Here is a 57,671-nt window from a genome sequence, read left to right as displayed (position 1 = left end):
CGATCGCCTGGGCATGGGAGCTTTCGACGCAGGTTTATCAATTGCCACCAGAACGAATCGTGGTCAGCGTGTTTGAAGATGATGACGAAGCGTTTGCAATCTGGCGTGACGAAGTTGGCATCCCGGCGCATCGAATTCAGCGCATGGGTGAGAAGGACAACTTTTGGGCATCTGGCCCGACTGGCCCGTGCGGCCCTTCTTCTGAGCTTTACTACGACTTTCATCCTGAGCAAGGAGACGCGGTACTTGACCTCGAAGACGATAGCCGATTTATTGAATACTACAATCTGGTATTTATGCAATACAATCGGGACGCAGACGGCAATCTGACTCCGTTGGCAAACAAAAATATTGATACGGGGCTTGGCTTAGAGCGAATGGCGCAGATCCTGCAAAAGAAGCCAAATAACTACGAAACGGATCTGATTTTTCCGATTGTGGAGACAGCGGCGCAAATTGCTGGAATCAGCTATGACAATGCTGACGAGACTACAAAAGTTTCACTCAAAGTCATTGGCGATCACATTCGGGCAGTCGTTCATATGATTGCGGATGGAATCACTGCGACGAATGAAGGTCGAGGCTATGTGTTGCGGCGGCTGATCCGACGAGTGGTTAGACATGGACGATTGATCGGCATTAATCACGAATTTACTCCACAGGTGGCAGAAGCGGCGATCGACCTCTCAGAATCCGCCTATCCCAAAGTTCGGCAAAAAGCAGACACGATCAAAAACGAACTGCAAAAAGAAGAATCCCGCTTTAGAGAAACGCTAGAACGAGGCGAAAAACTGCTGGATGAAATTCTGTCAAAAGTGACGGATCAAATTTCTGGACAAGATGCCTTTGTTCTCTATGACACCTATGGCTTTCCGCTAGAACTGACGCAAGAAGTTGCCGAAGAAAAGGGATTAACTGTCGATACAGAAGGCTTTGAAGCCGAAATGAAAGCGCAGCGAGAACGGGCAAAAGCGGCTCACAAAACGATCGACCTTACCGTTCAAGGCGAACTCGATAAACTGGCTGAAACGATTCAAGCGACTGAGTTTTTAGGATATTCTCAACCGTCGAGCCAATCCACGATTCAGCTTTTACTTGTCGAAGGCGAACCGATCGAATCAGCAGAGGCAGGCGCACAAGTTCAAGTCATCCTGGATCAAACGCCGTTTTATGCGGAATCCGGGGGACAAATTGGCGATCGTGGCTATCTCTCCGGCGAGTCCGTTTTGGTGCGAATTGAGGATGTGAAAAAAGAATCCGCTTTCTCGGTGCATTTTGGACGGATTGAACGGGGAACCTTGCGCGTTGGCGAGTCTGTCACGGCTCAGATCGATCTGGCATGTCGTCGTCGGGCCCAGGCGCATCACACCGCAACGCACTTATTGCAGTCTGCTTTAAAGAAAATTGTCGATGACGGCATTTCTCAAGCAGGGTCGCTCGTGTCGTTCGATCGCCTGCGCTTTGACTTTAATTGCCCTCGCTTGATTACGTCAGACGAACTGCACCAAATCGAAGAACTGGTCAACACCTGGATCGCTGAGGCACACACCGCCAACACCTACGTCATGGGGCTGACCGAAGCCAAAGAGAAAGGCGCGATCGCAATGTTTGGTGAAAAATATTCCGAAACGGTGCGCGTGTTGGATGTCCCCGGTATCTCAATGGAGCTATGTGGCGGAACCCACGTCAGCAACACGGCAGAAATTGGCATCTTCAAAATCGTGTCTGAGTCTGGAGTCGCGGCTGGCATTCGTCGGATCGAAGCGATCGCCGGAACCGCCGTCTTGGAATATCTGAATGTGCGAGATACCATTGTGCGCGAGTTGAGCGATCGCTTTAAGGTCAAGCCCGAAGAGATTCCCGATCGCATTACGACGCTGCAAACCGAACTCAAAACCACCCAAAAACAACTCGACACGCTCAAAGGCCAGCTTGCGGTTGCCAAAGCCGATCAGCTACTCACCCAGGCTGAATCGGTTGGTGACTTCAAAATTCTGGTCGCCCAACTCGAATCCGTCGATCCCGAATCGCTCAAAACCGCCGCAGAACAACTTCTCCAAAAACTAGGCGAAGGGGCGGTCGTTTTAGGATCGGTGCCCGAAGCAGGAAAGGTGAGTTTGGTGGGGGCATTCAGTCCAGCAGTGGTTAAGAAAGGCTTGCAGGCTGGGAAACTGGTGGGAGCGATCGCTAAACTTTGCGGTGGTGGTGGCGGCGGCCGTCCCAATCTGGCTCAGGCCGGTGGACGTGATGCCAGCAAGCTCCCCGATGCCCTCGCTGAAGCTCAAAATCAACTTAAATCAGGCTTACAGTAGCCGCTCCTTGAATTCGATGAAAGTTTTTCGCTGCGTTGTTCTGGTCTTCTGCCCTCCAAGCTGCCAATCTTGGGGGACTTTAGGACAAGAACTTTAGTTCAAAGTCTCTCACTGGTCGAAGAGTTAGGGGATGTTTCCGGACTGACGAACCGCAGCAAAAATTTTCATCGAATATCACGTTAAATTAACGTCAGTTCGATGAACGCTTCGCTTCGCTTTTAGATCCAGGAACGCCCCCTAAATCCCCCACGAGTGAGGGACTTTGAACCAGAATTCCTCTCTGAAAGTCCCCTAAAATTGGGGGTTGGGGGGCAAAAGCCATGAGCAACGCAGCGGAAAAACTCTCATCGAATATCACGTTAGATTAATTTGCGTTAATCGCCAAAATGCTTTTAGGTTCTACATTCCAGACGATTTGACCGTAGGTTTCTGGGAGGTAGCAGCCGTCTTGCTTGTCGTGGCGGACGAATTTGCACAAGAAATCGAATTTACCGTCTCGTTCGATGCGCCAAATTGCTCCTTCGACGGGATCGATCGCTCCATGTCCGGAGGTTGAGACTGCTGTTAGGGCTTGCTCGATCGCGAAGGCTTCTCCTTGATGAATCAATCGGGGAATCGTGAAAGTAGGGGCGAGGCGATCGCAAAATTCTTCATAGCCAACCCGCCGACCTGCCTGCATGAGATCGAAGGCGACAAACGGCTCGTGAGTCAAGTGATAGCGCGTTCCGTGGGCTTGCAAAAGCCATTCTCCGATTAGTCGTTCTCCATTCTTCAAGACGCTGCGAAACCGATCTTCGTGTAGCCAAACCCATTGATAAAAATATTGGTGCTGCTCATAGGGCGAAGCGTTCGCCACATAGCCCGATCGAATCAAGGGATACAGCTTGCCATCTAGAAGGGCTACACCTACATTTGAGCCGTCTAGTTTTTCTTGAACGATCACTTGATCACGCCGATCGCGAAGTTTTTTGGTCGCAATTTTCGCCTGTCCCGGATTGCAGGTGTGATCTCCTGTGCCGAGTCGGGAGCCAGGAAGGTGCGGAATATGCCCATAATTCTTGATGCCTAAAGGCTTCATCACCGTTGGTTATAAGTTTTGTAATATCCATGTAGTATAACTGTATCGTAGATGTTGTGGAATTGATGGGTGCGATCTCTTCGAGTTACCCGCAAGGGGTCGCTTCGAGTTACCCGCTAAGGGTCGCGGCTTCGTTCGATGCAATTTTGGCTAACTCTGCGGTTTATAATGCACTTATGTGAAAGCCTGTAAGTTTTGCCGATGCATTCTTATACTCGCCGTTCAATTCAAGTTGTGAAAACCAGTATGAGATCCGCTAAACAGGACACTGCTTATTGGCGAGATCAGCCTCATCACTTGCGTCTTGCTGCCTTAGAGGAAATCCGCCAAGAGTTCCATCAATGGAAATATCATGCTGAACCAGGATTTCAAAGAGTTTATACAGTTATTAAACGATAATCAGGTTCGCTATCTTGTGATTGGCGGCTATGCGGTAGCGGTTCATGGCTATCCTCGCTACACAAAAGATATTGATATTTGGATCGAGATGGCACCAGACAATGCCACCAATATTATGCAGACATTGCAACAGTTTGGTTTTGGCTCTCTTGAAATGACCCCTGAAGATTTTCTCACCCCTGATCAGGTGATTCAGTTGGGATATCCCCCTAATCGTATTGATCTAATCACTACGCCCGATGGTGTTGATTTTGTGACTTGCTTTAATTCAAAGCTTGAGATTGTAATAGATGGAATGACAGTGAACTTTATTGACTTAGAGAACTTGAAGATCAATAAGAAAGCATCAGGAAGACTACAGGACTTAGCTGACTTAGAGAATTTGAACAATTGAAAAGAAAAGCTTGGGGATAGCTTACTTAAAGGCAAAGAGAAATGGAAATGTGAATAGCACGATCGCTGCCCAAATTCCATATAAAGGTAGATAGCTTGTAATCCAGTTTTTGATCGATGCGATCGACGCTTTCCCAAAAAAGAATCTTACGTACTGCACGAGCATTCCAGCCAGATTGCCAAAGACTAATAGGTTTGCAACTAAAACAACGACTCGATTGGGTGTAGTGCCATACGAGGCTAGACGAAACGCGATCGCGGAATACTAACATGGAGGCTAACTCTCTCAATTAAGGGTTAGGGAAGGGAATTCCATCAATGAAGTTACCCAATCCACTATATTTGTATTTACCATCACTCTCTAAGCATGTGTTTAGACGTGTTCTGTATGAATTCTCTATCTTCTCAGTTTCTAGCTTCCAAGAATCACGTGAATCAATCTCGCTCCTAAATGAAGTTCGGTTAAGAATCACTAACTGCTCGCTAGTCGCATCTACATGAAGTTTTCCATCACTCCACGATAAACTACTAATAACAATCTCAGAGTTGCCTCTATAAGGAGTAGGTGTGCCATTTACAAGTGCAATGCACATTTTTCCTCCCACCTTAGCAATGATCCTGGACGTACCTCTGAACAGACTTCCATCGCGACCGTATCGCCCCGTTGTCAACAATAGATTAGGGGGTGGCTCATCTGCTGTATTATCATCAATCTTCGGCCACCACCACGGGAGGGAGCTTCCGACAAGGATTGCCACTAAGACTGGTACTACAAGTCTTTCAAAAATCTGTCTAAAAACATCGTCCTCCTTTTTTCCCTTCGACATCAATTTACCTCTCAAAAGCGGACGTTTGGATAAACCTTTGCAGTACTCTCTTAAACATGACTTTACCTTATCAACAAGAGTTGGGCTAACGATCTAACTAGATGAACAAACAACTCAAACGCGACTTGAAACGCTTCCGCATCTTCTCGAAATAATCGCTCTAACTCAGCAGGATTGTCTAAATTTTCTCTAATCTGATGAGTAAGATTCATATGTGCTGCTTTGATTAAAAGGTGAAAATTGTAGATGCAGCGAAATCAATGGAAAGCTTCACTTTAAAGTTTTAGGATTCCCGAATTTATGGATCAGCCTTTTCTGTTGATTTTGACGAGTGCTTTGGCGTTTTACCTCGCCTGGAATCTGGGCGCAAATGATGTCGCAAACTCGATGGGAACGTCCGTCGGCTCCAAAGCGGTGACCTTGAGGCAAGCGATCGTCATTGCGGGCATTTTGGAATTCACTGGAGCCGTTCTCTTTGGGCAAGAAGTTTCTGCAAAATTGGCAACAGGCGTGGTGAACTTAGAATCGTTTGCCTCAATGCCGCAGATTTTTTTGTTGGGCATGATTGCCGTTCTGATTGCTGCGGGCATTTGGCTCAACATTGCAACCGTGTTTGGCTTTCCGGTTTCGTCGTCTCATGCCACGGTGGGCGCGATCGCCGGGTTTGCCTGTGTTGCGATCAATCCGCAAGCGGTGAATTGGTCGTCGCTCGGCATCATTTCCTTAACGTGGGTCGTCACGCCCGTGGTCAGTGGAGCGATCGCCGCGAGTTTCTATCGTGTGATCAAGCGTTGGATTCTCGATCAGCCTGACCCGATCGCCCAACTTCAAGAATGGATTCCCTGGCTGAGTGCTGTGTTGATTGGGGTGTTTGGCGTGATTGTGCTGCCCACCTTAAGCGAACCGATTCAGAAAGTTCTTAGCGATCGGCTTCACCTGCTCATTCCCGCTCACGATATTCCCTTGGTGATGGGCGGCATGGGAGCGATCGCGCTCACCTTCACGAGTTGGCGACAGCTAGAAAAAAAAGAGCCGCTTCCCGAATCCTTTCTCGCCCGGTTTCAGGTGGTTAGCGCTTGCTTTGTGGCGTTTGCTCACGGCTCAAATGATGTAGGAAACGCGATCGCACCGTTGGCGGCGATCGTCTCTATCTCCCAAACGGGAACCGTTCCCCTACAGGACTTTCGAGTTCCTTTGTGGATTCTTGTGCTGGGCGGCATGGGCATCGTGGCAGGATTGGCGGTTTTGGGAAAAAAAGTGATTGCGACGATCGGCGAAGGCATTATTTCTCTACAGCCCAGCGGCGGATTTTGTGCAGAATTGGCAACCGCAACGACGATTTTGGCGGCTTCTCGGTTTGGTTTGCCCGTTTCTACGTCTCATGCGCTGGTGGGGGGAGTCGTCGGCGTGGGACTGGTGCAAGGACTGAAATCAATTCAAGGAAAAACGCTGCGATCGATCGCCCTCACCTGGCTTGTGACCATCCCCATTTCAGCCGGACTCAGCGCCGTAATTTTTGTGATTGCGCGATCGCTTGTTCAGAGATTCCTACCCATTCTGCTCAACTAATGTTTTATTGGGAACAATACCAAACAGGCTGATAAAGTTTTTGTGAAGACGAAAAGCCTGACCGCGAACAGCAGGGGCAAGGACAAACACTCATGAGTCTAGAGGATAAGCGAAACCGTTTTGGGGCTGAGGGTGCAAATGCTGAATCGCCCGACATCAAGCGTCTGCAAGCGATGAGCGCCAAGTTGTCTTACGAGATCAATCAGTTGCAGGCCCAAAAAATGCGGCTGATGCAAGAAGTTGCTGATTTGCAGGCTCAGTTACCTCCCCAGCCGTCTGCTCGACGCGCCTATCCGATTCCTTTAGAAGTGCCTGCTGCTCCGCTTCCGTTTCGCACAAGGCTGACTCAATTACGGGTGACGCAGTTTGGGCTGCTGTTGGTTTTGATTTCGACGCTGGCGCTCTCGATTCACAATGTGATTGTTCGCATGATCATTGGGACTCCGATCGATTTGTTTGGCATCCTTTCGTTTGGCGGATTTATTCGACCAAGTTTGGGTAATTCGCTCTTGATTTTGTGGATGAGAATGCTGGTGGTCGTGCCGATGATGGCGATCGTTGCGGGCTGGCTTTATCCGCCTGTGTGGAGTGATATCAAGCAATTGTTGTTGGATCGCGATCGCCGTCCCTTGTCCAATGTGATTTGTAGCGGTGGGTTTTTGTTTTTGTCTCAAGTGTTGATCTATATTGCGATCGGAGCGGTTGGCCCAGGTGTTGCAGTCACGATTTTGTTTATGTATCCGTTGGTGACGGTGCCGTTGGCTTGGTGGCTGTTTGGCGATCGACCGACGCGCCTGCGGTTGGGTGTGATGTTGACGATTTTGCTAGGGGTGATTTTTACCGCCGTTCCCAGTTTCAAACAAACGGGCACAGTGTCTTCGACGGGCATTATGGCTGCGATTTTTGCGGGTGTGGCGTTTGCCTTTTATCTAATTTTTATGCAGCTTGGCTTCAAGAAGCTTCATCCGGTGCCCGTGAGTCTGGTGCAGTTTGTGACGATCTTCTTTATGTCGAGCTTGATTTTGTCGTTGCCCTTGCAGTTAGGTGTGTTTGTGCTGCCTGAAAAGCGGTGGGGCTTTCTAGTGGGCGGCGTTGTTTTGGGAGCGTTGACGCTGGTGGGTTATCTGACGAATAACTTTGGAGTGCGTCAAATGGGTGCGGCGAGAGCGTCGATCGTGGCCTCTAGCGGCCCAGTCGTGACGGCATTGTTAGCAGTTCTGATTTTGCACTTTCCTCTGTTGAGCGAACAGATCATTGGAATTTTTCTAGTGACGATCGGCGTGACGGCTTTAAGTTTTGAACGAATGCGCTCGATCGGACGGGCCAAAGCCGCTAAGTAGTTAGAAACGCAGAACATTTGTAAAGTACCATTGCAACAGTCTTCTCAAGCCACCCCTTCAAGCTTGAAGCATCAGTTGAGTGGCAAAGAATGCAAAAAACCTAGGGCGGCGTAGAAGGCAAATCAATCGTAAAAACAATTTGAAGCGATCGACTCTCAACTCGAATCTGTGCGCCTAGTTGCTCGACTAATTTTTCGACGAGAGCCAGTCCTAATCCAGTGCCGCCTTGTTTCCAGCGATCGCCCATCGGAATGCGGTAAAACTTCTCAAAAATGCGGCTCAACTCGACTGGGGGAATCTCGACGCTGGTATTGCAGACTCTTAGCGTCACGGCTTCGACTTCTGGAGGGGGCAAAGTGACACAGATGGTGATTTCTCCACCCGGCGGGGTGTATTTGCAGGCGTTGGTGAGTAGCTCTGTGACAATTCGCTCTAATTTGGCGGGGTCGGTGATTACAGCAGGCAGGTGACTGTCTAGATGAAGGCGGAGAACTTGTTGACCCGACTGAGCGCGTTCTTGAAAGGTATCGACGATCACGGGGAGCCAAGTTTGAAGACAAAGTGATTGCATTTCTGCAATGTCTGCGCCTGCTTCGATCCGTTGTAAATCCAGCAAATCATTGATCAGGGCTGTTTCGCGATCGCACTCGTGCTGCAAAATTTCTAAGTAGCGATCGCGATGTTCGTGGTTTGAAGACAGTTGTAACATCCGAATCGCCACTTTCATGTTAGCCATCGGACTTCGCAATTCGTGAGAAACGGTACTCAAAAAGTCATCCTTGAGATGACCCAACTGCTGAAGCTGCTGCATTTGTTGATTGAGTTGAGCCGTGCGCTCGTGAACCTGACGTTCTAGCCCTCGATTTAACGTTCTGACGCGCTGATACATTTGTTTGAGTCTTTGGGCGGCTCGTTTGCGCTCAGTGGCGATCGCTCCCAACACAATCCCGGTATGCGTAAAGCCCATCAGACCAAATTGCAGCGCCAGCGTATTGGCAGCCCCGCTCCGAGAACCGACTAAGAACGCTACGCCCAGATTGATCCCCAAAACAGTCGCCGTTGCTCTCGGAAACCCATACTGAATCGCAATCCAGATCATCGGCAAAAATACAAAGTAGGTATAGTCCAAACTTGTGCCACGGGGAGTGCCATAGCCGACCCAGATTCCTGCTGCCAGTAGTGTCACATGAAACAACAGAACCGGGATTCCTTGACGCGACGGCCAGCGCAACTCATCATCTCCACCCAAATCTTGACGCGATCTCTTCGAGTTACCCGCAAGGGGTCGCGCTTCTCGATGTAGCCAGATCCAGGGCACCTTTCGCAGCAATACCAGCAAAAAAGGGGCTAACATCCCAATTCCTGTCGAGTCGCCCGCGCAGTAGTGCAATGTAAGCATGAGCCACTGTGACCAGGGAATCAGTCCGATCGTGGCAAAATTAACGACTTGTAAGAACGCAATAATCAGGGGGGCAATCAGAGCCGCGATCACCGTAAACCAAATCACATCGCGCAGTTGCCGAAGTCGAGGATTAATTTTTAAGACTTTGAGCAATAGCCAGCAAGCCCCGGTGTAACCGATCGTCGTGACAACATCAAAGACAATCAGCGTCTCGATCGGCAGTTGGCGAGGACTCACAAACCAGTGATGGATGAACGTATTAAGCAGCAGGGTCGGCCAAAAGCGCAGACCAAACACCAGCAAAAGGACGACATCCAGGGCAGAAGGCGGATACCAGACTTGAATTTCGGGGGCTGACTCAAATCTCACAGCCATGAGATCCAGTCCATACCAAAGGGTCAAATAAATTGTGACGACTAAGACGACTTGTAACCAGGGAGGCGATCGCCGTAACCATTCAAGCGGCTCTCTAAACACAGGCAATTCATGAGGGGTGGGTGCAGGTGGGTCACTTTGGTTCTCATTGCTCACAGTGCTTTGGGGAGAGAATGCAATTCAACACTTTAGGATGGTGATGGTATTGATGTAACCTTCTCAAGGAATAGGGCTAAATTTGCTCTCATTGAAGTTTGGCGATCGCTCCCCGTTCGACTAAAAGTTTATCGGTTAGCAAGTCTCGCACAGTAGCGACTAAAATTCTCTGGTCGGTGACTTCAAACTGGACGGTGATGCGATCGAGTCCAATCTGTCCGGGTGGATCAAGGTGCGCGACACAAACGGACGGTTCCTGATGGGCGAGGGGGCGATAGGTTTCTTGTTGGCGTAAAGGGGTGCTGGTCATTCTGCCCTGAGCGTCGTAGGTGACTTCGGCTTGTGAAGCAGCGGCCACTTCTCCAATATCGAGGCGGATTTCTTGCTGTCCCGTTGTGGCGACTTGTAGGGTCAGGACTTCGGAACGCTGACAGGGATAGGAGGTGCCCTGGTCAAAGAGCGGAAAGTAGGTATACGATCGCGCCGCAGGTTCCCATAAGCGAATTGCGTAGGTGTGGCGCAAATAGTCGTCAATTCCAGTCAGTTGAGTCAGCGCCAAGGCTCCGTGAGCAACCGCTTCAAAGGGTTTGTCGAGCTTGACGCGCTGCCGCCCAAAGTAAGAGAGAACAAGCTGTTGAACGGCGGGAATTAGACAACTTCCTCCGACTAAAAGAACTTGCTCCAGATCACCTTTACGAATCCCTTTACCCAGGGCGATCGTTAACACTTCATCAAGCGCCTGACGCAACTGTTCGAGTAGGTGACGCGATTCGAGAATGGTTTCTAGCCGAGTGCGATCGAGCTTCAGATCATAGGAGGTAAAGGTTTCTTCATTGAGCCAGCTTTCGGTTGCTGATTCGACACTGGACAAGCGGATTTTGAGACGTTCGGCGATCGCCAGTAGATTTTGCCAACCGATCGCGCCTACCGTTTCTCGTGAAGCCCCGATTTGATGTAAATAATCTTCCACAATCCAGGTATCAATATCTTCTCCCCCAATGTAGGCATCTGATTTAGCCAACACTTCGGCTCGATGGATTCCAGACGTTCCCGCAACCGTTCGGACAAGGCTCAGATCAAGCGTTCCGCCGCCAAAATCAACAACTAAAACTAGAGAACCAGGACGCTGAATCGCATATCCCAAAGCGGCGGCGGTTGATTCGTCTACCAACTGCACTTGAGAAACTTCTAGCTGATCAGCCATGTCACGAAACCAATCATGATAGCGATCGAAGGCTCCGATCGGGACGGTAAAAATTACTTGAGAGGGGGTAATACTCTGTTGTTTAATCTGTTGCCAAATGTATTGTAAAAACTGGTTAGAAACTGATTCAACACTGTAGCTAATTCCATCAATCTGACGAGGCGGCGGTTGAAAATCAGCAGCCAGATCCCGCTTAAACGACTTGAAAAAGCGATCGGGTTGAGTGAGTCCCAAGCGCTGCGAGCGTACCTGTTCTCCCACCACAAATTCGTTTGCACTTTTGACAAACATCACCGTCGGCACTACGGGAATTTCGAGTTTTTCTCCGTTTTTGGTCAAGCGAAACAGCCGCGAAATGGTTGGAAACCGCAGCGTTTTGGGAGCTTGGGTGTCAGGTTCAAGAATGCTAACAACAGTGTTACTCGTGCCGAAGTCGATGGCGATCGCAGTCATGGAGCGTTTTGAAATCAGAATTAACAGGGGCTATAGAAAGTCCTAAATTGTCTATGAGAATCGTCAAATAATAGGTTGTTAGCTATTGATTAGCCATTGATTTGTGACTAACCATCAATAACTAAATTTCCACAATTCAAATCAGATAGCGATATCAGACATCTTAACTTTTGTTTGATGATTTAATCGTCTGAACGGGTGGCAGCGTCCGACTGACTCTGGCGGGACAGAGAATACGATCGCCCTGCTGATAGCCCACAAATCGAATGTAGACGAGTTCACCTGCTGACAGGTCTTCGATGTCGGGTTGGTGTAGTCTCTGATCGTAGGGTACTTGACTCCAGGGAACACCGATCGCTTCGATACCCCAGCTTTCAAGCAGATTCTCTAATGGTGTAAAAAGGGCGGATAAGTTTTGGGCCGGAAGATTGGGATTGGCGGCTGCCATTTTGCGGGCACTAGGATAATTAGTTAGCAGCGTTTGCAATTGTTCAAAGGTGTCAGTCTGAAAGTCCTGATTGAGTTGTGTTTTTTGTTGTTGAAGCTGTTCTCTCAACCGCAAACACTGCTGCTCTAAATCAGTCTGCTTTGAGGTTGCGATCGCCTCTCTAAGTAACTGCGAAGCAACTGGATTTTTGATCGAATTCGTCTTTCTCTTTGAGGACAAACTCAGAACAATACAGGACACTACAAACGTCAAGATCCAGCCAAACCAGAAAAAATTGGATTCGTGCATGATGGATAGGGTGCGATCGCTTGCCTGTACAAACTTTTATAGTTGATCAATGTACTGCCAATGATCATCTGAGCTACGAACGCTATCCTTGATTGTCTAGCCAAGTTGTCAGGTCATCGATCGTACTAAAGTTCAATAGCGCGATCGCGAGTGCTTCTAGTTGGTTAGCAGACATGGTTGAGATACGATCGCTCAGAGGTTTGGGTAACTGCCCCACTTTCTGCTGTAAAAGGAGAAACACGAGCGATCGCCGCCCCTTTTCCATGCCCTTTTCCATGCCCTTTTCCATGCCCTTTTCCATGCCCTTTTCCATCCCTTTCTCTTCCCAACTGGTCAGGTTCTGCATAATTTCCTCCTTCTGGCTAGGATTCATTTTATCAATTTCGGATTGAAACCTTTGCTCCTCTTTGACGTTTAGCCGGAGATACGTGTCTACAAACTTGGAAACCAATCGGGTTTTAGCAGGATTGAGGCGCAGGGTCACCAACAATCGTAAACATTCTGCTTTGACCTTAGCGCGGTCTTTCTTCGCAATCTTCATCTTTGCCATCAGCGCCGCCGCCACTGGATTGGGCTGATTGACATAGCGCCGCCAGTTTAGCCGATTGAGTTGAATCGACTCAAAACTAAACTCCAGCACTTTGCGCGTCGGAAACGCCACTTTGTAAGTGTTCTCTTCTACTCGATACGGTTCATCAAAGGAAAAGATCACGATCGGATAGATGTCTTTCACATATCGCTGATGCAGTCTTGCAAAGTAATAAAACATTCTGCGGTGAAAGTGAGCTTGACTGGATGCCTGCGCTTCAATGTGGACTAAAAAGGTTGCATCTCGTCCCGCTTGTTTAACTTCTACTAACAGATCAATAATTTTCTCCTCACCCTCAACCAGATCAGCAAAGTATTCTTGTTGTAGAAAGGTGATGGAGTTGGGGTCGATCGTCCTAGCGATCTCAGGCAAAAACAGTTCCAAAAACTCTAAAAAGAAAGTGGAGATCAGTTCTTTGAAGTTTTGGTCGTGGTCGATCGTCATTTACAGATTTAGAGACAGCATTTTTATCAGAAGTTAAAGCGTTAGATGAACCGATAGAAATCCTAAATCAGTTGTGAGAATCTTGAAATGGTCAAGTTGTTAGTCTTTAGTTCTGAGCCATTAGTTTGCGACTGATCACTAACGACTAATCACTAACCACCAAACTCCCACAACTCATTAGGATGTTCATTAGATTTAGAACAACTACGTTGCAGATTGTTTCTTGTAAGCTGCCCAACCACCCAGATCAGAAATGTCAACCCACTGATATTTTTCAACCAGATCACGCGGATAGAGCATCGCTGTCAAGACTTCTCCATCTTCGAGAATGACATCGCCTGGATACATATTGGGCGGCTCCGTAGAGACTAAATAATCGTACTGAGCGATCGTTAGTTCATACACTTCACCCGGAATGCTAATGCCATTCTCCTCGACTTGATAAATCGCGGGGTGCCAGCCTTCTTGTGCGGCATGGAGACGATATAACGGTTGGGTATTAGCCGATCGCAGAAACGTTGCAGATTGCAGATTGCCGTGATCAGGCTGCCCTTTGAGCGCCGAGCCACAGATAAAAACGCGCTTAGTGTCCGCAGAATTGGTTGCTGTCATGGTGAAAAGAATTCAATAGTAGACGATCGATTCGCAGGAAATTTTCATTCCCCCTACCCTTCTACTACATTCTCTTGCAGAGATCGCACTTCTCGAATGACTCGTGTTTGACTGGCTGCCAGATGTTGCCCGATCGCGCCGATCGCCGCTTCTGCATTTCGCTGAACGATCGCTTCAAAAATGTGACGATGCTCAATCCGAATTTCTAACACCTGGGGATTGTTTTGCATGGTTTGAATTCGTAGCAGCGCCATCTTATCAAAAACTTGATCGAGCAGCGACATTAACCACAGATTGCCAGAGCTTTTGGCTAGAAGTCGATGAAACTGATAATCCAGATCCAACAGTTGGTAATTGTTGAAGTGCGATCGCTTGCTCTCGACCATCTTTTCGGCCTGCATGACTAGCACATCTAACTCTTCAAAGTGCTGCTGAGTGGCGTTTTGACAGGCTCCTACTACAGATAGCCGCTCCAAAGCGATCCGACAATCATAAAGCTGCGTCGCGTCACTCTGAGAAAAGGTGGCTACGCGCAACGTTCCATTTGCGTCTGGCATGGCCAAATCTGCCTGCTGAAGCTGTCTCAATGCTTCCCGAATCGGAGTCCGACTGACTTCTAGCTGTTTGGCTAACTGAGTTTCGACCAGTCTCGCTCCTGGTACTAGCTCTCCAGCCAGAATCGCACTTCTGAGGGCTTGATAGGTCTGTTCTTGAAGCGACAAACTGCGCTGTAGCGATCGCGGAGATAGGGTCAAAATAATACTCCTTCACCTTGCAAGCGGAAGCAAATTGTATATGCAATTTCCTGAGAACTGTGAACGCTCGATCCAGTCCTTAACGTCGGTTCTTTCTCATAAAGTCAGATGCCCAAGCCACAAAAATGTATAGGAAAACACAATACTATTTATCGAAGACGGTATACAGTCTACATGCCTTGAGTGCAATAATCCTATCAAACACTTACCTCCGTTGTCAGGGGTGGTTGAAAGAATCAGAAGTTGGTTGATCATCGAGCTTTATCTATGCGATACAAGCCCTGAGTCGGCTCAACTTCTGCATAAATTGTCACATTTTCCCAAATTGCTCTATGAGATCCTGACTTTAGGAATGTGTGAGTTCCTACCTCTAACTTGGAGAAGCCATGCCGACAGAAACTTCCCACCCATCCACCAAGCGCGACCCTGTTGTCAAAAGTTTTAACAGCACTCAAGGGGTTGCTCTGCGATCGGTGACCAAAAAATACGGTAGCTTTACAGCGATTGAGAATTTAAACCTGGAAGTCGCTGCGGGAAGTTATTGCTATCTGGTCGTTAACAGCATGATGCGAATCGATCGCGCTCTGATTACCGCCGCCGAAGATGCTGGAGCTTCTGGCTTTCAGATTCAGAAGGAAATTATCTTACCGTTGGTGGCTCCGGGGATTGCGATCGGCACCATTTTTGTCGTCACCTCAGTCATGGGAGAGTTTGCAACAGTTCGTCTGATGAGTGGGGGACAGTCGTCGTCGATCGGTTATCTGATCAAAAATCAAATCGGCAGTTTGCAATATCCCCTAGCCGCCGCAAACGCAGTCATTTTGTTAGCCATTACCCTCTTATTGGTGTTCTCAATTTTGCGCGTGGTTGACATTCGCAAGGAGCTATAAGCGATGAAAAAGCGCCCGTTGTCTTTTTACTTGTTGGCGGCGTTCTTTGGGTTGTTTGTGCTGTTTATGTATGGGCCGTTTTCGGCGATCTTTTTGCTCTCTCTGCAAGGGCCCGAAGGTGAACTAACTTTTCCGATGCGAGGATTTAGCTTTTATTGGATTGGTGCCGTTTTTGGAGAGCAGCGCGTCGGAAGTTTTGTCGAAGCGTTTGGGCGATCGTTCACGCTCGGTCTGTTGGTTATGGCGTTGACGATACTGATTAGCGTTCCGGCTGCGATGGCATTCCGCAAACGATTCATTGGCTCTAACCTGTTCTTTTATCTCACCATTTCCAGTTTGATTGTTCCTAGCATTCTCATTTCTTTGGGTATTGGTATTGTTTTTAGCTTGTTCAAACTGCCTAATCAATGGTACACCTCAGCATTAGCAGGACACCTCACCTGGACGTTGCCCTTCGCATTTCTGACAATGGTGGGCGTATTCAATCGATTTGATCCATCTTACGAAGAAGCTGCACGAGATCTGGGCGCAGGAGACGGTCAAACGTTTTGGCAGGTTGTCTTACCGCTCATTGGTTCCAGCCTGATCGGAGTGGCGCTGTTTGGGTTCACCTTGTCCTATGACGAATTCACCCGCACCTCATTGATTTCAGGTGAAAAAAACACGCTGCCGCTCGAAATTTTTGGCATGACCACCAATGTCACCAATCCGTCACTTTATGCCCTGGGCACGCTCACAACTGCCTTTTCTTTTTTGATGATTGGACTAGCATTAGTTGGTATTCAATTTTTTACGCGCCGCCAAACTGAATGAACTATAGCCGCTCTAAATCAGTTTGTTAGTGGTTGGTGGTTAGTGATTAGTAATTGATTTACGACTAATCACTCCTGACTAATCACTAATTACCGATTAATTCCAACCCTCAACCTTCAAAACTTTTCTATGACTCTGACTCTGACTTCTCTCATCAATAGCGATCGCCTCAACCGTACAATTGATCAACTCGCCGCGATCGGCAAACTTTCTAACGGGGGTGTGCGGCGCATTGCTTACAGTCCAGAAGATATTAGAGCGCGTGAGTTGGTGCGATCGTGGATGGTCGAAGCAGGCATGACCACGCGAATTGATGTGGCTGGCAACTTAATTGGCACCTACCCCGGACGGGTCGCTGAGGCCCCTTCTCTGGTCACCGGGTCGCACATTGACACCGTTCCTACAGGCGGACGCTACGACGGCACGCTGGGCGTATTAGCCGGAATCGAAGTCGTCAGAGTCCTACGCGACAACCAGATTCAGATGAATCACCCCCTCGAAGTGATCGTCTTCACCGACGAAGAAGGCGGCATGATCGGCGGCAAAGCCATGTCAGGAACCGCATTTGAAGAAGCTGAATACTACCGACGAGACGATGGAACGGCGATCGAGACTTGCCTCAAAAAAGTCGGCGGAGACTGGTCACAATTGCAGACCGCCAAACGCGATCGCTCCCAGGTTGCGGCTTATGTCGAGTTACACGTCGAGCAGGGCGGCGTTCTCGATCATCAGGGCAAAGAAATTGGAGTCGTCGAAGGAATTGTGGGGCAACACCGCGATGTAATCGTTGTCAAAGGTCGTTCCAATCATGCGGGCACTACGCCAATGGATCTTCGACAGGATGCGCTGGTCGCCGCCGCTCAAATTGTTCTAGCCGTGAATGGGCTGGCTAAGAATACACCCGGTCAGCAAGTCGCCACCGTGGGCGCTTTGAATGTGTTTCCCAACGCGGCCAACATCGTGCCCGGACTGGTGGAACTGACGGTAGACATGCGAGACATTAATTTGGCAAATCTCAAACAGTTGTCCGCTCAACTCATGGAGCAGTTGGACACGATCGCTGCCGCCACCCAAACCGAGATCACAGCCGCTCCAATTCTCCGCACTGAAGCAGTTTTGGCAACTCCCAAAATTCAAGATGTAATTGTGCAAATCTGCCAGGAGAAAGGGTTTAGCTATTGTCATTTACCTAGCCGCGCCAGCCACGATGCTCAAGAAATGGGACTCTTTACCGACATGGGCATGATTTTTGTCCCCAGTCACGCAGGGATCAGCCACGCGGAAGATGAGTACACGTCACCCGAACAATGTGTTCAAGGTGTAGAAATGCTGTTAGAAACCTTGTTGAGGCTCGATCGCATGTATACGATCGACTCCTTGAGTTAACTATTGGGGTTCAAAAACTTTAATTGGTGAAGTCACGATCGCTTCCACTCAAACAAGACACATTCCAGCTTTCCGATAGATGAAGAATGCTAGTTTTTTGTCTAGCTTATGAATGGAATAAGTCTAGGTAGGTGATTTGTCGTGAAACAAACTTATCTCTGGTTGGGTGTTATCTCAACGTTGATTTTGTATTGGGCTTTGGTGAATCTTCTTATCTAACCAAAACAGAACCCACAACCTGAACGATCGTGGGCACTACATTAGTCTTTGCTAAACCTACAGAATGATGAATCACACAACATGCATTTAGGATTCATCATTCTGCATTTGTTTATATCAAGCAGGACTCCAGAAAGCTTACTTCGCTCCTGTAGACTCCTTAGTTAGATCAGCTGATCCGGGCTTAGGTGCTGCTGGCTTCGCGGCGGTGTTGATCGTTGCTTTGATATCTACACTTTTGACTCCGCTGATCTCTTTAGCAAGCGATTCGATCTTTTGAAGCTGGGCTTGGTTGACAACGGTTCCCGTCACCGTAACGTTACCCTCATTTGCTTCAACCGCCAAAGCACTTGCGGGCAGGTTGGCTTCTAGCTTCGATCGCACCTGACTTTGTAGGTCATTATTAGTTTTGACCGATTGATCACCCGCTACTTTGTTGCGCTCTTCGGCAGCCCGAATATCAGAATTCAATTGTTTTCTGCGCGTTTCGTTCGTTGCGTCATCTTGATTGGCTTGAGCGGTCGGTTTCTCCATGTTTGGACTAGCCTCCGCCGTGGTGTTGGGTGCCTCGCTGCTGGTTTTAGCTGGCCCACAGGCTGACACACTTATCGCCAAAACACCGCTAAATAGAAGAAATGCAAATTTTTTCATTGTCCTAGTAATCCGATTAGTTTGAATGAAAAGGTAATCGGCAGCGAGATCAGGGCTGACCTGGCCGCCGACACAGAAACTAGATGCGATCGTTCAAGTTACGATCGGCATTCACAACGGGACGACCTTCCGTATCGATCTCCAGTTCTTCGCGACGCAGCGTTTCTTGAGCCGTCACGGTTTCTTGTTCAACTTCTTTGCGAATGGTGACTTCTTCGCGCACAAAGGCTTCTTTATGAATGTCAGGCGTTTCTTCGTAGACTTCTACCCGCACTGTTTCGCCTGATTGGAAAGCCATCTCACCCGGAACGACCGCTTCAGCGCTAACCGGGGTCGTGCGCTCAATGACAACCCGCTCTTTCTCGATCGGCACAGAAACTCGTGCTGTTTCCGTTTCGACATGCTTACCGATCGCGACTTCTCCAGTTTTTTCCCGGTCTTTATCAACCACGAGACGCTCTTCATACAGGTTGATTGATTCAGCGTCAGTGGTCGGGGCCGTTTGACGAGTCGCTTGTACAGGTGTGGCCACCGGAGCCACAGGCATTGCGTCGATTCGAGACTCAGAAGAACCACCATACACCGCCCAGTCTGTAATTCCTCGGTGGCTCAAGATAGCTCCAGCGCGACGAATATCATCTTGAGTGCCGTCCACAATTACAAGATAGCCACCCTGAGTGATGCGATCGTTGTAGTGTTTGGCTTCTGCTTCGGGGATGCCCAGCCCGACCAATCCGCCCAGCAAGCTACCCGCAGCGGCTCCGATCGCACCACCCGCAGCCGTCGTTGCCAAAGCAGTTGCGGTTGCTCCGGCCAGCATGATTGGGCCAACTCCCGGAATTGCCAGCGTTCCCAGTCCAACCAGCAGACCTGTGAGTCCACCGAGTGCCCCACCCGACACCGCTCCGACTCCTGCGCCTTCGTCTGCTTTGTTGCCAACGCGATCACTGACTTCTGCACCCGACATGCCATCCCTATGATCAGCATTTTTGTTGATAACAGAAACCTTATCCATGCTGAAGCCAGAGTCTCTCAATTCGTGGAGCGCTTGTTCGGCGGCCTGACGAGTTGGAAATACACCCACTGCACGTTGATTGCTCATCATATTGTCTTGACGACCTAAAGCCATGTTCTTTTTCTCCTAATCCTTTAAGTTTGCAAACTAAAGTAAAAACACTTCGTTGCTACATCATCATTAACTCTCTTCTAGACAGAAAAGCCATCGCTATTTAGATAGGCTGTTCCTCTATCAAAAGCAAGACGATCGTGCTCAAGGCTCTCACAATTGAGATAGAGATCGAGCAATTTTTTGACGATTTGAGTTGCTCCAAAAGAAGAAAAACTGAATCATCCAACAAAGTCAAAAGTCTATTTCTTGATCAAAGTTTAGAGAAGATGCTGCGATTTCAGCAAACCTAAATCAACAGATTTAACGGATGATTACAGCCGTCTAATTAACTCTTCTGCAACATTGCGAAGACGACCATTCAGTGCACTAAGTTGGCGATAAGCTTGCACCAGCCGTTCGCCCTCGACTTCGACCTCAGCCGTCGGATAGTTTTGCAGCACTTCTATCAGTGAGATTTGATTATCTGATTGAGCCGATAACACCAAGGCCGATCGTAGTGCCTGCCGATTAACTTCTTCAACGGGTGGGTGAATGGCTTGTCCAATCTGGTCGAGCAGCAACTCTCCGACTCGACTGTTGAGCGTACGATCGAGGGTTACAACATTCACATCAATGGGTCGGTTTAAGACTCGTCTGACATCTTCTGGGTTTTGCCGAGTCGCATTTAGATAAAACCGCAAAGATTGAGAAATCTCGCCCGTTTTAGCAAAGGTCGCCAGTTGAGGAACAGAGATAGATTCTCGAAAAATCTTGTATTTCAAAGTCACTCTTTCAGCGGCGATCGCTTCAGCAGTGTTGTTGAGAATGGTGACTCCGATCGCTAAAACGATAGCTTGACAAAAAGAACGAATAGCCAATTTCATAATAAGTCTCAAAGTGGTTGACAAACTTTTTTAACGTATCGAATTGAACTTAAACCTTCCTCTCGCCCAAGGGACAGTTTGCTTAAGCCTTATGAGGTAGACAACTATTTTCCTAGGGATCTAAAAGAAGGTCTTCTCGCCCTGTTCTAAAACCTCTTATAAAATCCGAAGCAATCTGACTTAAGAGAGAGGAAGTGTGATTTCTCAACTTCTAGTTTTAAGTAAAACTAAGACGAACACTTTACATAGGACACAAAAGATGCCACTTCACTCCATTAAAGATTTTGATCCTGACTACCGCAAACACTTTGACAAAGAACAACACATCCTGGAGTATGACCTCTACTCTGGCCGCGAAAAAGTGGGTGCAGTTAAAGATTTACTTGTTGATGACGCTGGCAAATTTCGCTATCTAGTCATTCACACAGGCGGCTGGATTTTGGGCAAAAATGTTTTACTTCCGATCGGTCGTGCCGAAATTGACAACCAGGCTCACTGCGTTCATGCCAACGGTCTAACTCGTGCCCAGGTCGAAGCGCTTCCCGAATATAAAGAAGGCACCGCGATCGATTACGACCAGGAAGAACAAGTCAGAGGCGTATATCGTCCTGCTGCTGTAGAAAACTCGGCTCCGCTAGATGCTCCCCTGTACGATCGCAACAGCTACACCTACGATCGAGAACCCGACCTCTACAACCTTGACGAGCAAAAACACCAGAGTCTCAGACTTTATGAAGAGCGATTGATCGCCAGCAAGACTCGCCAAAAAACTGGAGAAGTGGCGATCGGTAAGCGCGTCGAAACCGAAACGACACAAGTCTCTGTCCCCGTTGAAAAAGAGCGCGTGGTCATTGAGCGCACGACTCCCGTTAACGCGGGAACGGTTGCCCCGGATGCGGGTGCCTTTGCCGAAGGAGAAGTGGCGCGAGTGGAAGTCTACGAAGAAACGCCTGACATTCGCAAAGAAGCCTTTGTGCGCGAAGAAGTGACCGTGAGAAAAGAAGTTGATCAGCAAACGGTTCAAGCGGAAGAGCAACTGCGCCGTGAAGAGTTAGACGTTGATACAGACGGTCGCCCTGTTGTCGATCAAGGGATAGACACGCGCTCTGGACAGCGATCGATTTAGCCTGACGAGATTTCAGATCGAACCCTTATTTCCCAACTTTGGCAAGATTGCAGGATCAAAGGGTTGAATGAGGAAGCAAAACTTGATTTGAATCCACGTCAACTTGTAATCAGCGTTTTAAAACAGCGTTGAAAACTCTTTGGGCAGGGCTATCGTTGGCTCTGCCTTTGCCATCCTTGGGAGAATGCAGCTTTCCGCAAGGAACAAGTATACTAAAAACTCTTCTCCATGTTGCAAAATATTTAGAAATTCCAGTCTTAAGATCTGACATGAATCCTCTGAAGTTGCGTCCTGAAGACTGTTCAGCTTTTGGACGACTCGTTTTACAGTACCTTGAAGAAAACCCGCAGACCAATATGAGTCAGCTTGCTCGACAGGTCAACATTTCTCGTGCCGGGCTGGGCTGGATCTGTCTCAAACGCAGTGGCCCAGACGAAGAAACCGCCAAAAGAATTGCCAGTGTGATTGGGGCTGACCTGACCAAAGTTGCTCGACTCGTCCACGAAAACAAGCTAGAAAATTTGGCAAAGTTAGGCGGACTAAACTACATCATCAAAGTGGAGCGATCGTCTGTCACCCGCCCGATTCCAATGGAAGACGCGATCGCCGGACTCAACTCGATTTTCCATGCGTTCCACTATGTCACCCGCAGCGTCCCCGATGTTGAAAAGCCCTCCGACTTTCAGATCTACAAGCAGGCCTTTGAAGTTGTAAAAACACAGTTTCTCAAAGGTCGAAAAACCTCAAAACGACGAAATCCCACTTCTCAAGCCAGAGACGAAACTCCAATCTAGTCGGCCGTACTATCTTACAGGTGGTTCTGGTTGGGCAAACGGTTTAGGCTGGACGGTTAGCGAATTTGCCATCGACTCATAGAGCTTGTTGGCGATCGCTTCGTTGCCCTTATCAGTGAGATGAATCGGATCGTGAAATGCATCGTCTTTGAGGCTGGCAGTCGCATCGTACAAATTGAGGGTGGTAACTCCTTGAGGAGAGGCTTGTTTGACCTGTGCGATCGACTGCTGAAGTTCTTTATATCCAGACTTAACTTGCTGCGGATAGCTTGACCCCAGTTGGCTAAGAATCTTTTTCTCGCGCTGAGTCAGCGTGTCTGTCCGGCTGGTGATTTCGGGTTGCAAGGCGACAATTAGCGGAATCTTGGCGCTCGTGGTCAGACGGACAATCTGTTCTAAATTATTGCGATAGCGAGACACGCGACGGTTTAATTCATTTGTGTCGGTGGGCAGGCGCTGGTCGATCGCGACTCCTGTATCAGGCGGAATCATGGGAGCCGGGGCATCTTGGGGACGCAACAGCCAGTATTGAATGCTCTTGACTAGATAGGATTGGTTAAACCAGGATTTCCACCGTTCTGAAAGGGCAGCCGTGAAGTGTCCAGAAGCATTTTCTAACATCCCCTCAATACCCGGAACGTCGGCTCCTTCTTGAGTACTGGGCAACAACAAATCGGCATAGCCATCGACAATCACTACATAGTCGGGCTTGTAAGCCAAAACCTGCTGCGTGAGTTGAGCAAGCTGATTGCTAGAGGCGTATCCTGGGACAGCCGCATTAATGACTCGATAGCGGCTTTCTCGAATGCGAGGCGGCAGGGCCATTGCTTTGGTCAACTCGTCGGCGTAGTAGGGCAACACGTCGGGACGAAACTTAGCAGAGTTTGTTTTTTGGGTCGCAACTTGTTGATTAAAGCGAGTTTCGAGTTGGTTAGCAAAGGTGGCTTGATTGCTAGAACTCAGTTGCCCAAATGCGGTTGAGCCACCCAAAACAAAAATTCTCACTTCATCTTTGGGCTTGGTGGGCGCGATCGCCTGCTCCATTCGGAACCCTTGCTCATTGATTCGCCAGGCACTACTTTGCTGATTGCCAACCAGTTTGTACCCCATCAGAGAACTGCGTCTGACCTTGAGGCGGCCGCGATCGGGCAGTCCATCGTAGGGCTGATTGGTGCGATCAAGATACCTCAAGCGGTAAGCCGTCATGCTCAAAGGTTCGCCTTCGTAGGCTGCAAATTCTGCTGTTTTGCCAGCGAGGCCAACACCCACACGGGCCATTAACTCTAAGCCAATCAAAATCAATGGAATCGACCCCAAAATCAACCAGCGAGGCAGCGATTTCTTTTTCTTCTGGTAGGACGAGAAGCCAGACCGATAAGTTTTGCGGCTAGTCCGAAACATTCAGCAGATTCCTTAAACGATCAACAGCGCCTTTCAAGGCTTGGGCTAACTTCACAGTCAATTCAGCTTGTCAGCTAACATCACGCCAAGACATTTACATCTAATCATTAGAAGTAATCCTTGAGTAACTTTGCAGGTCAGTTGATTAAGCTAAATTCAGTTCGCGTGAAGTCAGGATTAATTCAGGTTTTATAGCGTAGAAAGCAATTCATGCAGAAAATTGATAGCAACACCCGATCGCTCGATGAACGTCAAAATGATTGGCTTGTCTAGAAATTTAGCCAGCTTAACCCCAAAAGTTACGGGACTCCTCCTGATAGGTTAAGCATTTTACTACTAAACGCAACCACTATCACAAGCTCAACTTTTTTCTCAATATTTTTCTCAAGTCAACAGCAACTTCTCGATCGCCCTACTCAAAATCAATGTACTGAAAAAATAACACCTTGAGGAATGATAATTAGAGACAAGAGTAACCCTAATGCAATGAGTTCAAACTGCAAATTGCAATGACAACGCAATGAAAATGATTGACTAGCGCGATCGGGTTAGTATAGCTTCTTACACAACAGGCTTCATCCGCCTTGATACACTCAAATCTTCTTAGTATCTATTGAACCCCCTTTACTTCTCAAGTTGGGCGGGGGAATATCTAAGCAGCCTTTCGATGCACTTTTAATCCCGGTAGTATTTGTGATGAATCCAAAACGTTTTTTTCAGACCTTTGAGCAGACAGCGGCAAGTCTTGTATTGGCGGCACCGCTTATGCTGATGGTGGCCTGTAGTTCGACTCCGACGACTTCTCAATCTCCAACCGCCAGCCCTGTAGCCGCCAGTCCCACCGCTGACTCAAAAGCTCCCAAGTTTGCTTTGATCATCAATGGGCCGCCCACGGACAAATCCTGGAATCAGCGAGCCGTTGAAGCTGCCCAGTCCCTAAAGGCAAAAGGCATTGACGTTGCTGTGTCTGAGTCCGTTTCTCCGGCAGACATTGAGCGTGTATTGCGGCAGTATGCGGAATCGGGATATGGCACGATCGTCGCTCACTCTTTTAACTACGGAGACGCGGTTTTTAAGGTTGCCAAAGAGTTTCCTAACGTCAATTTTGCCTGGGCCGGGGGAATCAACAAAACGGCCGCCAATGTGGCGGATTATGACCAACCCTTTTACCAGGGGGCTTATCTGGTGGGTCTGATGGGAGCCAAACTCAGCAAAACGGGCAAGCTGGGAGCGCTGTATGGTTTCGATATTCCCGTTTGTCACTCAATGGGCGAGGCCATGCTGGCGGGGGCAAAAACAGTCCGACCCGATGCCACATTGACCAGTGCGGCCGTTGGCAATTGGGACGATGTGGCCAAGGCCAAAGAAGCCGCTTTGTCTCAGGCAGAAACTGGCGTTGATTTTTGGATTGGGTGTGGACAAGGGCCGACGATCGGGCAGATCGAAGCAGCCAAAACCAAAGGCGGATATGCCACAAGCTATGTCGGTGATATGTCTCCGCTGGGCCCACAGGTAGTCGCAGTGAATTTGCTCTGGAATATGGAGCCGTTGTTTAACAAAATGGTCGAGGACACCAAAGCCAAATCCTTCACCAATCAGTATTACAAAATGGGGATTGCAGAAGGGGTGATCGCTGTAGAAGTTGCTCCAGGGTTTAAAGACAAGCTGACGAGCGATCAGGTTCAAACCCTAGAAACAACCCGCGCCAAAATTGCTTCTGGTGAACTGACGGTGCCGTTTGTGCCCAAGTAGGCTGACGAGGAATGGTGGATTTGACAACGGTTCATCGTTCCTCACTAAGCCGATTTCAGTGATCTCTCATTCATTTGCATACGATGGTTTTTGCCCGATCGACTCCTTTTCTAGCGGTAGAAATGCGGGGGATTACAAAGCGCTTTCCCGGTGTGATGGCGAACCAGGCGATCGATTTTGAAGTGAAGGCTGGAGAAATTCACGCGCTGTTGGGCGAAAATGGCGCGGGTAAAACCACGTTGATGAATATTCTCTGTGGGCTGTACGAGCCGGATGCTGGAGAAATTTGGCTCAACGGTCAGCCTGTGAAGTTGCGATCGCCCAGGGATGCCATTGCTGCGGGAATTGGGATGGTGCATCAACACTTTATGCTGGTTGAGCCGTTTACGGTGGCTGAGAATATTGTCCTGGGAGCGAATCGATCGCCGCTGCGCGAGTCGCCAAAACGCTTGAATCTGCGGCTACAAAAATTGGCGGATCAGTATGGATTGAGGCTCGATCCTGCGGCGCAAATCTGGCAGCTTTCGGTCGGAGAGCAGCAGCGCGTCGAAATTCTCAAGGCCCTTTACCGCAAAGCAAATCTGCTGATTTTAGATGAGCCAACCGCCGTTCTGACTCCCCAGGAAGCCCAGGAATTGATGGTCACGCTGAGAACGCTGGCTGCCCAAGGAACGGCGATCGTCTTCATTTCTCACAAGCTCAATGAGGTGATGGCGGTCTGCGATCGGGTGACGGTGTTGCGAGATGGGCAGACGGTTGATACAGTGGCGATTCAAGCGTGCAGTGAGCAGTCGCTGGCCCAAATGATGGTCGGTCGGGAAGTCAACCTTTCTCGCCGCGAAACCACCCCACCCCTCACCCCTCTCCCCTCACCCACCTGCGAGTTAAAAAATCTTTGGGTAATGGGCGATCGCAATCTTCCAGCGCTGCGAGGAATTGATTTGGCGATTTGTCCCGGTGAGATTGTCGGATTGGCGGGAGTCGATGGCAATGGTCAGCGAGAATTAGAAGAAGCGATCGTCGGCTTGCGTCCCATTCGTCAAGGTGAGATTTTGGTGAAGGAACTGGCTCACATTCCGTCCGATCGCACGTCGATGGGCATTTTGACAGAGTTCTCGATCGCAGAAAATCTGATTCTCAAAGACGTACAGCGTCCACCGTTTCAGTGGAAAGGATTTCTACGCCAAAATTACATTTTCAAACATGCGATCGACCTGGTTCAGCAATACTTAATTCGCACTCCATCGGTCAAAACTCAAACCGGAAAACTCTCTGGGGGCAACGCTCAAAAGGTTGTGCTGGCGAGAGAATTGACTCGTGATCATCAGGTTTTACTCGCGGCTCAACCCACTAGAGGACTGGACATCGGAGCGACGGAATTTGTTCATGCTCAACTGCTGGCACGACGAGATGCAGGAACTGCCATTTTGCTGATTTCGACCGAATTGGATGAGATTTTGAGCTTGAGCGATCGCGTTGCCGTCTTGTATGAAGGAGCGATCGTGGGGCTGATCGATCGAGCGCACGCGAATGTGAATGAGATTGGGTTGTTGATGGCAGGGAGGAAAGAAGGGATGAGGGAGAGCTTTGCTCCGCTGCGCGAGGAGAAAAGAAGGGATGAGGGATGAGGGATGAGGGATGAGGGATGAAATCGTTTTGGGATCGAGAGTGGAATCGATCGCTCAAGGAATTCTGCTGAGATTGAAACCATTTGCACCATTGCTGGGAGGAATGCTGGCGCTGATACTGGGGGGAATACTACTGCTAATCAGTGGAGCCAATCCGCTACAGGCATATGGTGTGATGGTGATGGGTGCCTTTGGGGGAGGGCGACCCTTGACCGAAACGTTGCTCAGAGCCACTCCTTTGTTGATTATTGGATTGGGAATGACGATCGCCTTTCGCTGTCGCGTCTGGAATATTGGCGCAGAAGGACAGTATTACATGGGGGCGCTTTGTAGTAGTGTCGTCGCGTTAAATCTGCCAAATTTGGCGGCTTACTGGCTGATTCCTTTGATGTTGATGGCGGGTGTCTTGGGTGGAGCGATTTGGAGTGGGATCGCAGGATTGCTCTATCTCAAACGCGGGGTCAATCTGATCATTTGTACGCTGATGCTCAACTACATTGGCATTTTGCTCGTTCAGTATGCAGCGCGGGTTCCACTCCAACAGCCCGAAGGCTTTCTACCCGAATCGGCTCAATTTAGCGTCAATGCTCAGATTCCGACGCTGTGGAACACTCGACTACATTGGGGAATGGGGCTGGCGGTTTTGCTGGTGGCGATCGTTTACCTGCTGCTGTGGCGGACTGCGATCGGGTTGCAGCTTCGGGCGGTGGGGTCTCGGCTCAGTGTGGCGCGGTGTGCAGGAATTAACACGAGTCGTAGTATTCTCATAGCCCTGATGATGAGCGGTGGGCTGGCGGGTCTGGCAGGTACGATCGAGGTCAGCTATACCTACACGCGACTCAAGGGTGATATCTCGGATAATTTTGGCTTTAGTGGCATTCTCGTGGCCCTGCTGGGACAGCTTCATCCCGTCGGCGTTTTGGTGGCAGCGCTGCTCTTTTCTGCCTTGATGGTCGGGGCCCAATCGCTGAATGTAGTGTTGCAAATTCCTTCTGCGATCGCGCAAGTCATTCAGGCGATCGTCGTCCTTCTGGTGTTGGCAGGTCACGCAATTTCCCAACGGGAGTCTTGATCGATGGCGCAACAAATCTTAACCTGGAGCTTTTTGGTAGCGCTGCTGACGGCGGGGATTCGGTTGGCAGTGCCTGTGCTGTTGGCGGTTTTGGGCGAAATCATCACCGAACGATCGGGCGTGATGAATCTGGGGCTAGAAGGCGTGATGTTAGTCGGCAGTCTATCTGGCTTTATGGCAGCCCACAGCGTCGAACAAGCGACCGGAATGGCCAGTCTTGCTGCCTGGGTTGGGTTACTGGCTGGCTTGTTGGCGGGCGCTGGAATGGGGTTGATTTTGTCCGTACTGACCGTCACCTTGAGAAGCGATCAGGTCGTGACAGGGGTGACACTGGTACTGTTAGGTCAGGGCGTTACAGCTTACTTATTTCGACAAAAAACGGGACTGTCTGGGGCGCGAGTCAAAGGTCTGGAGTCCTGGGCGATTCCGGGATTGTCTAAGGTTCCGATCGTCGGTGACATCCTATTCGACCACAATCCGATGGTTTATCTCACCGCAGTTTTGGTGTTTCTCTGTGGGTTCCTGCTCTTTCGCACCAACTGGGGACTCGAACTGAGAGCCGTGGGCGAAAACCCAGCCGCCGCAGAAACTTCGGGCTTGAGCGTTAATTGGATTCGCTATCGGGCAATTATGCTCGGTTCTGGTTTGGCAGGTTTGGGCGGAGCTGTGTTAACCGTCGTTCAACTCAACATTTTTACCGAAAATATCACCGCAGGGCGCGGCTGGATTGCGATCGCACTTGTCTTCTTCTCTCGCTGGCAACCGCTCTGGGCAATGATAGGTGCGCTTTTATTTGGAATTGCAGATGCCCTACAATATCGCATTCAAGCACTAGGCTTTAAGGATTTGCCCTATGAATTTTTGTTGATGTTGCCCTACGTATTAACCTTGGTGGTGCTGATGTTAAGAACAGGTCGCAGTGAGGCCCCGGCAGCGTTGGGAATTCCGTATGTTAAAGGTAAGCGTTAGGTGAGAGAGATGAGGAATGAACTCGTCCAAAGTTAAGTCAGTCAAATAATCGTGTGTTCTGGAGAATGGTGTAATGGTTGAAGCAATCTCGGTGCGTCTATCCAATCAGACCAATGGCAAAGTTTGTGATCGCGTCCTCTTAGATGATTGGCATCCGTTAGCTCGCTCGCAGGATTTAAAGCCTGGAACAGTGTTGCGATCACGCTTAATGGAAACCGATTTAGTGCTTTGGCGCGGCGAAACGACGATTTCTGCCTGGGAAGATCGCTGTCCACATCGCAGTGTCAAACTCTCTGGAGGCAAAGTGGTAGACAATACGCTGGTGTGTCCCTATCACGGGTTGGCGTATGACCCTTATGGGCAATGCGTCAAAGTCCCGGCTCATCCCAATTATGTGCCACCCAAACAGGCCTGCGTCAAAACCTTCAAAGTGCAGGAGCGGTATGGCGTGATTTTTGTTTCGTTGGGCGCTCCGCAAAAGGAGGTTGTGGCGTTTTCAGAATGGAATGATTCCACCTATCGCACTTATCTAAGTGGGCCGCATTATTGTCGCTGTAGTGGGCTGAGAGCGATCGAAAACTTTCTCGATGTGGCCCATTTACCGTTTGTCCATGCGGGGCTGCTTGGCGAACCGGATCAACCCGTGATCGAAGATTATGAAGTGTCAACCGACGACAATGGTCTCTATCTGCACGACATTCGCATTTGGCAACCTGACCCCGATGGCACCGGGCAAGGAGGAATTGCTTCCTATGACTACTGGGCCTTGCGTCCACTCACCGCATCTCTGCGTAAAGAAGTGTCTGAGGGGCAATACATGGTGTTGCTCTATTGTGTTACGCCTATCTCAGAAGAAGAATGTCTCAGTTGGATGTGGGGTGCGCTCAACTATGCCCATGAAATTCCAGAAGCGGAGATGGTCGCCTTTCAAGATAAGGTGATTCTCCAAGATGTCGCTAACCTAGAATCTCATCAGCCCAAACGCTTACCGCTGGATCTCCAAGCTGAGTTTCATCTACCGAGCGATCGGGCTTCGCTGGCTTATCGCAAATGGCTTAAGCAACTTGGCTTAACTTATGGAGCAATCACCTGATCGATTCAGAATTTGATAGCGATCGTGGTTTATTGGTTCTACGATCGCTATCAGAAATGCATTCCTTCATCTATCTTATTTCGTAGTCAGAGCAATGTTTAAGTTAATTGCCGAACGAATTGATAAAACTGTTAATATCCATCTACTTAAACTTTTATCGAAGTAAAAAACTGTTCGTAAGATTTATCACGCTAAATTGGCTTTTCCATGAAATAACTCAAAATAAACCTGATGGCTAGACTGTTATCTAGGGAAATCTAAGGGTCAACTGTTAGACTTCACTTCGATCGCAAGGAACAATCATGCTCACCCTTCCGGGCTACCAAGTTGCAGATAAGATCTACGAAAGCTCTAAAACTTTGGTTTATCGAGGAGAGCGATCGACGGATCAAAAACCTGTCGTTATTAAGCTTCTAAAAAACAAAAACTCAACCCCTAGAGAACTCGCGGTTTTTCGCAAACAGTTCACTTTAGCCAACGAGTTAAATTTAGCCAGTATTGTGCGCCCCTACAGTTTGGAAACGTCTGGCAATCTTTTGGCTTTAGTGATGGAGGATTTTGGGGCCGTTTCTCTCAAAGATTACTGCAAGGGGCATCGCATAGAGTTAGCCGAATTCTTTGCGATCGCCCTTCAAATCACCCAAATTCTCTCCGATCTCCATCAAAATCGCGTCATCCACAAAGACATCAAACCTGCCAATCTGCTGATCAATCCGACCACCAAACAAGTCAAAATTACCGATTTTAGTATTGCCTCTCTCCTGCCCAAAGAAACGCAAGTCTTAACCAGTCCCGATGGGCTAGAAGGCACGCTGCCCTACATGTCGCCAGAGCAAACCGGCCGGATGAATCGCGGCATTGACTATCGGACTGACTTCTATTCTTTGGGAGTTACTTTTTACCAACTACTGACGCATCATCTGCCCTTCGAGACCTCTGATCCGCTCGAAACCGTCCATTGTCACCTCGCCAGAGCGCCGATCTCCCCCAGCGATCGCCAGCCCAACATCCCAAAAATGCTGTCTGCGATCGTGCTGAAACTGATGGCAAAAATGGCAGAAGATCGTTACCAAAGTGCATCTGGGTTGCAGCATGACCTCGAAATCTGTCAGCTAGAATGGCAGCTTCATCGAGACATCGCCCCTTTTCGCCTGGGACAGCAAGATCAGTGCGATCGCTTTCAGATTCCCGAAAAGCTGTATGGACGAGAAGCCGAAGTTGCTGAGTTATTGACCGCCTTCGATCGCGTCATGCACAGCCAAAAGAGCGAATTTATGCTGGTGACGGGCTACTCCGGGGTGGGCAAATCGTCGCTGGTTCAAGAGATTTATAAGCCGCTAACCAAAGGGATTGACCACGCCAGTGTGCGGCAGTGCGGCTACTTTATTTCTGGCAAGTTTGATCAACTTCAGCGCAATATTCCTTATTCAGCGATCGTGGTTGCGTTTCAATCGCTGATGCGACAACTGCTAACCGAGAGCGAACCTCGACTCAACCAATGGCGCAACAAGCTGGCTGCGGTTTTGGGGGCAAATGCCCAAGTGATCATTGATGTGCTGCCTGAGCTAGAACAGATAATTGGTTCACAGCCGCCCGTTGCTACGTTGGCCCCCATTGAGGCTCAAAATCGGTTTAATCGAGTATTTCAGCAGTTTATTCGCGTGTTTTGTCAGCCAGAACATCCGCTCGTCCTGTTTTTAGATGATTTGCAGTGGGCGGATTCGGCAACCTTGAAGTTGATCAAAGTGGTGCTGACGGATGAGCAAACTCGCCACCTGTTTTTGATCGGAGCCTACCGCAGCAACGAAGTAAACTCTGCCCACCCCTTCATGATTTTGCTAGAAGAGTTGCAGCACGCTGCAATTTTTCCGGCGCAGATGACACTGGCTCCCCTCACCTTGGAGCATGTTACACACTTGATTGTTGATACATTGCGTGGCGAGTTATCCAGCATTCAGCCATTAGCCAATTTGGTGATGCAAAAGACAGAGGGCAATCCATTTTTTGTTAATGAATTCCTCAAAACGCTTTATCAAGAAAGGCTGCTGAAATTCAATTTTGCTGAGAAGATCTGGCAGTGGAATATTACTGAAATTGAAGCGATCGCTATCACAGATAACGTCGTCGAATTGATGATTGGCAAACTTAAGAAATTGCCGTCTGCAACTCAAGAAGTTCTTCAATTTTCTGCTTGTATTGGCAATCGATTTCATCTCAAAACGCTGTCTACTATCTGTTCAAAAACTATTCTAGAGATCTCTCAAATTCTTTCACCTGCCCTTCAAGAAGGCTTGATTGTACCAACCTCTGAACCCGAAGTTTTTCAGACAGAAACTATCTCAGCCAGTTTAATCTGCCTCAACTACCAATTCCTGCACGATCGAGTCCAGCAAGCCGCCTATGCCCTAATTGACGAGAGCCAAAAGCAATCCGTTCACCTTCAAATTGGTCAACTTCTTTACGCAAACATGAGCCTGCTCGAATGCAGCGATCGCCTCTTTGAACTGGTCGAACATTTGAATATTGGTCAGGCTTTAATCACCGACTCTAAAAAACAAATCACATTAGCCACCCTCAACTTAGAAGCAGGCAAAAAAGCAAAAAGTGCCGCCGCTTACTCAGCCGCCAGTGAATATCTCAATCAAGCTAGACAACATCTCCACAACTCCTGGTCAGAACACTATGACCTAACGTTTGCCGTGCATCGAGAGCAGGCAGAAATCGAATACTTAATTGGTAATTGTAAAGAATCCAAGCAACTGATTGACTTAACTCTAAAACAAGCAAAATCAGTTCTTGAAAAAGTAGAAGTTTATCGATTGATGATTGTCCTCTACACTCTACAAGCTCAGTACGATCGAGCCATTCAAGCGGGACGCGAGGGACTAAAGCTGCTGGCGATCGACCTTCCTGATTCAGATCTACAAGTGGCGCTAAAAAGTGAACTGGAGACTGCCAAAAAGTATTTACATGACAAAGAAATTGCAGCACTAATTCATCAGCCAGAAATGGTAAGCCTGGAGAAAAGAGCCGCCGCAAAATTACTCATGGCGCTGGGTTCGCCTACTTATTTCTCAAATCATGATCTTTGGCTCCTAGCAGTTATGAAGCTGGTCAATCTTTCCCTTCATTACGGTCAGCTTGCTGAGTCCACTTATGGATACTCTGAATATGGTTTAATTCTCGGTTCGATGTTGGGTAACTATCAGGCGGGATACGAGTTTGGTCAGCTAAGTCTCAAGGTAAGCGAGAAGTTTAATGACCAGGCAGAGAAGTGTAAAGTCTGTCTTGTAATTGGTGGCTCTGTTAATCATTGGGTGAGACCGCTCAAAGAAGATGCCGTTACGTTTATGGAAGGGTATCAAGCCGGATTGGAGTCAGGAGAGCTACAGTTTGCGGGATATAATATTGGACATCAAATTATCAATTCGTTGTATCAAGGGGTCGATTTAGACTTTTTGGCGGCAAAAATTCCTGATTACTTAAAGTTTGCCGAACAGACGCATAATCCGCTGGTTAAAGATATGCTGTTGGCGTGTCAACTTGCGATCGCTAACCTTCAGTCAACTCAGTCTAATCCTCTAGAATTTAAGACTGAAACTCTCGACGAACAACAGTTTTTAACAGGTTGTCAAGCACGATCAAGTGCCGCCGGAATCGGATTTTATCTCATCTTTAAAGCACAAATTTTATATTTATATGATCGTCCCCTCGACGCTTTGCAATGTATTCAAAATGCTAAAAACTTACTCCAATATTTTCCAGGTTGCATTTCATTAGCGGCGTTTAATTTCTATTACTCATTAATTCTCACGGCTCGATATCCCGATGCGATCGCTGACGACCAAAAAGCAGACTGGCAACAGTTGACAACTAACCAACAACAATTACAAATCTGGGCAGAAAACTGCCCCGATAACTTCTTACATCAATATCTTTTAGTGCAGGCAGAAATGGCGCGATCGTCTGCCAATCCTCTGACTGCAATTGACCTTTATGATCAGGCGATCGCACTCGCCAAGGCTAACGAATTTATTCAAGACTATGCCCTGGCTAATGAATTGGCAGCTAAGTTTTGGTTAGCTCAAGGCAAAGAGAAATTTGCTCAACTTTATTTAATTGAAGCCTACTGCGGTTATCAAAATTGGGGAGCTAAGGCAAAACTCAAAGACCTTGACCAGCGCTATCCTCGACTTCTCAAAGACCTTCACCATCCTCCCGAATCTGTTTCGACAGACCAGACTCTCTCAATTACGCACATTTCTTCAACCAGTACGAGCAGTTCCCAAGTTTTGGATCTAGCTGCAATTCTCAAAGCATCTCAGGCGATTTCACAGGAAATCCAACTCGATCGCTTGCTAGAAACTTTAATGAGCGTTGTTCTCGAAAGTGCAGGAGCGCAAAAAGGAACGCTCTTACTGCAAACAGAGGGCGAGTTGGCGATTATGTCTCAAGCGGTTAGCAAGCCAACGGGCATTACCATTCTCAAGTCTGTGCCGTTAACAATCGATCGAGCGGTGCCGATGTCGCTGGTTCACTATGTCAGTCGCACTCGAAAAAAACTGCTGATTCATGACGCGACGATCGACTCAATCTGTGCCACTGATCCTTACGTGCTAGACAATCAGCCCAAATCGATTTTGTGTTTCCCGATCGTTTACCAGAGTGCTTTATTTGGGGTTCTCTATTTAGAAAATAACCAGACGACTCATGCTTTTACGCGCGATCGACTTCGGATTCTCTTTCTTTTATCGTCTCAAATTGCCGTCTCTCTCGAAAACGCCAAGCTCTACGAAACGCTGCAAACGGCTAATACTGCCCTACAAGAATCAGAAACTCGCGAACGAGAACGGGCCCTTCAACTAGAACACTCTTTGCACACGCTACAACAAACTCAGGCACAATTAATTCAAACCGAAAAAATTTCTAGTCTGGGTCAACTGGTTGCAGGGGTGGCCCACGAAGTCAATAATCCCGTTGGCTTTATCACGGGCAATCTGCAATACGCTGAGACCTATTTAAACGATCTAATAAAACATCTAGAACTTTATCAACAGCATCTGGCTCCACCACCCGTTGAAATTGAGGAACATAGAGCCGCGATCGACCTCGATTATCTTCTACAAGACTTGCCCAAACTCATCTCCTCAATGCGACTGGGGACAGGTCGAATTCGCGAAATCATGTCATCGCTACGGACATTTTCGCGCATAGACACCGACAAACAACCTGCTGATCTTCACGCTGGACTTGACAGCACACTGCTAATTTTGCAGCATCGCCTCAAAGCTCAAACCAATCGCCCCGCAATCGAATTAACGAAAGAATATGGTGAATTGCCCCTCGTCAATTGCTATGCTGGACAGCTAAACCAAGTGTTTATGAATTTGTTGGCTAATTCAATCGATGCGCTAGAGGAAGTGAGCGATCGTAGTATTGCCATTCGGATTCGCACAAGTGTAGAAAATATGTTTGCAGTGGTAACAATTTCTGACAACGGATCTGGTATTCCAGAGTCTGCACAACCGCATTTGTTTGCTCCCTTTTTCACCACCAAAGCAGCCGGAAAAGGAACCGGGTTAGGCTTATCGATCAGCCACCAAATTGTCACAGAAAATCACAACGGGCAGTTGACCTGTGTATCTGTACTGGGACAGGGCACCGAATTTCAAATCAAAATCCCCCTAAATTAAGCTTTCTTTAGCGCTAAAACTTCTCACGCCGCTATCAAACAAACCTCAATGTTGGTAATTGATATCTAAATGAAATGTTGCTGTCATCAAAAGGACACTCCTATCAGTAAAGCTGAGTGCTAGGCTGGAGTTAGACAGATTTGAAAAACCGATCGCGGTTGTATGTCCTGTCGAAACACTGTTGCACGCTAGGCTGATTTGTGACGACTTCTCCTTTTCCCTCCGAACGACTCCTCTTTACCCCTGCAACGCCTGACGCAGAGGCGATTCCACTGATTTTTGCCTTTCCCAATGAGTACACCGTGGGCATCACGAGTTTGGGCTATCAAGTGGTCTGGGCAACGCTGGCGGCGCGAAGTGATTTGCAGGTGAGTCGGCTGTTTACCGATGTGCATGAATCGCTGCCTTCCCAACCCGAAATTCTGGGGTTCTCGATGTCCTGGGAGTTGGATTACGTCAATATTTTGAATCTGTTGGAGTCGTTAGAAATTCCATTAAGTACGAACGATCGTACCGATCATCATCCCATTGTATTTGGCGGCGGCCCGGTTCTCACGGCTAATCCAGAACCATTCGCAGAATTTTTCGATGTGTTTCTCTTGGGCGATGGTGAAATCGTTTTAGATGCATTCATCAATGCATATCAAGAAGTGCGTCACGACGATCGCCACACTCAATTACGTCACCTTGCCCAAGTTCCTGGTATTTACGTTCCCAGCTTGTATGAAGTGACGTATAAACGTGCTGATGGCCCGATTGACAAAATCACTGCGATCGATTCCACCATTCCCCCTCGCATTGAAAAGCAAACCTATCGAGGTAACACGCTTTCGACCTCCACTGTCGTCACTCAAAAGGCCGCCTGGGAGAATATCTACATGGTGGAAGTGGTGCGGAGTTGCCCTGAAATGTGCCGCTTTTGTCTGGCCAGCTATTTGACACTCCCGTTCCGGATTGCTGATGTCGAGGAATCGCTAATCCCCGCGATCGAACGGGGTCTAAAAGTCACCGATCGTCTTGGTTTGTTGGGCGCATCCGTTACACAACATCCCGAATTTGAGACCTTATTGGATTATTTGAATCAGCCCCAGCACGATCAAGTTCGGGTCAGCATCGCCTCTGTGAGAACTAACACCGTCACTCAAAAGCTGGCGCAAACGCTGGTGAAGCATGACACTAAATCGATCACGATCGCTGTCGAAAGTGGCTCCGATCGCCTGCGCCAGATCATCAACAAAAAGCTAACTAACGACGAAATCACTCAGGCTGTCATCAACGCTAAAGCTGGCGGACTCAACGCAGTCAAACTATACGGCATGGCAGGTGTACCGGGCGAAGAATTTGACGACCTCGAACAGACCGTCACGATGTTGCGGAATCTCAAAAAGTCTGTTCCTGGTCTGCGGCTAACTCTGGGATGCAGCACGTTTGTCCCCAAGGCTCACACGCCGTTTCAGTGGTTTGGGGTCAACACTCAAGCCGAAAAGCGGCTGCAATTTCTACAAAAACAACTGCGTCCCCAGGGCATTGATTTTCGTCCCGAAAGCTACAATTGGTCAGTGATCCAGGCTCTCTTGTCGCGGGGCGATCGTCGTCTCTCCAAACTGCTACAACTGACCCGACACTACGGCGACTCCCTCGGCAGCTACCGTCGTGCCTTCAAAGAACTGCGGGGACAGATTCCCGATCTCGATTTTTACGTTTACGAAAACTGGCCGCTGGAGCAAGTCTTACCCTGGAGCCACCTGCAAGGAGCCTTGCCCCCATCGACGTTACAAAAGCATTTGAGGAGTGCGATCGCCCAGTTTACTCAACCCCCACAGGAGCTTTTGCTGGCTTCTTGCTGACGGCTTTGCGGCGCAGCGACCCCTTGCGGGTAACTCGGAGAGATCGACTTCCTAGAAATGCTCCAATCACTAGCACACCTGCCACCGTTGAAGATTCGGGCACAGACTTACCAGGCGCTTTTGATTGCAGAACTGAGTAAGCCAAGTCGCCGATTTGTTGATGCCCCTTAGCGGTTGGATGCAGGTTATCCCAAAACAAATACTGGTCAGGAGTGCCACAATCTCCACTAAACAAAGGCGGTTGAGCATTCAGACAGGGGTCTGTCACGTTGGTATAGCCCAAACTCGCAGGATTGTTGATAGCCTGATTGACCAGAGAAAAAACGTCCAGAGAAATCAGATTTAAGCCCAAATTCGGATTCGCCGAAAGCGACTGCAATGCCAGAGATAATGCTGTGTTGTGACCTTGAGTAATTGCACTCAAACCAGATGGAATCAACGGATTAGGATTTTTATTGAATTGAGGAATTTTGCCTAAATCGGGTAGATTGGGAATCAAAAAGTTTTTGGCACCCACTTTAGCTAAGTCGGTGATGGCAGTGCTGAGGTTGGTGACCGCATTCCCGATCGTCGTTCCAGCCACCCCGTCCGCAGCAAAATTTAGCTGGTCATTGAGATAGTCATTGGCTCCAGCCCAAAGAATGTAGAGAGCGTCTCCATCCGCCTGCGTGTTCTTAGCAGTGAAGGAGCCGACTTGCTGCTGAAGCCCTGGAAAAAGTGGATTCAACCCATTATCGCTGCCCGTTCTCGCTCCACCAAAGGCAAAATTATTCTCAGTTGTAACGGTTTTTCCTAGCTTAGAGGCAAGGCCTTCCACCCAAACCGGCCCATTTGAGAAGCGTCCAGGCGTATAAAAAGGGGTAGCAGGAAAAATCTTTGTAGCATTTAGGGTGTTGCCAACATCCGACAAACTGTCACCAAACACATAGAGGTTGCTAAAACTGGCGGCTTCTGCGGCTTTGGGGGATGTTGTCATCAAGGCGATCGGTAGGGCCGTCACTGCGATCTGCTGGGCAGATATCCGAAGGATCGCCTGAGAAACTCTGGACGCAATTTTGAATAAAGTCACGTATTTTCTACCTTAAAATCGAGGCTTACAAGTTTTCTACGGTTTTGAAGAAATTAACTGAGGGTGTCACCATTACAGCAAAGCTCAGTAAGACTACACCTCTCGTTTACACAATCTTCATCGAAGATACAAACTTCTACGGAAGAAATAAGTGCCGCGATCGTTGCGTCTTTTGTCGAATCCAAACACCAGCAGCGCTCAACTCTAGAATGAGAGGATTACTTCATCTCCGAATCTACCGTGCTTCCCTGGTCAGCCTTGCTGCAACGTTCTAATATTCCGCTCTCAAATCTGGGATTTCAAGTCGCCGTCGTGTTGGTTTGGCTGACGATTGTCGCCCTCCTCGCCGAAGGTGTCAATCGCTTTACCCAGGCTGGTTCTGAAATGGTTCGCAAAGTGGTTCACATTGGCACCGGGAATGTGATTTTGATCGCCTGGTGGCTCAAGATTCCCATGTGGGTCGGCGTTTCGGCCTCGATCGTCTTTAGCGCGATCGCGCTACTCTCGTACTACGTTCCCATTCTCCCCAGCATCAACAGCATCGGCCGCAAGAGTCTAGGCACCTTCTTTTATGCCGTCAGCATTGGGGTGTTGGTCGCCTGGTTTTGGACGCTCAATCTACCGCAATTTGCCGCCCTGGGCATTCTCGTCATGACTTGGGGAGACGGATTTGCCGCCATTATTGGTCAACGCTTTGGTCGCCATCCCTACAAGTTGTGGAATATGCAAAAAAGTTGGGAAGGCTCGTCGGCAATGGCGGTCATTAGTTTTGTCGTCAGCGCCTCGATTTTGCTGACCACTCAGGGCAATCTTTGGCAAGTCTGGCTGATTTCTCTGATTGTAGGAGCGATCGCCGCCAGTCTAGAAGCCTTCTCAAAATACGGCATTGATAATCTGACGGTGCCGATCGGCAGTGCTACGATCGCTTACTTTCTTACACAAGTTCTGCTGCCGTAGGCGATGGAAGGATGCTGAATGAAAGGCTCAATATTTTCTAATTGATTGAAATTCCTCCAAATCCGCCGATCGGGTGAATAGTTTCGACACCACTATCGGTAGACTGAAATTGGTTTGCAATCAAACGGAAACATTTCCTAGCCTCAGAAAGTCGCTGTTTCAAGACTGGTAACGATCGCACCCCAGCTCAGATTGCCTCATATCCTGAAAACATGACCTCTACCGTGAAGCCCGCCAGCCCCGCCCCCCAATGGGAAGATCTTCCCCTAACTTCTCAGCCTGACCCCGATCAGCTAGATAACATCAAAGCCCAATTGGATCTGATCTTGCTGGCACTGGAGGCGATCGCGGGCATCAGTTCGGAGGCCATGCTGCAAGCGGCGACTGATCTAAATCTAGAATCCATGATTGCTGATCGCGTCTCTCTCTGGCGGCTGCGCCAATCCAGTCCCTTGCGGAAAGGACAAGGCGGTCGCAAAAAGCTGGATGTCGAAGAAGCGCGGGCGCTCTCTCTGATTAGCTGTCATTTGGCAAAAGAGCATAATGAACTGATTCGTAGAGCCGTTGCCCTTTTAGAACAGTTGACCGAGCAAAACCGCGAACCCCACGAAGCTTCTCTGTTGGGAAACTACCTTGATGCCTTCCACAACACCTATCAAGAACGCATGGAAGACGGAGAAACAGTCCCCACTAAGACCCTGACTCATCTGGCACTCAAACTGCTGATCGACCTGCTTTTTTATGGCAGCCCCAACGGCGTTCGGCGACTGTGGATGACCCTGCTAGAGCGATCGATCCCCCACACCCCACTTCCTACCTCCTAACCCCCATTCCTGCTGTTTGCCCATGTCTTCCAACTCTGTTCTCCGCAAGTACACTCCGCCCACCTGCACGCTAGAAATCTCAGCCAAAAACTCCCCTCTCTCGCGCTGGGCAGGTCGATCGGTTCTCAAACATCTGCGGTTCAGACTCAGTTTTGACGACCCTCGAATCAGCGAAGACCAATGGATGACCGTGCGGGGCGATCGGTCTCAGCTAGAAAGCCTTTGCCAGACTGTCACAACCTACGTTCAGCAATTTCTCAACCAGTCCAATACGCTGCTACAAGACAGACACTTAGCAAAGCGTTTTGGCGCAACCCTGGATGGAACGGTCTCCCCGATCGCTGTCGTAGATTCTCCCAGTCTGACCCCCTCCGATCTCACCGCAGACCTTTCGATCCAGCCTAGAGGCATCCTCTCTCACGAGCTATTTCTGGGAACGTTGGCCACCGAAGAGACTGGGGCTTCGATCCGACTTAGTGCTGTCCAGTTAGCGGATCTAGCAACCGCGCTGGATGAATACGCCGCTGACGTGACGGCTCTGCCTAATCTAAATCGCCCCAACTGGCTCAAAAATCCGCCCCAGTGGACGAGCATTGCCGCGACCTTCCTGATTGCTGTGGGGTTGACAACTTCTGCACTACGACTGTTCGATCGCCCTACGTCCCAAACGGCTCAAGCGCCAACCACGAGTCAGGGAGCCAGTAGTTCTGACCAGCGTCTTGCCCTCCAACCTCTTCCCAGTGCTTCTCCTTCGCCTCTGCCCTTGCCTACTGCTCCGCCCCCGCTGGCGATCCCCGATTCTCCAGCTTCTGCTGGCTCCCAAAGCGCTACGGGTGATGCCAAGGTAACGGTTCCTCAGACCCCCAAAACGCCTCCAAAAATTAAAATTGTCGAGCCTCCCGAAGGCTCTGTTGCGGTGAGTCCAATTCTTCCTCAAGATGCTCCCGCGAATCCCTCTCCAGATCCAATTCCGCCTAGTCAGCCTAGAGCCAGAGTTAGTAGCGCTCCCGCTGATGCTCAATCTGCCCAACCGCAAGAACGAGCCGCCGCCTCAGCAGCCCCCAGCAAAGACAGCACTGCTTTTGACACCATTCCTCAAGTCGCTGAGGTCAGACAGTACTTCAAAGGGCGCTGGAACCCTCCCGCAGGACTTCCTGGAGATTTGCAGTACCGATTAGTTCTCAACCCCGACGGCTCACTACAACAAAATCTCCCCCTCAACGAAGCGGCTGGACTGTTTCTCGATCGCCCCGAAGTTGGGATGCCTCTCTATAACTCGCCTTTTGTTTCTCCCCCCAAAACTAGCCGTTCAGTTGTGATTCGGGTTGTACTAGGTCAAGATGGCAGCGTCCAAGCTTTTAATGAGTCCCAATAAAAAAGGGAGATGCTCACGATCAGCATTCCCTACGAGTTCGTTAGAAGTTCAGAAAATTGGCGTTAGTAGACCTCAAAAGAAAGGGCAAAGTCTCCAACTTTAGGGGAGGAGACCTCGATCGTATAGTCGCCATCCACTGCTAGTTTGCCGTGCCAATCGCGCGATCGACGCGAACTTCCACCTACCCGCTGACCATTAGGAGCCAGTGCATTCAAAGTGATGTGTTTTCCTTGCAAAACCTTCACGCCCATAATCTGGTTGCCCTTTGCTTTCAAGATATAGCGCCGAATTTGGTTGGGCTGAGTAGTGCCTGTAACCGTAGTTTCAGCTTTGCCTCGCGGAAATTTAATACGCTGCGTTTCTGAAGATTCAGTCCGTGATAGAGGCGTGATCGCGACATCCACCGAATAACTCCCCGATCCCGTAACTCGAATCATGTATTGATCATCCACTGGAAGTTGACCAATCCAATTGCGAGTTTGGTAAGCAGAGTTATCGACACGCTGCTCGTTGGATCGCAAGATATCCATTACGACCCCCGATCCTTCTAGCGTCACGGTCATAATCTGCCCCTGTGAGGCTTCGAGAATGTAGAGTTGGGCGTTTTTATCTTGCAAGTTTCCCTGCACCATTGCAGAAATCTCGTTGGGCGGAAACTCAATTCGTTGGGGTTGTCCGTTATTAGCTGGAAGATGAGGTGTCGATCGCGTTGCCTGCAAGTCGATCGCTTGTGTTGTGCCCAGAGGCGGGGTGATCTTGAACAAATATGCTCCAATTCCCAGGGAAACCACAAGACTGGCCGCGATCGCACTGCCAACTCCCACCTTGCGAGGGGAATGAAGTCGGTGGGCGGCATTTGACCTAGGCGGCGGCTGAGAGGGTGCGCCTTCTGGATGACTAGCCATAAACAATTTTGTTTTGATAGTGGTGTTCACCTGAGCGCTGATATCTCTAGCGGCGGGTGCGATGTCTTGATGAACCGGGTCAGGGAGGGCCGCGATCGGATTAAGCAAAGTACTTTGTAGCGATTCTTCCATGAGAGGCTGCAAATCTGCCCAGATTTCTCGTGCGGATTGATACCGCTCATTGGGCTGTAACGCCAGCATTTTTTGCAAAACGGTCGCTAACAAATCGCTGACTCTTGCATAGGGTTGCCACTGCCAGGAAAGGGTCTGACTGTCTAACAATGTTTGCGGTTCTCGACCTGTTAGGAGAACTAAGCTGGTCGCTCCCAGCGCGTAAAGATCGCTGTGGGGAGAGACATTTCCAGTTTGAAGCTGCTCTGGTGGCGCATATCCTACTTTGCCGACGCGGGTGATCGCTGAAATGATCGGCCAATGACTCGCGGCCTCTTTCACTGCGCCAAAATCGATCAAAACAGGCAGCGATGCAGGCAAATTGTCGATCGATGCCTGCCCAAGCAGCATCCCAGTGTCCGGGGTTCTTAAAATAATGTTTTCAGGTGAAATATCGCGGTGAATGATGTCGCGATCATGCAGATAGCTTAGAACAGGCAGCAAATGGTTGAGAAAGTGGAGAACCTCTGCTTCAGAAAAGGGCCTTCCCTGAAGCTTTCTCGTTTGCAGCAAACTGCGGTAGGTTTGTCCTTTTACAAAGTCTTGCACGAGAAAAAGCCGTTGCTCATCTTCAAAGGCCGCCCAAAAGCGAGGAATTTGGGGATGCTGAATTTGGTAGAGCGTACTGGCTTCTCGTTGAAAGAGAGACTTTGCTTTTTCGACCAGGGCATCGTCTTGATAGGGAACTGTAAACTCCTTGAGGACGCAGGATTCGTTAAATCGCTCCTGATCGATCGCCAGATACGTGCGCCCAAAGCCACCCTGACCCAAAATCTGCTTGACCAGGTAGCGCTGTCGGAGGAGAGTTCCCAAAGGAATCGATGATACCATCTCAGTTTGCATAGCTTCAGAGAACAATTAACACGGTGGAATTAGCATCCACAGTAACTATTGTTACTCAAGGCTTCTAGCAATCCTTATGGGGCATGACCCCCTACTAGCAGTCAGTCCAGCTTAATAGAACGATTAAGGTGAAGGTGTTTGAGACGTTAAGCCTAGAACGAAGAATAATAATGAATTGGCTTTAATGCAGAGGGCTTCTAATTGACGGTGTAAAATAATTTATCCTCAACTGATCTTTCATACGTAGGTTTGAGTGGGAGCCACGATCGCTCTGTCATCTCCCTCTCCTGACAGAAGAAGCATGTTAAAAATCAGTTTATAAATCTTTATATAAATACTCATTGGTTTCTTATCTTGACTGCAATCTGAAGTTAAGCGAAACTGACATTTATGCTGACACCACTCTCTTCTATTACTAAGTTCTGTAACTTTTCAATTAGGAGTAAGTGGATTTGTCAAAATTGGTTGGAATGAGTGGGTCTTCACTGACTCAGTTTCGACGATACCAGCCCAAAAGTCCCATCGTTATTGAGTCGAAAGCATGGAAACATTAGAGTTTGTGATATTTCCAGACGGGCGTGTGCAGGAGAAGGTTACGGGTATCGTTGGAGCGTCTTGCGCGGAGGTCACAGCAGCGATCGAAGCTCAACTTGGCCAAGTCATTACGCAGGAGCAGACTTCCGAATATTTTGCGACCGTTCAGCAGTCAGCAACCGTCACGACTCAAGCGACGTTTAGCGACTGGTAAAAAGTTCTGTCCGATTAAAACAAGTCAACTCGTTAATAACTAGCCATGTCACACTTTAGCCAAATTAAAACTCAGATCCGTAACCTTCCTGCTTTGAAGTCTGCTTTGACTGATTTAAAGATTGATTGGAAATCCGGCCCTTGTGACGTTCGAGGGTACAAAGGTCTAACTCACACTGCTGAAGTTGTGATCGAGCAAGATAACCAATACGACATTGGTTTTGCGTGGAACGGTCAGGAATACGAACTGGTTGCCGATTTGCAGTATTGGAAGCAGGACAGCCCCATTGACTACTTTCTCAGCAAAGTAACCCAGCGCTACGCCTATCACACGATCGTCCAGGAATCTTCTCAAAAAGGTTTCCAAGTTGCCGAGCAGCAACGTCATCAAGACGGCTCCATTCGTCTCGTGCTACAACGCTGGAGTGCCTGATGTCTACTTCCTCCCAACTGCCTAATCCAGATAATTCTGCTCGGTCAGGTCTAGAGCCAGAACTTGGCGGCTTACTGCGTGATTCTGAAGCCCGATCGGGTTTGGAGCCAGAGTTGGGAGGTGCCTTTCGGCAAAAGGGGGTCTATGTGGACGAGTTAACTTGTATTGGGTGCTTGCATTGTGCCCATGTTGCGCGAAACACGTTTTACATTGAGCCTGACTATGGTCGTTCCCGTGCAATTCGGCAAGATGGCGATCCAGAAGAACTTATCCAGGAAGCGATCGACACCTGTCCCGTAGACTGTATTCACTGGGTTGACTTTACGCAGCTCAAGAAGCTGGAGGAAGACCGTAAGTATCAAGTCATTCCGGTAGCTGGGTTTCCGGTGGATCTGGCTGTAATTGCTACAAACCGCCGCAGACAAAGAATGCAGTCTAAGCGGAAAACGAATTCTTCTCCAGATTGAGAAAGTTTAAGCTTCTAGATGACAGTAGAGTCTACTAAAGCTTTTGATTTAAAGAGCTACTCCTCGGTTGTTGCAATCTCGGAAGTTTGAGAGGCCTCGATCGCCGCTTCTTCCTCACTGGTATTTTGCGTCACAAACGGTAGATGTGCGCCTTTGAGTCCTCGTTTGATGCGATCAGGCGTTTCCTCAAACACAACAAACAGAGGATAAATCTTTTCTGCGCCTTCGTTAAGAATGTGCTGATAGCGAGGGGGCAGCACCCACTCATAATCCTTGCCTAGTAGCACTTGAGTGCGTCGCCACCGACCCAACAGGTCAGAAAAATCTTCTTCGGGCTGGTGGATAAAAACAAATATTTCTCGACCTGTCTTGATTTTCCACTCTGGGTCACACATCAGCAGTGAGATTTCACAGGGTAAGATCAGCGACTCGACCGACGTGATCGAGTGCCCGTTAGGAGAGGGCACTACATGACGAATCTTGACGATCGGTAACGGGATCGTAATGACGCTCTCCTCCGGGCGACGCATACTGGGCAAAAGCTCTAGATAGGGACGATGACGTTTAAGGAGCGCGATCGCCTCTGAAGACTGACTATAGGTTGCAAACAGTTCTTCGTATTGAGATTTTTGAACTGACATTTTTCTAAACCCATTTCAATAAAAAGAGGCCAGAAGATCTTAGAGCGCAAGATTGAACCAATCTCTCAACGTCTAACCTCTGACCTCACAAGACAAACTCGTCTCGACTAGCCGAGAGTCTCAAACACTTTAAACATTGGCAAGTACATCGCAAGCAAGATACTACCAACCATGCCGCCTAGAAAGAGAATCATGATCGGTTCCATAATGCTGGTTAATGCTTTGACGGCTTGCTCCACCTCATCCTCATAAAAGTCAGCGACCTTCATTAGCATCTTATCGAGTTCCCCAGTTTCTTCGCCGATGCTGATCATTTGAATCGCCATCAAGGGAAACACCTGTTCTTTCTGAAGCGCAATGCTGATCATGCCGCCCGTCTGAATTTCTTTGCGGGCTTCGTCGATCGCGTTTGAAACAATTTGATTTCCGGATGTGTCACGCACAATCTCTAAGCAGGTCAAAATGGGAACGCCCGATCGAGTCAATGCACCAAACGTCCGGCAGAATCGAGCCGTCGCTGTCTTTTGAATCAAATCGCCAAACAGCGGCATTTTTAGGAAGAATCGATCCATCGTCTCGCGTCCCACCCGCGTTTTGTAATACTGCCGATAAGCAAAAATGACCAAGGGAATCAAGATGATCAAAATCACTACATTTGGGCTGCGAAGAAACTCACTGATGTTGAGCATCAATTGAGTAAATGCAGGCAACTCAGTTCCAATTTCCTTAAAAATTCCTGCAAAAATAGGAATCAAAAAGATCGTCATCCCCAAGAAGATCGTCGTTGCCAGAAAGCCGACGACAACGGGGTAAGCCATTGCTGACTTGATTTGGTTTTGCAATCGAGCCACGTCTTCTAGCAGCTTGGCGAGACGGTTTAAGACCTCATCCAAAACGCCCCCAACCTCGCCTGCTTGCACCATGCTCGTGTACAGATTGTCAAAGCAGGCTGGGTGCTTCCGCATCGCATCAGAAAGGTTTGTACCTTGCTGCACATCCGAGCTAATCTCCACCAAAGCTTTTTTCAGCTTGGGGTTTGTACATTGTTCTGACAGCACCCCCAACCCGCGTACCATCGCTACCCCAGCGTTGACCAGGGCGGCAAACTGACGGGAGAAGACGGCTTTATCTTTGATCGAAACCGTCGCCATCGAAGATTGAATTTGTCTGAGATCAAGAACGTTGTTGGCGTTAAATCCTTCACTTTCCTTAAGTTCTTGAACAAAAAGACCCTGATCTCGCAGGGCAGAGCGGGCTTCTCCCAGGGTGTCAGCAACAATCTTTTCTCGCTTGGCGTTTCCTTTTGCGTCTCGGACGCGGGCAACATAGGTAGGCATAGTTCAGGGTCTAGATGAAGAATTAGGCTCAGAAAGTGAACTCTACAGATAGTAGCCTTGTTCTAAAAGAATGATCAGACTTCCTAATCATTCTGCTGGCAGGTGTCGAAATTGAAGAACTTCTGCTAAGAGCTTTAACAGCTTCTCTTGAGCAGATTGAATACGCAGAGTCTAGAGAGCAGAGTCTAGAGAAGTCTAGCGCTTGACGGCCCCCGCAGTTGCCCCGGCAGGCGTACCTCCAATCAGTCGCTGAAGCTCGTCAGGTCGAGAAGTTTTGGACATTGCGGCCTCAAACGTAATCAGCCCTGCTTTGTACTGGTCTGCCAGCACTCTCTCCAGGGTTTGCATGCCTAATTTGCCGCCTGTTTGGATTGCGGAGTAGATTTGAGCAGTCTTTCCTTCCCGAATCAGGTTAGAGATAGCAGGGGTGATGACCATGATTTCCTGGGCCATAATTCGTCCATACTCACCCGGCTTAGGATTTTTCTTAGACACCAGCGTTTGACTGAATACAGCGACTAAAGAGTTGGAAAGTTGAACCCGAACCTGAGTTTGGCGTTCAGCGGGGAAGACATCAATCATCCGATCGACCGTCTGAGAAGCTGAACTCGTGTGCAGGGTGCCGAAGACCAAGTGACCTGTTTCTGCGGCAGAGATGGCGAGGGAAATCGTTTCCAAATCCCGCATTTCACCCACCAGAATGATGTCTGGATCTTCCCGCAGAGCCGCTTTCAAAGCATTGGCAAAACTCTTAGTGTCTTCTCCCAATTGGCGTTGATGAACGAGGCTTTTGAGCGGTTCATAGACAAATTCGATCGGGTCTTCGATCGTCAAAATGTGTTCGGCGCGGGTGCGGTTGATCAGATCGATCATGGCTGCCAGCGTTGTAGTTTTTCCAGAACCCGTCGGCCCGGTCACCAAAATCAAGCCTCTGGGCTTTTCAGACATTTCTCGCACTACGTCTGGCAGTCCAAGCTTCTCAAAGTTGGGAATTTTAGAACTCAAGGCTCGCAAACAGGCGGCATAAGTGCCTCGATCTTTGTAAACGTTGACTCGAAAGCGAGCTAACCCACGCACCCCATAGGAGCAGTCCAGTTCCCAATTTTGCTCCAGGTTTTTGCGCTGGGTGTTGTTTAGCATACTGAAGATGAGGCGCTGACATTCTTCAGCACTGAGAACTTGATCCCCGATCGGCTGTAAGTGTCCACTAATCCGAAAGTAGGGGGGCAAACCAGCAGTCAGGTGCAAATCAGAGCCGCCCATTTCGATGAGTTGCTCCATCAGGTCTTCAATCATCAATTCCATGCGGTTTGCTCCTTGATTACTTAAGAATTGGGGGTTGTTTGGAGTGGTCAGTTTGTCAAGTTTTAAGCAACGTCGTTGAACTTAAGTTTACCCGGCGATAGACGAACTGCTGTCACATGCGGGTAGATTGCTGGATGGCTAATCTTGGAACCGGGGCGTGGTGCAATAGGGGCAGTCTAACCATTCTTGCTGTAATTCGGCTCCACATCCCCGACAGGTGAGCGAGGTTTTGCGTTTTGCGCGTAGCTCGGCTTCTAGCCCAGTGTCAGTAAAGGTAACGCGCTCAATTTCGTCTAACGTTGTGTACCCTTCGCGCACCAGATTCAAACTATAGGAAAGGAGAGTTTGCATTCCTTCTTCGACAGCTACTTCTTTAAGTCGTTCAGTGGGTGCGCCCTCGTTGATCATGGTTTGCAGCCGTTCCGAAATTTTCATGACTTCATAGACACCCAATCGTCCTTTGTAGCCACCGCCGCTACACTTTTGACAAAGGGTGCCCTGCGATCGCGCTTCTTGAATTTCGTGAGGTTGTAACGTATTTGCCCGAAAAAGTGTCAGTTGAGTCTCGCTAGAACTGCTCAAGCCAAAGCGTGAAAGTTCGGCCGAACTGGGGGTGTAAGGCAGACGACATTCATCACAGACTCGCCGTACTAGCCGTTGAGCAACCACACCCAGCAGCGCACCCGACACCATAAAAGGTTCTACGCCCATTTCATCAAGACGAGCGATCGCTCCCGCCGCATCGTTGGTGTGCAGGGTTGTAAGAACTAAGTGACCTGTCAGAGCGGCCTCGATCGCCGTTTTAGCGGTTTCTCGGTCACGAGTTTCACCCACTAGAATTACGTCTGGGTCTTGACGCAGAAAGGCTCTTAGAATCACGGCAAAGTCCATGCCTTTTTCCCGAAGAACCTGTACCTGAGTTAAGCCGGGGAGAGAGTATTCAATGGGGTCTTCAACGGTGCTGATGTTGACACCGGGAGCGTTGCGCTCGGCGAGGGCAGAGTAGAGCGTGGTGGTTTTCCCTGACCCTGTCGGCCCGGTGACGAGGAGCAGACCAAACGGACGGCTAACCATTTCCTGCACGGTTTCGAGAGAAGTGCGATCGGTGATCAGCTTGTCGAGTCCCAACTGAGTAGCTGAGTTGTCGAGAATCCGCAGTACAACTTTTTCACCGTAGCGGCTGGGCAGCGTGCTCACCCGAAAGTCAATTTTACGACCGTCATAAATGCGTCGAATCCGACCATCCTGGGGAACGCGCCGTTCAGCAATGTCTAGCAGCGCAATGATTTTAAAGCGGGCGGTGACGGCGGGAATGATCTTTTTGGGCAGCGGATCAAAGGCCAACTGCAACACACCATCTTTGCGAAAGCGAATTCGCAGCGTTTCTTCTTGCGGCTCAATGTGAATGTCAGAAACTCCTAACTGAAGCCCTTTGATCAAAATTTTGTTGACAAGGGCGATGATCGGGGCTGCCTCGGCATCAGCGGCATCCAGATCCATATCAGCAGCGTCCTGCTCGTCGCTTTCTGCAAGCGATTCTAAGCCTTCGAGGTCAGATTTTACGTCTACTTTCGCTTGGTCTTCTAGCTGTCTCTGAAGCTCAACTTGCTCGTCGAGGTATTTGGAGATCAGCCGATTGTAGTCTTCCAGGGTGATGACCAGCCGCTGAAGACTGAAACCTTTGTTGCGTAAAATGCGATTGAGATCGTCCTGGGCATCTAGATTATCAGGATCAACCATTGCCACCAAAACGAAGGGCGGCTGTTTGTCACTTTGCGACAGAGGAACGAGGCGATAGCGACGGCAAAGCTCGATCGGGATCAGCGTATCGATCAGTTGACTAACCTGATTGGTGGCGACCTGCGTGATTTCGGGGTCGAGCGACTCTACTCCATAGAGAATCTTTAACTCAAATAGCTGCTGCTTCTTGTACTGCCGCAACAGATCTGGAGGAAGCGCCTGCCCAGTAATATCGACTAAAACCTGGGTGAGCGGTCTGCCAGACTTTCGACATTCGGTGAGTGCCTGCTTAAGTTGCTCATTGTTAGCATAGCCAGCCTGAACCAGCTTATTTTCAAATGGGGAAAGGTTACTTTGGACAACAAGCGCACGCCGTTGAGATGAGGAGTTAGTCATAGCTGATGAACGAAGATCTCCTTATAGAGTATTCCCACAAAACTTTAAAAAGACGCGCTAACTGCCGTACAAGGTTTACAGAAACTTCATCGACCGCCGTAAAAATGCTGCTTAATCTGAAGGAGAACTCGCAGTCTAGCCAAGCGATGATCGAGTTAAGTACAGATAATACCCTGTGTCAATCACTCTCGTCGGAGTTTTTCAAGACGCAACTCTCTTTTTTCTGTTCTTTGAAGTATTCGCTTAAGTAATGCAAATAAGTAATGCAAAACTCCAGCCCATTCACGCCGTAGCGCTTACGAAAACCAGACGAGCAAAAACGGCCCCTGCCGATTGCCTTTAAAGTTTGGTCTTAAGAATAAAATTCTGTGATGGAGGAACACAAATCCAAAGGGATTATGGAGTTTGTAGAGGCAGTCTTTGAGGAATTGGGAAGCCTGCACTGTAGAGTGAGTCAGTTTGTGGTAATTCACGTAGGATGAAAATGTGAGCCATAGGCCAACGACTTTTACAGGGGAATAGCGCACGATGATCGAAGAAGAAAAGCAGCTAGAAGACACTCAAACTGTTGGACAGTCTTCAGATAATTTAGACAATGGCGAAGCCCCCCAAGGCGCTCAAACCGAGTCTGAACTGGACACTGAGCCATTGACCACGGAAGCAGTCCTCGAAACGGATGATACTGATTATCAAGCCGCCTTTATGGATCTGCGATCGACTTTTGCCGCCAAAGAGCGCGAAGCCGAAGCCCTCAAAGCGCAGCTAGAAGACCGCAGCAGCCAATACATGCGAATTGCGGCCGATTTTGAGAATTTCCGTAGACGCACTCAAAAAGAGAAAGAAGACCTCGAACTCAAAGTCAAGATCGACACGATCAACGAACTGCTGCCCGTCGTCGATAATTTTGAACGGGCCCGATCGCACATCAAACCCCAAAACGACGGGGAAATGAACATTCACAAGAGCTACCAGAGTGTCTACAAACAGTTGGTCGATTGTCTCAAACGGGTTGGCGTAGCCCCTATGCGATCGGAGGGCAAAGAGTTTGACCCCAACCTACATGAAGCAGTCATGAGGCAGCCCACCAGCGAGCACCCAGAAGGCACTGTCATCGAAGAATTAGTGCGCGGCTACATGATGGGCGATCGGGTGCTGCGTCATGCAATGGTAAAAGTGGCAGCCCCTCCCGAAGATGGTGGAAGTGTAGAAACAGCGGCTGAATAAGTGAATTTGGTTAAATTTCTTGACTCAGGGCGCGATCGTTAAGTTGCTCTGACTGAAAGCCCATGTTACTCTCGAAACCAACTGCTCAAAGGATGGCAGTTCGCAGGGTTTGGACTGACTGATATTGGCTGACTGACAAATCGTTTGCCAAATGAACCGAACTGCCCTCACCATAGCCCTCTGTCACTGGAGGAGGGGACAAAACTTGGCTGACTCCCATTGACCCTAGAGACCAGAGTTAGCGTGAGGGCTGATAGCTTTGTCAGTCAATCAGGACTCAAATGTTAAGAAAAGCCTGAGTTGGGGAATAATTCGGAGTAAGTTAGCCAACTTTGTAAATTGTTTGCAATTTTACGGAGAGATTGCTGACTTGATTGCATAAATCTACATAGACTCAGTTCTACGTTGCACTTCATACACCTTCATCACCGCGAGCTATGGGAAAAGTCATCGGTATCGACTTGGGCACGACCAACAGTTGCGTAGCTGTTTTGGAAGGTGGTCAACCCGTCGTCATTCTCAATTCTGAAGGCGGACGGACGACCCCCAGCATCGTTGGCTTTGGTAAGGCGGGCGATCGCCTCGTCGGTCAGTTAGCCAAGCGTCAAGCCGTCACGAATGCCGAAAACACGATCTTCAGCATCAAGCGTTTCATCGGGCGGCGCTGGGATGACACTCAGATCGAGCGGACGCGTGTTCCCTACGTCTGTGTCAAAGGCAAAGACGATACTGTTGATGTGCAAATTCGCGGTCGCAACTATACGCCGCAGGAAATTTCGTCAATGATCTTGCAAAAGCTCAAGCAGGATGCTGAGAATCATCTGGGCGAAGAAGTTACGCAAGCGGTGATTACGGTTCCAGCCTACTTTAGCGACGCGCAACGGCAAGCCACCAAGGATGCGGGGACGATCGCGGGTCTAGAAGTCCTTCGGATTATTAATGAGCCAACAGCAGCAGCCTTAGCCTATGGGTTAGACAAGCAAGACCAGGATCAGTGTGTCCTCGTTTTTGACTTGGGCGGCGGCACCTTCGACGTTTCGATTCTCCAGTTGGGTGATGGCGTGTTTGAAGTCAAAGCCACGTCTGGAAACAATCATTTGGGCGGCGACGACTTTGATGACTGCATCGTGCAGTGGATGATGGAGGAATTTAAAAAGCAAGAAACGATTGATCTCTCTGAAGACAAAATGGCCCTGCAACGTCTCCGAGAAGCCGCAGAAAAAGCCAAAATTGAGCTTTCTGGAACCCTGAGCACCTCCATTAACCTGCCCTTCATCACCGCCGATGCCACTGGCCCCAAACATTTAGAAATGGAGCTAACGCGCTCTAAGTTTGAAGAACTGGCCGCCAGTCTGGTAGAGAGCACGATCGAGCCAATGAAATTTGCGCTCAAAGACGCTGAACTGACAACCGATGACATCGATCGCATCATTCTCGTGGGCGGTTCGACTCGTGTCCCGGCGGTGCAAGAGGCTCTTCGCAAATTCTTTAATGGTAAAGCGCCCGATCGCTCGATCAATCCTGATGAAGCCGTCGCTCTGGGTGCGGCTATTCAAGCAGGGGTGCTGGGCGGAGAAGTCAAAGACCTGCTGCTATTAGATGTGGCTCCGCTCTCATTGGGGATCGAGACCCTGGGTGAAGTTTCTACCAAAGTCATTGAGCGCAACACAACGATTCCCACCAGCAAAACTCAAGTTTTCTCGACGGCAACGGATGGGCAAACCTCGGTCGAAATTCACGTCCTGCAAGGTGAGCGGGCGATGGCGAAAGACAACAAGAGTCTGGGAAAATTTCAGCTAACGGGCATTCCTCCCGCCCCTAGAGGGGTTCCTCAAATCGAAGTGGCGTTTGATATCGATGCCAACGGCATTCTTAAAGTGTCAGCGCGAGATAAAGGAACCGGACGCGAACAAAGCATCGAAATTTCCAATACAGGCGGCTTGAGCGGTAGCGAAATTGAGCGGATGAAGCAAGAAGCCGAACTCTTTGCTGATGAAGACAGCGTTCGTAAGCGGCGTGTGGAACTGCGAAACCGAGCAGACAATCTATTTTCAACCTACGAAACGACGATGCGCGAAAATCTCGATCGCATCAGCGAAACGCTCAAAGTTCAGGCAAACGAGAAAGTCGCCGAACTCAAAACCGCCATTTCTGATCCCAAAATCAGCGTCAGTGATCTAGAACAACGGATTGACGCACTACAGCAGGTTCTCTTTGCGATCGGAGCCGATGTCTACCGGGATACCAGTCATGATAATGACGATGACGACAATAATGATGTGAATGGCGGCACTTCCAGAAACCCCTCTAGCCCAGATCCTGACTTTGACTTTGACAACGATGCCACAGTAACAGCAAATTTTGATGATGCCACGATGACGGCAGATTATGAGGCCGTTGACTAAATAACCCTGTAGGGTAATGGATGTGGAAGATTTTGGCGAGTGGCTGCCTTCCACAACCCCATCCGTATTTCCATCGATTCTTGAGATAAATGCTAGATTTAGGTCTGAAGCATCCGTGATTACCTCACAAAAACGTTTGATCCCCTAGCCCCTCTACCCTGACGCAGCGTTCTATGGCTCGTGATTATTATGAAATTCTTGGTGTCTCTCGTGAAGCGGACAAGGAAGATATTAAGCAAGCCTACCGCCGTTTAGCTCGCAAGTACCATCCCGATGTCAACAAAGAAGCGGGAGCCGAGGAACGGTTTAAAGAGATCAATCACGCTTACGAGGTACTGTCTGAGCCAGAAATGCGGGCCCGGTACGATCGCTTTGGTGAAGCGGGGGTCAGTTCGGCTGCGGGTGCGGCTGGCTACCAGGACTTTGGTGACATGGGAGGTTTTGCCGATATCTTTGAGAGCTTCTTCAGCGGTTTTGCGGGGGGCGCTCCGGGAGGTGCTCAAGCGGGCACTCGCAGAAGAGGCGGGCCGGTTCGAGGTGACGATCTTCGACTCGACCTCAAATTAGATTTCCGCGAAGCTGTTTTCGGCGGAGAAAAAGAAATTCGCATCAGCCACTTGGAGAGCTGCACAAACTGTAGTGGTTCTGGTGCAAAACCCGGCACTCGCGCTCGAACTTGCCCGACTTGTTCTGGCGCAGGTCAAGTGCGTCGAGCTACTCGTACCCCGTTTGGGAGCTTTACTCAAGTTTCGGTTTGTCCGACCTGTAATGGGACGGGTCAGGTGATCGAGGAGAAGTGTGAGGTTTGTGGGGGCGATGGTCAACGGCAAGAAACGAAGAAGCTGAAGATCACAATTCCCGCAGGTGTGGACAATGGCACTCGGCTGCGGGTTTCGGGTGAAGGAGACGCAGGGCAGAAGAACGGGCCGCCCGGCGATCTGTATGTTTACCTGTTCATCAATGAAGATGCTGAGTTTCAGCGCGAAGGCATCAATATTCTCTCTGAGATCAAGATTAGCTATTTGCAGGCAATCTTAGGCTGTCGCATTGAGGTGAACACGGTGGACGGCAGCGAAGAATTGATTATTCCAGCCGGGACACAGCCAAACACGGTTCTGACGTTAGAGAATCGAGGGGTGCCCAAGCTGGGGAATCCGGTCAGTCGAGGCGACCATTTGATCACAATTTTGATTGAAATTCCGACTCGCGTCAGTACTGAGGAGCGGGAACATCTGGAAAAACTGGCTAAACTGCGAGGCGATCGCATCGGTAAGAGCGGCATTGAAGGATTCTTCGGCAAGGTTTTTGGCGGATGAGTCAACTCAATCCTGATATGCAGATGGATCTGCGCGGCACACCCTGCCCGATTAATTTCGTTCGCACTAAGCTGCGGTTAGAACAGATGCAGCCTGGTTCGCTATTAGAAGTCTGGCTTGACCCCGGAGAGCCGATCGAACAGGTTCCCGACAGTTTGACGATGGAAGGCTACCGCATTGAGGCGATCGAAGACCGATCAGGATTTTTTGCGGTTAAGGTGCGTCGGTGATTCGCCCTCTCAACGTTATGAGTTCTGAGTCGGAAAAAGTTCTAGATGCGCCGTCAGATTCCCTTACGGGGACAGTGGTGGCTGTTCAAGCAAACTACTACTCCGTGCGGTTGGATTCTGAGACTGAAGAACCGCCTGTTTTGCTCTGTACGCGGCGATCGCTGCTCAAAAAAATCGGTCAGCGCGTCATGGTGGGCGATCGTGTTTTGGTAGAGGAACCTGACTGGACACAAAAGCGCGGCGTAGTTTCCCAGGTTTTGCCTCGTCGATCGCAACTAGACAGACCGCCGATCGCCAATGCAGACCAAATTCTGCTGGTGTTTGCGATGGCGGAACCGATGATCGAGCCTTATCAACTGAGCCGTTTTTTGGTCAAAGCTGAATCGATCGGGATAGAAGTTTGTCTGTGCTTGAGTAAAAGCGATTTAGCGAGTGTTGAAGAAAAAGACCACTGGTGGAAACGCTTGTCTGAATGGGGATATGAGCCACTGTTTATTAGTGTGAAACAGGCGATCGGGCTAACCGAAATTCAGCACCGTCTCAATCAGAAAATTACCATTGTGTCGGGCCCTTCTGGTGTGGGTAAATCGAGTTTGATCAATCAACTCATTCCTACGCTAGATATCCGAGTGGGAGCGGTATCGGGCAAGCTGGCAAAAGGTCGGCACACGACGCGCCATGTGGAATTGTTTGAGCTACCGCTGGGCGGATTGTTGGCGGATACTCCAGGATTTAATCAGCCTGATGTCGATTATGCTCCTGAAGAACTGGCGAATTATTTCCCTGAGATTCGAGAGCGGCTGGCGATCGCACGTTGTCAGTTTAATGATTGCTCTCATCGAGATGAGCCGGGGTGTGTCGTGCGCGGGGATTGGGAGCGATATGAACATTATTTGAACTTTTTGGGGGAAGCGATCGACTATCAAACCCAACTCAATCAGCAGGCTGACCCCGATGCAGTAATGAAGCTGAAATCAAAAGGTAAGGGCGAGGCAAAGTACGAACCGAGGCTAGACACCAAGAAGTATCGCCAAGAATCTCGCCGGACTCGTCAACAGTCGCTTCAGTCGCTGAAGAATGACATCGATCGCTTGATGAAGACTGACGCAGACGAAGAATAACTTTGCCTTCCACAGGTCTTGCTGATCTACAGTGTTTGGCAGTGTTTCTACAGAACGCCAACTAAGTAGACGCAATATTTCAACGTTGAAGAAGCAAGGATGATTTTGTGAAGTTTGAGTCGAAGTTTGAGTCAGCCCCAGTTTTAACGTGAATTCGATAGAGTTTTTTCGCTTCGGTATTTAACGCTTCTGCCC

At 49.0% G+C, this 57,671-nt stretch carries 47 protein-coding genes (1 of these 47 running past the window's edge); 27 read left to right on the top strand and 20 right to left on the bottom strand.

Annotated elements, in window-relative coordinates:
* On the top strand, positions 1-2,312 hold the 3' portion of the coding sequence (alaS, locus tag ACKFKF_RS10175) for an alanine--tRNA ligase (RefSeq protein ID WP_446867622.1). The gene continues 310 nt to the left of window position 1, outside the view; 2,312 of the gene's 2,622 nt are visible here — the last part of the coding sequence; the start codon falls outside the window, past its left edge; the stop codon is at positions 2,310-2,312.
* Positions 2,313-2,676: 364 nt separating this feature from the next.
* Here alaS and ACKFKF_RS10170 read toward each other — a convergent pair whose 3' ends face one another.
* Positions 2,677-3,390, bottom strand: coding sequence for an RNA ligase family protein (locus ACKFKF_RS10170; protein ID WP_446867647.1), 714 nt, complete (start codon positions 3,388-3,390; stop codon positions 2,677-2,679).
* A gap of 352 nt (positions 3,391-3,742) precedes the next feature.
* Between ACKFKF_RS10170 and ACKFKF_RS10165 the strand changes: the two genes are divergently transcribed.
* On the top strand, positions 3,743-4,183 hold the full coding sequence (locus ACKFKF_RS10165) for a DUF6036 family nucleotidyltransferase (RefSeq protein ID WP_446867621.1): 441 nt from the start codon (positions 3,743-3,745) through the stop codon (positions 4,181-4,183).
* A 21-nt stretch (positions 4,184-4,204) separates the two neighbouring features.
* Here ACKFKF_RS10165 and ACKFKF_RS10160 read toward each other — a convergent pair whose 3' ends face one another.
* The 3 genes from ACKFKF_RS10160 to ACKFKF_RS10150 all read right to left on the bottom strand — a co-directional run bounded on the left by ACKFKF_RS10160 (position 4,205) and on the right by ACKFKF_RS10150 (position 5,221).
* Entirely contained in the window at positions 4,205-4,342 is a 138-nt protein-coding gene (locus tag ACKFKF_RS10160; protein ID WP_446867620.1) for a hypothetical protein, read from the bottom strand.
* A gap of 130 nt (positions 4,343-4,472) precedes the next feature.
* Positions 4,473-5,009: a hypothetical protein gene (locus ACKFKF_RS10155; protein WP_446867619.1), complete on the bottom strand. Its 537-nt coding sequence runs from the start codon at positions 5,007-5,009 to the stop codon at positions 4,473-4,475.
* Positions 5,010-5,071: 62 nt separating this feature from the next.
* Positions 5,072-5,221, bottom strand: coding sequence for a hypothetical protein (locus ACKFKF_RS10150; RefSeq protein WP_446867618.1), 150 nt, complete (start codon positions 5,219-5,221; stop codon positions 5,072-5,074).
* An 88-nt stretch (positions 5,222-5,309) separates the two neighbouring features.
* Between ACKFKF_RS10150 and ACKFKF_RS10145 the strand changes: the two genes are divergently transcribed.
* Entirely contained in the window at positions 5,310-6,578 is a 1,269-nt protein-coding gene (locus tag ACKFKF_RS10145; protein ID WP_446867617.1) for an inorganic phosphate transporter, read from the top strand.
* Between the two features lie 92 nt (positions 6,579-6,670).
* The gene (locus ACKFKF_RS10140) at positions 6,671-7,918 is read left to right on the top strand and encodes a DMT family transporter (RefSeq protein WP_446867616.1); all 1,248 of its coding nucleotides are present in this window, start codon (positions 6,671-6,673) and stop codon (positions 7,916-7,918) included.
* Positions 7,919-8,018: 100 nt separating this feature from the next.
* On the opposite strand, the gene ACKFKF_RS10135 is transcribed toward ACKFKF_RS10140, so the two are convergent.
* The 6 genes from ACKFKF_RS10135 to ACKFKF_RS10110 all read right to left on the bottom strand — a co-directional run bounded on the left by ACKFKF_RS10135 (position 8,019) and on the right by ACKFKF_RS10110 (position 14,644).
* Entirely contained in the window at positions 8,019-9,851 is a 1,833-nt protein-coding gene (locus ACKFKF_RS10135; protein WP_446867615.1) for an ATP-binding protein, read from the bottom strand.
* 88 nt (positions 9,852-9,939) lie between these two features.
* A complete protein-coding gene (locus ACKFKF_RS10130; RefSeq protein WP_446867614.1) occupies positions 9,940-11,508 on the bottom strand; it encodes an Hsp70 family protein in 1,569 nt (522 codons plus the stop codon).
* A 163-nt stretch (positions 11,509-11,671) separates the two neighbouring features.
* The gene (locus ACKFKF_RS10125) at positions 11,672-12,244 is read right to left on the bottom strand and encodes a nucleotide exchange factor GrpE (RefSeq protein WP_446867613.1); all 573 of its coding nucleotides are present in this window, start codon (positions 12,242-12,244) and stop codon (positions 11,672-11,674) included.
* 82 nt (positions 12,245-12,326) lie between these two features.
* Positions 12,327-13,277: an Rpn family recombination-promoting nuclease/putative transposase gene (locus ACKFKF_RS10120; protein ID WP_446867612.1), complete on the bottom strand. Its 951-nt coding sequence runs from the start codon at positions 13,275-13,277 to the stop codon at positions 12,327-12,329.
* Between the two features lie 204 nt (positions 13,278-13,481).
* A complete protein-coding gene (locus tag ACKFKF_RS10115; protein WP_446867611.1) occupies positions 13,482-13,889 on the bottom strand; it encodes an allophanate hydrolase-related protein in 408 nt (135 codons plus the stop codon).
* Positions 13,890-13,942: 53 nt separating this feature from the next.
* A complete protein-coding gene (locus ACKFKF_RS10110) occupies positions 13,943-14,644 on the bottom strand; it encodes a GntR family transcriptional regulator (protein WP_446867610.1) in 702 nt (233 codons plus the stop codon).
* Between the two features lie 386 nt (positions 14,645-15,030).
* Here ACKFKF_RS10110 and ACKFKF_RS10105 point away from each other — a divergent pair, with 386 nt between their 5' ends.
* The 3 genes from ACKFKF_RS10105 (at position 15,031) to ACKFKF_RS10095 (ending at position 17,733) form a co-directional block, all read left to right on the top strand.
* Positions 15,031-15,534, top strand: coding sequence for an ABC transporter permease subunit (locus tag ACKFKF_RS10105; RefSeq protein WP_446867609.1), 504 nt, complete (start codon positions 15,031-15,033; stop codon positions 15,532-15,534).
* A 3-nt stretch (positions 15,535-15,537) separates the two neighbouring features.
* A complete protein-coding gene (locus ACKFKF_RS10100) occupies positions 15,538-16,347 on the top strand; it encodes an ABC transporter permease (protein ID WP_446867608.1) in 810 nt (269 codons plus the stop codon).
* A 129-nt stretch (positions 16,348-16,476) separates the two neighbouring features.
* Complete coding sequence (locus ACKFKF_RS10095; protein WP_446867607.1) at positions 16,477-17,733, top strand: allantoate amidohydrolase; 1,257 nt, start codon at positions 16,477-16,479, stop codon at positions 17,731-17,733.
* A gap of 357 nt (positions 17,734-18,090) precedes the next feature.
* On the opposite strand, the gene ACKFKF_RS10090 is transcribed toward ACKFKF_RS10095, so the two are convergent.
* The 3 genes from ACKFKF_RS10090 to ACKFKF_RS10080 all read right to left on the bottom strand — a co-directional run bounded on the left by ACKFKF_RS10090 (position 18,091) and on the right by ACKFKF_RS10080 (position 20,595).
* Positions 18,091-18,603, bottom strand: a complete 513-nt coding sequence (locus ACKFKF_RS10090) for a BON domain-containing protein (RefSeq protein ID WP_446857577.1) — start codon at positions 18,601-18,603, stop codon at positions 18,091-18,093.
* A gap of 79 nt (positions 18,604-18,682) precedes the next feature.
* Positions 18,683-19,732 (bottom strand): YsnF/AvaK domain-containing protein, encoded by a 1,050-nt coding sequence (locus ACKFKF_RS10085; protein WP_446867606.1) that lies wholly within the window; start codon positions 19,730-19,732, stop codon positions 18,683-18,685.
* A gap of 311 nt (positions 19,733-20,043) precedes the next feature.
* Entirely contained in the window at positions 20,044-20,595 is a 552-nt protein-coding gene (locus ACKFKF_RS10080; RefSeq protein ID WP_446867605.1) for an alpha/beta hydrolase, read from the bottom strand.
* Between the two features lie 259 nt (positions 20,596-20,854).
* On the opposite strand from ACKFKF_RS10080, the gene ACKFKF_RS10075 reads away from it, so the two are divergent.
* Complete coding sequence (locus tag ACKFKF_RS10075) at positions 20,855-21,721, top strand: DUF2382 domain-containing protein (protein ID WP_446867604.1); 867 nt, start codon at positions 20,855-20,857, stop codon at positions 21,719-21,721.
* A 269-nt stretch (positions 21,722-21,990) separates the two neighbouring features.
* Positions 21,991-22,515, top strand: coding sequence for a helix-turn-helix domain-containing protein (locus tag ACKFKF_RS10070; protein WP_446857573.1), 525 nt, complete (start codon positions 21,991-21,993; stop codon positions 22,513-22,515).
* Between the two features lie 9 nt (positions 22,516-22,524).
* Here ACKFKF_RS10070 and ACKFKF_RS10065 read toward each other — a convergent pair whose 3' ends face one another.
* Positions 22,525-23,916 carry an SGNH/GDSL hydrolase family protein gene (locus ACKFKF_RS10065; protein ID WP_446867603.1) on the bottom strand — a complete coding sequence of 464 codons (1,392 nt, stop codon included), beginning with the start codon at positions 23,914-23,916 and terminating at the stop codon, positions 22,525-22,527.
* Between the two features lie 696 nt (positions 23,917-24,612).
* On the opposite strand from ACKFKF_RS10065, the gene ACKFKF_RS10060 reads away from it, so the two are divergent.
* The 7 genes from ACKFKF_RS10060 to ACKFKF_RS10030 all read left to right on the top strand — a co-directional run bounded on the left by ACKFKF_RS10060 (position 24,613) and on the right by ACKFKF_RS10030 (position 37,970).
* Positions 24,613-25,668, top strand: a complete 1,056-nt coding sequence (locus tag ACKFKF_RS10060) for a BMP family protein (RefSeq protein ID WP_446867602.1) — start codon at positions 24,613-24,615, stop codon at positions 25,666-25,668.
* An 83-nt stretch (positions 25,669-25,751) separates the two neighbouring features.
* Positions 25,752-27,296 carry an ABC transporter ATP-binding protein gene (locus tag ACKFKF_RS10055; protein WP_446867601.1) on the top strand — a complete coding sequence of 515 codons (1,545 nt, stop codon included), beginning with the start codon at positions 25,752-25,754 and terminating at the stop codon, positions 27,294-27,296.
* A 10-nt stretch (positions 27,297-27,306) separates the two neighbouring features.
* The gene (locus ACKFKF_RS10050) at positions 27,307-28,368 is read left to right on the top strand and encodes an ABC transporter permease (protein ID WP_446867600.1); all 1,062 of its coding nucleotides are present in this window, start codon (positions 27,307-27,309) and stop codon (positions 28,366-28,368) included.
* Positions 28,369-28,371: 3 nt separating this feature from the next.
* Positions 28,372-29,337 carry an ABC transporter permease gene (locus ACKFKF_RS10045; protein ID WP_446867599.1) on the top strand — a complete coding sequence of 322 codons (966 nt, stop codon included), beginning with the start codon at positions 28,372-28,374 and terminating at the stop codon, positions 29,335-29,337.
* Between the two features lie 73 nt (positions 29,338-29,410).
* Positions 29,411-30,430: an aromatic ring-hydroxylating dioxygenase subunit alpha gene (locus ACKFKF_RS10040; RefSeq protein WP_446867598.1), complete on the top strand. Its 1,020-nt coding sequence runs from the start codon at positions 29,411-29,413 to the stop codon at positions 30,428-30,430.
* A gap of 302 nt (positions 30,431-30,732) precedes the next feature.
* Positions 30,733-36,123, top strand: coding sequence for a trifunctional serine/threonine-protein kinase/ATP-binding protein/sensor histidine kinase (locus tag ACKFKF_RS10035; RefSeq protein ID WP_446867597.1), 5,391 nt, complete (start codon positions 30,733-30,735; stop codon positions 36,121-36,123).
* 200 nt (positions 36,124-36,323) lie between these two features.
* Positions 36,324-37,970 (top strand): B12-binding domain-containing radical SAM protein, encoded by a 1,647-nt coding sequence (locus tag ACKFKF_RS10030; protein WP_446867596.1) that lies wholly within the window; start codon positions 36,324-36,326, stop codon positions 37,968-37,970.
* On the opposite strand, the gene ACKFKF_RS10025 is transcribed toward ACKFKF_RS10030, so the two are convergent.
* Entirely contained in the window at positions 37,930-39,039 is a 1,110-nt protein-coding gene (locus ACKFKF_RS10025; protein WP_446867595.1) for an SGNH/GDSL hydrolase family protein, read from the bottom strand. The genes ACKFKF_RS10030 and ACKFKF_RS10025 overlap by 41 nt on opposite strands.
* 258 nt (positions 39,040-39,297) lie before the next feature.
* On the opposite strand from ACKFKF_RS10025, the gene ACKFKF_RS10020 reads away from it, so the two are divergent.
* The 3 genes from ACKFKF_RS10020 (at position 39,298) to ACKFKF_RS10010 (ending at position 42,195) form a co-directional block, all read left to right on the top strand.
* On the top strand, positions 39,298-39,996 hold the full coding sequence (locus tag ACKFKF_RS10020; RefSeq protein WP_446857563.1) for a diacylglycerol/polyprenol kinase family protein: 699 nt from the start codon (positions 39,298-39,300) through the stop codon (positions 39,994-39,996).
* A 212-nt stretch (positions 39,997-40,208) separates the two neighbouring features.
* The gene (locus tag ACKFKF_RS10015; RefSeq protein WP_446867594.1) at positions 40,209-40,820 is read left to right on the top strand and encodes a DUF3038 domain-containing protein; all 612 of its coding nucleotides are present in this window, start codon (positions 40,209-40,211) and stop codon (positions 40,818-40,820) included.
* A 22-nt stretch (positions 40,821-40,842) separates the two neighbouring features.
* Positions 40,843-42,195 carry a DUF4335 domain-containing protein gene (locus ACKFKF_RS10010; protein WP_446867593.1) on the top strand — a complete coding sequence of 451 codons (1,353 nt, stop codon included), beginning with the start codon at positions 40,843-40,845 and terminating at the stop codon, positions 42,193-42,195.
* Between the two features lie 62 nt (positions 42,196-42,257).
* On the opposite strand, the gene ACKFKF_RS10005 is transcribed toward ACKFKF_RS10010, so the two are convergent.
* Entirely contained in the window at positions 42,258-44,102 is a 1,845-nt protein-coding gene (locus ACKFKF_RS10005; protein WP_446867592.1) for a protein kinase domain-containing protein, read from the bottom strand.
* Positions 44,103-44,655: 553 nt separating this feature from the next.
* Between ACKFKF_RS10005 and ACKFKF_RS10000 the strand changes: the two genes are divergently transcribed.
* The 3 genes from ACKFKF_RS10000 to ACKFKF_RS09990 are packed head-to-tail and all read left to right on the top strand — an operon-like array spanning position 44,656 to position 45,761.
* The gene (locus ACKFKF_RS10000; RefSeq protein ID WP_446857559.1) at positions 44,656-44,862 is read left to right on the top strand and encodes a DUF2997 domain-containing protein; all 207 of its coding nucleotides are present in this window, start codon (positions 44,656-44,658) and stop codon (positions 44,860-44,862) included.
* Positions 44,863-44,907: 45 nt separating this feature from the next.
* Positions 44,908-45,294, top strand: coding sequence for a DUF1257 domain-containing protein (locus ACKFKF_RS09995; RefSeq protein WP_446867591.1), 387 nt, complete (start codon positions 44,908-44,910; stop codon positions 45,292-45,294).
* Positions 45,294-45,761 (top strand): ferredoxin, encoded by a 468-nt coding sequence (locus ACKFKF_RS09990; RefSeq protein WP_446857557.1) that lies wholly within the window; start codon positions 45,294-45,296, stop codon positions 45,759-45,761. The genes ACKFKF_RS09995 and ACKFKF_RS09990 overlap by 1 nt, the downstream gene beginning before the upstream one ends.
* Positions 45,762-45,817: 56 nt before the next feature.
* Here the strand turns inward: ACKFKF_RS09990 and ACKFKF_RS09985 are convergent, their stop codons facing one another.
* The 4 genes from ACKFKF_RS09985 to ACKFKF_RS09970 form a co-directional block, all read right to left on the bottom strand.
* Positions 45,818-46,402, bottom strand: a complete 585-nt coding sequence (locus tag ACKFKF_RS09985) for a hypothetical protein (RefSeq protein WP_446857556.1) — start codon at positions 46,400-46,402, stop codon at positions 45,818-45,820.
* Between the two features lie 107 nt (positions 46,403-46,509).
* Complete coding sequence (locus ACKFKF_RS09980) at positions 46,510-47,739, bottom strand: type II secretion system F family protein (protein WP_446857555.1); 1,230 nt, start codon at positions 47,737-47,739, stop codon at positions 46,510-46,512.
* Positions 47,740-47,934: 195 nt separating this feature from the next.
* Positions 47,935-49,044: a type IV pilus twitching motility protein PilT gene (locus ACKFKF_RS09975; protein ID WP_446857554.1), complete on the bottom strand. Its 1,110-nt coding sequence runs from the start codon at positions 49,042-49,044 to the stop codon at positions 47,935-47,937.
* Between the two features lie 138 nt (positions 49,045-49,182).
* Entirely contained in the window at positions 49,183-51,180 is a 1,998-nt protein-coding gene (locus ACKFKF_RS09970; RefSeq protein WP_446857553.1) for a GspE/PulE family protein, read from the bottom strand.
* Between the two features lie 528 nt (positions 51,181-51,708).
* Here ACKFKF_RS09970 and grpE point away from each other — a divergent pair.
* The 5 genes from grpE to rsgA all read left to right on the top strand — a co-directional run bounded on the left by grpE (position 51,709) and on the right by rsgA (position 57,476).
* Positions 51,709-52,404, top strand: a complete 696-nt coding sequence (gene grpE / locus ACKFKF_RS09965) for a nucleotide exchange factor GrpE (protein ID WP_446867590.1) — start codon at positions 51,709-51,711, stop codon at positions 52,402-52,404.
* 437 nt (positions 52,405-52,841) lie between these two features.
* The gene (dnaK, locus tag ACKFKF_RS09960) at positions 52,842-54,809 is read left to right on the top strand and encodes a molecular chaperone DnaK (RefSeq protein WP_446857551.1); all 1,968 of its coding nucleotides are present in this window, start codon (positions 52,842-52,844) and stop codon (positions 54,807-54,809) included.
* Positions 54,810-54,982: 173 nt separating this feature from the next.
* Positions 54,983-56,125 (top strand): molecular chaperone DnaJ, encoded by a 1,143-nt coding sequence (gene dnaJ / locus ACKFKF_RS09955; RefSeq protein WP_446867589.1) that lies wholly within the window; start codon positions 54,983-54,985, stop codon positions 56,123-56,125.
* The gene (locus ACKFKF_RS09950) at positions 56,122-56,355 is read left to right on the top strand and encodes a sulfurtransferase TusA family protein (RefSeq protein WP_446867588.1); all 234 of its coding nucleotides are present in this window, start codon (positions 56,122-56,124) and stop codon (positions 56,353-56,355) included. Before dnaJ ends, ACKFKF_RS09950 begins: the two co-directional genes overlap by 4 nt.
* Before the next feature lie 17 nt (positions 56,356-56,372).
* Positions 56,373-57,476, top strand: coding sequence for a small ribosomal subunit biogenesis GTPase RsgA (gene rsgA / locus ACKFKF_RS09945; protein WP_446867587.1), 1,104 nt, complete (start codon positions 56,373-56,375; stop codon positions 57,474-57,476).
* The last annotated feature ends 195 nt before the right edge of the window (positions 57,477-57,671 follow it).

Source organism: Phormidesmis sp. 146-12 (assembly GCF_052939495.1).
The sequence above is the reverse complement of the archived record's forward strand: the minus strand, read 5'-3'. Positions and strand labels throughout refer to the sequence as shown.

Bases quoted from the DNA above. Each gene is read 5' to 3' on its own strand.
- ACKFKF_RS09980 (WP_446857555.1), bottom strand. From the start codon at position 47,739: ATGCCTACCTATGTTGCCCGCGTCCGAGACGCAAAAGGAAACGCCAAG.
- ACKFKF_RS10045 (WP_446867599.1), top strand. From the start codon at position 28,372: ATGGCGCAACAAATCTTAACCTGGAGCTTTTTGGTAGCGCTGCTGACG.
- ACKFKF_RS10015 (WP_446867594.1), top strand. From the start codon at position 40,209: ATGACCTCTACCGTGAAGCCCGCCAGCCCCGCCCCCCAATGGGAAGAT.
- ACKFKF_RS09975 (WP_446857554.1), bottom strand. From the start codon at position 49,044: ATGGAATTGATGATTGAAGACCTGATGGAGCAACTCATCGAAATGGGC.
- ACKFKF_RS09950 (WP_446867588.1), top strand. From the start codon at position 56,122: ATGAGTCAACTCAATCCTGATATGCAGATGGATCTGCGCGGCACACCC.
- ACKFKF_RS10155 (WP_446867619.1), bottom strand. From the start codon at position 5,009: ATGTCGAAGGGAAAAAAGGAGGACGATGTTTTTAGACAGATTTTTGAA.
- ACKFKF_RS10150 (WP_446867618.1), bottom strand. From the start codon at position 5,221: ATGAATCTTACTCATCAGATTAGAGAAAATTTAGACAATCCTGCTGAG.
- ACKFKF_RS10085 (WP_446867606.1), bottom strand. From the start codon at position 19,732: ATGGCTTTAGGTCGTCAAGACAATATGATGAGCAATCAACGTGCAGTG.
- ACKFKF_RS10050 (WP_446867600.1), top strand. From the start codon at position 27,307: ATGAGGGATGAAATCGTTTTGGGATCGAGAGTGGAATCGATCGCTCAA.
- ACKFKF_RS10100 (WP_446867608.1), top strand. From the start codon at position 15,538: ATGAAAAAGCGCCCGTTGTCTTTTTACTTGTTGGCGGCGTTCTTTGGG.
- ACKFKF_RS10090 (WP_446857577.1), bottom strand. From the start codon at position 18,603: ATGAAAAAATTTGCATTTCTTCTATTTAGCGGTGTTTTGGCGATAAGT.
- ACKFKF_RS09970 (WP_446857553.1), bottom strand. From the start codon at position 51,180: ATGACTAACTCCTCATCTCAACGGCGTGCGCTTGTTGTCCAAAGTAAC.
- ACKFKF_RS10035 (WP_446867597.1), top strand. From the start codon at position 30,733: ATGCTCACCCTTCCGGGCTACCAAGTTGCAGATAAGATCTACGAAAGC.
- ACKFKF_RS10120 (WP_446867612.1), bottom strand. From the start codon at position 13,277: ATGACGATCGACCACGACCAAAACTTCAAAGAACTGATCTCCACTTTC.
- ACKFKF_RS10165 (WP_446867621.1), top strand. From the start codon at position 3,743: ATGCTGAACCAGGATTTCAAAGAGTTTATACAGTTATTAAACGATAAT.
- ACKFKF_RS10170 (WP_446867647.1), bottom strand. From the start codon at position 3,390: ATGAAGCCTTTAGGCATCAAGAATTATGGGCATATTCCGCACCTTCCT.
- ACKFKF_RS10060 (WP_446867602.1), top strand. From the start codon at position 24,613: ATGAATCCAAAACGTTTTTTTCAGACCTTTGAGCAGACAGCGGCAAGT.
- rsgA (WP_446867587.1), top strand. From the start codon at position 56,373: ATGAGTTCTGAGTCGGAAAAAGTTCTAGATGCGCCGTCAGATTCCCTT.
- ACKFKF_RS09995 (WP_446867591.1), top strand. From the start codon at position 44,908: ATGTCACACTTTAGCCAAATTAAAACTCAGATCCGTAACCTTCCTGCT.
- ACKFKF_RS10080 (WP_446867605.1), bottom strand. From the start codon at position 20,595: ATGAAATTGGCTATTCGTTCTTTTTGTCAAGCTATCGTTTTAGCGATC.
- ACKFKF_RS10010 (WP_446867593.1), top strand. From the start codon at position 40,843: ATGTCTTCCAACTCTGTTCTCCGCAAGTACACTCCGCCCACCTGCACG.
- ACKFKF_RS10140 (WP_446867616.1), top strand. From the start codon at position 6,671: ATGAGTCTAGAGGATAAGCGAAACCGTTTTGGGGCTGAGGGTGCAAAT.
- ACKFKF_RS10115 (WP_446867611.1), bottom strand. From the start codon at position 13,889: ATGACAGCAACCAATTCTGCGGACACTAAGCGCGTTTTTATCTGTGGC.
- ACKFKF_RS10055 (WP_446867601.1), top strand. From the start codon at position 25,752: ATGGTTTTTGCCCGATCGACTCCTTTTCTAGCGGTAGAAATGCGGGGG.
- dnaJ (WP_446867589.1), top strand. From the start codon at position 54,983: ATGGCTCGTGATTATTATGAAATTCTTGGTGTCTCTCGTGAAGCGGAC.
- ACKFKF_RS10105 (WP_446867609.1), top strand. From the start codon at position 15,031: ATGCCGACAGAAACTTCCCACCCATCCACCAAGCGCGACCCTGTTGTC.
- ACKFKF_RS10075 (WP_446867604.1), top strand. From the start codon at position 20,855: ATGCCACTTCACTCCATTAAAGATTTTGATCCTGACTACCGCAAACAC.
- ACKFKF_RS10130 (WP_446867614.1), bottom strand. From the start codon at position 11,508: ATGACTGCGATCGCCATCGACTTCGGCACGAGTAACACTGTTGTTAGC.
- ACKFKF_RS10000 (WP_446857559.1), top strand. From the start codon at position 44,656: ATGGAAACATTAGAGTTTGTGATATTTCCAGACGGGCGTGTGCAGGAG.
- ACKFKF_RS10095 (WP_446867607.1), top strand. From the start codon at position 16,477: ATGACTCTGACTCTGACTTCTCTCATCAATAGCGATCGCCTCAACCGT.
- ACKFKF_RS10065 (WP_446867603.1), bottom strand. From the start codon at position 23,916: ATGTTTCGGACTAGCCGCAAAACTTATCGGTCTGGCTTCTCGTCCTAC.
- ACKFKF_RS10040 (WP_446867598.1), top strand. From the start codon at position 29,411: ATGGTTGAAGCAATCTCGGTGCGTCTATCCAATCAGACCAATGGCAAA.
- ACKFKF_RS10005 (WP_446867592.1), bottom strand. From the start codon at position 44,102: ATGGTATCATCGATTCCTTTGGGAACTCTCCTCCGACAGCGCTACCTG.
- dnaK (WP_446857551.1), top strand. From the start codon at position 52,842: ATGGGAAAAGTCATCGGTATCGACTTGGGCACGACCAACAGTTGCGTA.
- ACKFKF_RS10125 (WP_446867613.1), bottom strand. From the start codon at position 12,244: ATGCACGAATCCAATTTTTTCTGGTTTGGCTGGATCTTGACGTTTGTA.
- grpE (WP_446867590.1), top strand. From the start codon at position 51,709: ATGATCGAAGAAGAAAAGCAGCTAGAAGACACTCAAACTGTTGGACAG.
- ACKFKF_RS10145 (WP_446867617.1), top strand. From the start codon at position 5,310: ATGGATCAGCCTTTTCTGTTGATTTTGACGAGTGCTTTGGCGTTTTAC.
- ACKFKF_RS09985 (WP_446857556.1), bottom strand. From the start codon at position 46,402: ATGTCAGTTCAAAAATCTCAATACGAAGAACTGTTTGCAACCTATAGT.
- ACKFKF_RS10070 (WP_446857573.1), top strand. From the start codon at position 21,991: ATGAATCCTCTGAAGTTGCGTCCTGAAGACTGTTCAGCTTTTGGACGA.
- ACKFKF_RS09990 (WP_446857557.1), top strand. From the start codon at position 45,294: ATGTCTACTTCCTCCCAACTGCCTAATCCAGATAATTCTGCTCGGTCA.